The 57,076-nt window shown below is 53.8% G+C and carries 50 protein-coding genes and 1 tRNA gene (2 of these 51 running past the window's edge); 25 read left to right on the forward strand and 26 right to left on the reverse strand.

Annotated elements, in window-relative coordinates:
* On the forward strand, positions 1-1,010 hold the 3' portion of the coding sequence (locus M0D42_RS15695; RefSeq protein ID WP_265019536.1) for a FecCD family ABC transporter permease. Its footprint begins 46 nt before the window's first position; the window shows 1,010 of its 1,056 coding nt (coding positions 47-1,056); its start codon lies off the left edge, out of view; it ends in the stop codon at positions 1,008-1,010.
* A 72-nt stretch (positions 1,011-1,082) separates the two neighbouring features.
* On the opposite strand, the gene gyrB is transcribed toward M0D42_RS15695, so the two are convergent.
* From gyrB to mutM, 7 genes are all read right to left on the reverse strand, one after another.
* On the reverse strand, positions 1,083-3,500 hold the full coding sequence (gyrB, locus tag M0D42_RS15700) for a DNA topoisomerase (ATP-hydrolyzing) subunit B (RefSeq protein WP_265019537.1): 2,418 nt from the start codon (positions 3,498-3,500) through the stop codon (positions 1,083-1,085).
* A 158-nt stretch (positions 3,501-3,658) separates the two neighbouring features.
* Entirely contained in the window at positions 3,659-4,759 is a 1,101-nt protein-coding gene (gene recF / locus M0D42_RS15705; protein WP_265019538.1) for a DNA replication/repair protein RecF, read from the reverse strand.
* Between the two features lie 58 nt (positions 4,760-4,817).
* The gene (dnaN, locus tag M0D42_RS15710; RefSeq protein WP_265019539.1) at positions 4,818-5,936 is read right to left on the reverse strand and encodes a DNA polymerase III subunit beta; all 1,119 of its coding nucleotides are present in this window, start codon (positions 5,934-5,936) and stop codon (positions 4,818-4,820) included.
* A 169-nt stretch (positions 5,937-6,105) separates the two neighbouring features.
* On the reverse strand, positions 6,106-7,491 hold the full coding sequence (gene dnaA / locus M0D42_RS15715; protein ID WP_265019540.1) for a chromosomal replication initiator protein DnaA: 1,386 nt from the start codon (positions 7,489-7,491) through the stop codon (positions 6,106-6,108).
* A 475-nt stretch (positions 7,492-7,966) separates the two neighbouring features.
* Entirely contained in the window at positions 7,967-8,230 is a 264-nt protein-coding gene (rpsT, locus tag M0D42_RS15720; RefSeq protein ID WP_265019541.1) for a 30S ribosomal protein S20, read from the reverse strand.
* Positions 8,231-8,536: 306 nt separating this feature from the next.
* Entirely contained in the window at positions 8,537-9,313 is a 777-nt protein-coding gene (locus M0D42_RS15725) for an enoyl-CoA hydratase (protein ID WP_265019542.1), read from the reverse strand.
* A gap of 64 nt (positions 9,314-9,377) precedes the next feature.
* On the reverse strand, positions 9,378-10,229 hold the full coding sequence (gene mutM, locus M0D42_RS15730) for a bifunctional DNA-formamidopyrimidine glycosylase/DNA-(apurinic or apyrimidinic site) lyase (RefSeq protein WP_265019543.1): 852 nt from the start codon (positions 10,227-10,229) through the stop codon (positions 9,378-9,380).
* 157 nt (positions 10,230-10,386) lie between these two features.
* Between mutM and ubiE the strand changes: the two genes are divergently transcribed.
* Complete coding sequence (gene ubiE / locus M0D42_RS15735; protein WP_265019544.1) at positions 10,387-11,139, forward strand: bifunctional demethylmenaquinone methyltransferase/2-methoxy-6-polyprenyl-1,4-benzoquinol methylase UbiE; 753 nt, start codon at positions 10,387-10,389, stop codon at positions 11,137-11,139.
* Between the two features lies 1 nt (position 11,140).
* The gene (gene ubiB / locus M0D42_RS15740; RefSeq protein WP_265019545.1) at positions 11,141-12,673 is read left to right on the forward strand and encodes a 2-polyprenylphenol 6-hydroxylase; all 1,533 of its coding nucleotides are present in this window, start codon (positions 11,141-11,143) and stop codon (positions 12,671-12,673) included.
* Positions 12,674-12,812: 139 nt separating this feature from the next.
* Here ubiB and dapA read toward each other — a convergent pair whose 3' ends face one another.
* Complete coding sequence (dapA, locus tag M0D42_RS15745; RefSeq protein ID WP_265019546.1) at positions 12,813-13,688, reverse strand: 4-hydroxy-tetrahydrodipicolinate synthase; 876 nt, start codon at positions 13,686-13,688, stop codon at positions 12,813-12,815.
* A 160-nt stretch (positions 13,689-13,848) separates the two neighbouring features.
* On the opposite strand from dapA, the gene M0D42_RS15750 reads away from it, so the two are divergent.
* Complete coding sequence (locus M0D42_RS15750) at positions 13,849-15,783, forward strand: lytic transglycosylase domain-containing protein (protein ID WP_330221177.1); 1,935 nt, start codon at positions 13,849-13,851, stop codon at positions 15,781-15,783.
* Here the strand turns inward: M0D42_RS15750 and M0D42_RS15755 are convergent.
* From M0D42_RS15755 to mnmD, 3 genes are read right to left on the reverse strand one after another with little or no spacing between them, the layout of a single operon-like run.
* On the reverse strand, positions 15,780-16,559 hold the full coding sequence (locus M0D42_RS15755) for a sulfite exporter TauE/SafE family protein (RefSeq protein ID WP_330221178.1): 780 nt from the start codon (positions 16,557-16,559) through the stop codon (positions 15,780-15,782). The two genes, M0D42_RS15750 and M0D42_RS15755, sit on opposite strands and share 4 nt — an antisense overlap.
* Complete coding sequence (locus tag M0D42_RS15760; RefSeq protein WP_265019547.1) at positions 16,523-17,398, reverse strand: DMT family transporter; 876 nt, start codon at positions 17,396-17,398, stop codon at positions 16,523-16,525. The genes M0D42_RS15755 and M0D42_RS15760 overlap by 37 nt, the downstream gene beginning before the upstream one ends.
* Positions 17,395-18,072 carry a tRNA (5-methylaminomethyl-2-thiouridine)(34)-methyltransferase MnmD gene (gene mnmD / locus M0D42_RS15765; protein WP_265019548.1) on the reverse strand — a complete coding sequence of 226 codons (678 nt, stop codon included), beginning with the start codon at positions 18,070-18,072 and terminating at the stop codon, positions 17,395-17,397. The genes M0D42_RS15760 and mnmD overlap by 4 nt, the downstream gene beginning before the upstream one ends.
* A 71-nt stretch (positions 18,073-18,143) precedes the next feature.
* Between mnmD and M0D42_RS15770 the strand changes: the two genes are divergently transcribed.
* A complete protein-coding gene (locus M0D42_RS15770) occupies positions 18,144-19,178 on the forward strand; it encodes an NAD(P)/FAD-dependent oxidoreductase (protein ID WP_265021190.1) in 1,035 nt (344 codons plus the stop codon).
* Between the two features lie 18 nt (positions 19,179-19,196).
* On the opposite strand, the gene M0D42_RS15775 is transcribed toward M0D42_RS15770, so the two are convergent.
* The 3 genes from M0D42_RS15775 to M0D42_RS15785 all read right to left on the reverse strand — a co-directional run bounded on the left by M0D42_RS15775 (position 19,197) and on the right by M0D42_RS15785 (position 21,533).
* On the reverse strand, positions 19,197-19,736 hold the full coding sequence (locus M0D42_RS15775; protein WP_265019549.1) for an NADPH-dependent FMN reductase: 540 nt from the start codon (positions 19,734-19,736) through the stop codon (positions 19,197-19,199).
* A 151-nt stretch (positions 19,737-19,887) separates the two neighbouring features.
* On the reverse strand, positions 19,888-20,544 hold the full coding sequence (locus tag M0D42_RS15780; protein WP_265019550.1) for an OmpA family protein: 657 nt from the start codon (positions 20,542-20,544) through the stop codon (positions 19,888-19,890).
* A 134-nt stretch (positions 20,545-20,678) separates the two neighbouring features.
* Complete coding sequence (locus M0D42_RS15785; protein WP_265019551.1) at positions 20,679-21,533, reverse strand: bifunctional helix-turn-helix domain-containing protein/methylated-DNA--[protein]-cysteine S-methyltransferase; 855 nt, start codon at positions 21,531-21,533, stop codon at positions 20,679-20,681.
* A 133-nt stretch (positions 21,534-21,666) separates the two neighbouring features.
* On the opposite strand from M0D42_RS15785, the gene nth reads away from it, so the two are divergent.
* Positions 21,667-22,311 carry an endonuclease III gene (gene nth / locus M0D42_RS15790; protein WP_265019552.1) on the forward strand — a complete coding sequence of 215 codons (645 nt, stop codon included), beginning with the start codon at positions 21,667-21,669 and terminating at the stop codon, positions 22,309-22,311.
* Positions 22,308-23,294 (forward strand): adenosine kinase, encoded by a 987-nt coding sequence (locus M0D42_RS15795; RefSeq protein WP_265019553.1) that lies wholly within the window; start codon positions 22,308-22,310, stop codon positions 23,292-23,294. The genes nth and M0D42_RS15795 overlap by 4 nt, the downstream gene beginning before the upstream one ends.
* Positions 23,295-23,539: 245 nt before the next feature.
* Here the strand turns inward: M0D42_RS15795 and M0D42_RS15800 are convergent, their stop codons facing one another.
* Entirely contained in the window at positions 23,540-24,358 is an 819-nt protein-coding gene (locus tag M0D42_RS15800; RefSeq protein ID WP_265019554.1) for a sulfotransferase family protein, read from the reverse strand.
* Positions 24,359-24,506: 148 nt separating this feature from the next.
* Here M0D42_RS15800 and M0D42_RS15805 point away from each other — a divergent pair, with 148 nt between their 5' ends.
* Both M0D42_RS15805 and M0D42_RS15810 read left to right on the forward strand, forming a co-directional pair.
* Entirely contained in the window at positions 24,507-26,084 is a 1,578-nt protein-coding gene (locus tag M0D42_RS15805; RefSeq protein WP_265019555.1) for a beta-1,6-N-acetylglucosaminyltransferase, read from the forward strand.
* 74 nt (positions 26,085-26,158) lie between these two features.
* Positions 26,159-26,344, forward strand: coding sequence for a zinc-finger domain-containing protein (locus tag M0D42_RS15810; protein ID WP_265019556.1), 186 nt, complete (start codon positions 26,159-26,161; stop codon positions 26,342-26,344).
* Between the two features lie 30 nt (positions 26,345-26,374).
* On the opposite strand, the gene M0D42_RS15815 is transcribed toward M0D42_RS15810, so the two are convergent.
* A complete protein-coding gene (locus M0D42_RS15815; protein WP_265019557.1) occupies positions 26,375-27,034 on the reverse strand; it encodes a histidine phosphatase family protein in 660 nt (219 codons plus the stop codon).
* Between the two features lie 203 nt (positions 27,035-27,237).
* On the opposite strand from M0D42_RS15815, the gene fdhF reads away from it, so the two are divergent.
* Positions 27,238-30,012, forward strand: coding sequence for a formate dehydrogenase subunit alpha (gene fdhF / locus M0D42_RS15820; protein ID WP_265019558.1), 2,775 nt, complete (start codon positions 27,238-27,240; stop codon positions 30,010-30,012).
* Positions 30,013-30,083: 71 nt separating this feature from the next.
* Here fdhF and M0D42_RS15825 read toward each other — a convergent pair whose 3' ends face one another.
* Positions 30,084-30,332, reverse strand: coding sequence for a WGR domain-containing protein (locus M0D42_RS15825; RefSeq protein ID WP_265019559.1), 249 nt, complete (start codon positions 30,330-30,332; stop codon positions 30,084-30,086).
* Positions 30,333-30,554: 222 nt separating this feature from the next.
* Between M0D42_RS15825 and M0D42_RS15830 the strand changes: the two genes are divergently transcribed.
* The gene (locus tag M0D42_RS15830; protein ID WP_265019560.1) at positions 30,555-31,427 is read left to right on the forward strand and encodes a LysR family transcriptional regulator; all 873 of its coding nucleotides are present in this window, start codon (positions 30,555-30,557) and stop codon (positions 31,425-31,427) included.
* Between the two features lie 218 nt (positions 31,428-31,645).
* Here M0D42_RS15830 and M0D42_RS15835 read toward each other — a convergent pair whose 3' ends face one another.
* The gene (locus tag M0D42_RS15835; RefSeq protein WP_265019561.1) at positions 31,646-32,350 is read right to left on the reverse strand and encodes a response regulator transcription factor; all 705 of its coding nucleotides are present in this window, start codon (positions 32,348-32,350) and stop codon (positions 31,646-31,648) included.
* A complete protein-coding gene (locus M0D42_RS15840) occupies positions 32,347-34,266 on the reverse strand; it encodes a PAS-domain containing protein (protein WP_265019562.1) in 1,920 nt (639 codons plus the stop codon). Before M0D42_RS15840 ends, M0D42_RS15835 begins: the two co-directional genes overlap by 4 nt.
* A gap of 196 nt (positions 34,267-34,462) precedes the next feature.
* On the opposite strand from M0D42_RS15840, the gene M0D42_RS15845 reads away from it, so the two are divergent.
* From M0D42_RS15845 to M0D42_RS15885, 9 genes are all read left to right on the forward strand, one after another.
* Complete coding sequence (locus M0D42_RS15845) at positions 34,463-36,436, forward strand: AMP-binding protein (RefSeq protein ID WP_265019563.1); 1,974 nt, start codon at positions 34,463-34,465, stop codon at positions 36,434-36,436.
* A 36-nt stretch (positions 36,437-36,472) separates the two neighbouring features.
* A complete protein-coding gene (locus M0D42_RS15850; RefSeq protein ID WP_265019564.1) occupies positions 36,473-37,291 on the forward strand; it encodes an ABC transporter ATP-binding protein in 819 nt (272 codons plus the stop codon).
* A 32-nt stretch (positions 37,292-37,323) separates the two neighbouring features.
* Positions 37,324-38,310 carry a branched-chain amino acid ABC transporter permease gene (locus M0D42_RS15855; RefSeq protein WP_265019565.1) on the forward strand — a complete coding sequence of 329 codons (987 nt, stop codon included), beginning with the start codon at positions 37,324-37,326 and terminating at the stop codon, positions 38,308-38,310.
* A 46-nt stretch (positions 38,311-38,356) separates the two neighbouring features.
* Positions 38,357-39,433, forward strand: a complete 1,077-nt coding sequence (locus M0D42_RS15860) for a branched-chain amino acid ABC transporter permease (protein WP_265019566.1) — start codon at positions 38,357-38,359, stop codon at positions 39,431-39,433.
* A 73-nt stretch (positions 39,434-39,506) separates the two neighbouring features.
* Entirely contained in the window at positions 39,507-40,784 is a 1,278-nt protein-coding gene (locus M0D42_RS15865) for an ABC transporter substrate-binding protein (protein ID WP_265019567.1), read from the forward strand.
* Positions 40,785-40,844: 60 nt separating this feature from the next.
* Complete coding sequence (locus M0D42_RS15870) at positions 40,845-41,669, forward strand: ABC transporter ATP-binding protein (protein WP_265019568.1); 825 nt, start codon at positions 40,845-40,847, stop codon at positions 41,667-41,669.
* 58 nt (positions 41,670-41,727) lie between these two features.
* Positions 41,728-42,948, forward strand: a complete 1,221-nt coding sequence (locus M0D42_RS15875; protein WP_265019569.1) for a phenylacetate--CoA ligase family protein — start codon at positions 41,728-41,730, stop codon at positions 42,946-42,948.
* 129 nt (positions 42,949-43,077) lie between these two features.
* The gene (locus M0D42_RS15880; RefSeq protein WP_265019570.1) at positions 43,078-44,709 is read left to right on the forward strand and encodes a peptidoglycan-binding domain-containing protein; all 1,632 of its coding nucleotides are present in this window, start codon (positions 43,078-43,080) and stop codon (positions 44,707-44,709) included.
* A 156-nt stretch (positions 44,710-44,865) separates the two neighbouring features.
* On the forward strand, positions 44,866-45,849 hold the full coding sequence (locus M0D42_RS15885) for a Hint domain-containing protein (protein WP_265019571.1): 984 nt from the start codon (positions 44,866-44,868) through the stop codon (positions 45,847-45,849).
* A 73-nt stretch (positions 45,850-45,922) separates the two neighbouring features.
* Here the strand turns inward: M0D42_RS15885 and ykgO are convergent, their stop codons facing one another.
* Positions 45,923-46,048, reverse strand: a complete 126-nt coding sequence (gene ykgO / locus M0D42_RS15890) for a type B 50S ribosomal protein L36 (protein WP_012177066.1) — start codon at positions 46,046-46,048, stop codon at positions 45,923-45,925.
* Positions 46,049-46,120: 72 nt separating this feature from the next.
* A tRNA-Val gene (locus M0D42_RS15895) sits at positions 46,121-46,195 on the reverse strand.
* A gap of 150 nt (positions 46,196-46,345) precedes the next feature.
* On the opposite strand from M0D42_RS15895, the gene M0D42_RS15900 reads away from it, so the two are divergent.
* Entirely contained in the window at positions 46,346-47,206 is an 861-nt protein-coding gene (locus tag M0D42_RS15900; protein ID WP_265019572.1) for an N-formylglutamate amidohydrolase, read from the forward strand.
* A 2-nt stretch (positions 47,207-47,208) separates the two neighbouring features.
* Here M0D42_RS15900 and M0D42_RS15905 read toward each other — a convergent pair whose 3' ends face one another.
* The 3 genes from M0D42_RS15905 to M0D42_RS15915 form a co-directional block, all read right to left on the reverse strand.
* Positions 47,209-47,667, reverse strand: a complete 459-nt coding sequence (locus M0D42_RS15905; protein WP_265019573.1) for a carboxymuconolactone decarboxylase family protein — start codon at positions 47,665-47,667, stop codon at positions 47,209-47,211.
* Positions 47,668-47,691: 24 nt separating this feature from the next.
* Complete coding sequence (locus tag M0D42_RS15910) at positions 47,692-48,192, reverse strand: RrF2 family transcriptional regulator (RefSeq protein WP_265019574.1); 501 nt, start codon at positions 48,190-48,192, stop codon at positions 47,692-47,694.
* Between the two features lie 86 nt (positions 48,193-48,278).
* A complete protein-coding gene (locus tag M0D42_RS15915) occupies positions 48,279-49,532 on the reverse strand; it encodes a DNA polymerase IV (protein ID WP_265019575.1) in 1,254 nt (417 codons plus the stop codon).
* A 77-nt stretch (positions 49,533-49,609) separates the two neighbouring features.
* Between M0D42_RS15915 and M0D42_RS15920 the strand changes: the two genes are divergently transcribed.
* The gene (locus tag M0D42_RS15920) at positions 49,610-50,008 is read left to right on the forward strand and encodes an NUDIX hydrolase (RefSeq protein WP_265019576.1); all 399 of its coding nucleotides are present in this window, start codon (positions 49,610-49,612) and stop codon (positions 50,006-50,008) included.
* Between the two features lie 11 nt (positions 50,009-50,019).
* Here the strand turns inward: M0D42_RS15920 and pyrF are convergent, their stop codons facing one another.
* Positions 50,020-50,721: an orotidine-5'-phosphate decarboxylase gene (gene pyrF / locus M0D42_RS15925; RefSeq protein WP_265019577.1), complete on the reverse strand. Its 702-nt coding sequence runs from the start codon at positions 50,719-50,721 to the stop codon at positions 50,020-50,022.
* A 571-nt stretch (positions 50,722-51,292) separates the two neighbouring features.
* On the opposite strand from pyrF, the gene clpB reads away from it, so the two are divergent.
* Positions 51,293-53,908: an ATP-dependent chaperone ClpB gene (gene clpB, locus M0D42_RS15930; protein ID WP_265019578.1), complete on the forward strand. Its 2,616-nt coding sequence runs from the start codon at positions 51,293-51,295 to the stop codon at positions 53,906-53,908.
* A 27-nt stretch (positions 53,909-53,935) separates the two neighbouring features.
* Here clpB and M0D42_RS15935 read toward each other — a convergent pair whose 3' ends face one another.
* A complete protein-coding gene (locus tag M0D42_RS15935; RefSeq protein ID WP_265019579.1) occupies positions 53,936-54,559 on the reverse strand; it encodes a 3'-5' exonuclease in 624 nt (207 codons plus the stop codon).
* A 204-nt stretch (positions 54,560-54,763) separates the two neighbouring features.
* On the opposite strand from M0D42_RS15935, the gene M0D42_RS15940 reads away from it, so the two are divergent.
* Positions 54,764-56,242, forward strand: coding sequence for an FMN-binding glutamate synthase family protein (locus M0D42_RS15940; RefSeq protein ID WP_265021191.1), 1,479 nt, complete (start codon positions 54,764-54,766; stop codon positions 56,240-56,242).
* A gap of 107 nt (positions 56,243-56,349) precedes the next feature.
* On the forward strand, positions 56,350-57,076 hold the 5' portion of the coding sequence (gene msrP, locus M0D42_RS15945) for a protein-methionine-sulfoxide reductase catalytic subunit MsrP (protein WP_265019580.1). Its footprint extends 176 nt past the window's final position; the window shows 727 of its 903 coding nt (coding positions 1-727); its start codon is at positions 56,350-56,352; its stop codon lies beyond the right edge, outside the window.

Below are 57,076 nucleotides of genomic sequence, written 5' to 3' on the forward strand. Positions count from 1 at the left end.
TAAAAACACCCGTTCGGGTGGCGCTTTGGGCAATGGTGTTTTTGGCCTCGGTGACCTTTGCAATCGGGACCGGTGCTATTTCGATCCCGGTCGAAACTGTCTGGGGCGTCTTACTGAATAAGGTTTTTCCAGACACAGTCGAACAAACATGGTCGCGCGGCCGCGAGGCCATCATTTGGGATATTCGGTTCCCTCGCGTATTGCTTGCGATCATGGTCGGCAGCGGGGTGGCCATTGTGGGCGCTATGTTGCAGGCGGTCACGCGCAACCCATTGGCAGATCCGCACTTGCTTGGAATTTCTTCAGGTGGAGCTTTTGGTGCAATCCTTGCATTGCTGCACACAGGGCTTTTTATAGGGCTTCTGACCGTGCCTCTTTTGGCGTTTTGTGGAGCACTTATAGCTACATTGCTGATCTTGGCGGTTACCCGGTTCACACAATCCAGCGGTGCCGACCGATTGGTCCTGACAGGCGTAGCAATTTCATTCATCGTAATGGCGGCCGCCAATATCCTGATCTTTCTCGGCGACCCTGAAGCTACGCACACAGTGGTATTCTGGATGCTTGGCGGAGTGGGGCTCGCTCAGTGGGCCCACCTGGTGTACCCGCTTGCGATCCTCGCACCTTGTGCATGCTGGGCTTTCTGGAAGGCGCCTTTGCTTAACGCCATGACCATCGGTGATGAAACGGCCACAACTCTCGGCATCGCCGTCCCTCGGTTTCGTCTGCAGGCTTTCGTGATTGCCGCATTGGTAACCGGAGTGATGGTCGCCTTTTCGGGCATGATCGGGTTTGTTGGGTTGATGGTGCCCCATATAGCGCGTCGTTTTGTAGGCGGGGACTATCGTCGTGTCATACCTGTGTCCGGCCTTATCGGTGGTCTATTTATGATTTGGGCGGATATTGTTGCGCGTATGGTTGTCGCACCAGAAGATCTACCGATCGGTGTTGTAACCGGTCTTGTGGGGGGATGTTTCTTCTTGTGGCTAATCCGAGCGAAATCCCAATAAAACTAGGTACTAAAAACTAAAACGCTCGCGACCCAATCGGGGTGCGAGCGTTTTTGTGCGATGTCATAGAGATCAGAAATCGAGGTTTTCCACGCTCAGCGCGTTTTTCTGGATGAATTCACGACGCGGTTCCACCACATCCCCCATAAGCTTGGTGAAGAGATCATCAGCATCCGCCATGTCCTCGACTTTCACCTGCAGCAGTGTGCGGGCATCTGGATCCAGAGTGGTTTCCCACAGCTGATCTGGGTTCATTTCTCCGAGACCTTTGTAACGCTGCAAGGTCAGGCCGCGTTCGCCTTCAGCAAGGATCGCTGACAGCAAGTCCAGCGGGCCGTGGATGACCTGTGTGCGCTCTTTGCGGGATAGAGTCGCTGCCACGCCATAAACCTCTTGCAAACTTTGCGTAAAGCTGCCGGTTTTGCGGGCTTCACCGGAACGCAGCATTGGGCCGTCCAGTGTGCGAACTTCTTCGACACCGCGAAGGATACGCGCCAGTTTGATGCCGTGGTCCTGCGTGATGCGTCCTTGCCAACCGCGTTCGTATTCCAGTGCAATCAGGTTCAGGCGGGCCGCGACTTTGTCGGCAACACCTTGCAAGTCAGCTTCTACCGCGCCTGGCACGAAAGCCCCAGCGATGGCTGCCTGTTCCAGAATGTGACGCGGGTAATGGGTTGGGAAGGCGTCCAAAACACGTTTTAATTGACGTGCTTCGGTTACCACACGCGCGAGGTCGGCACCGACGATTTCTTCACCAGACCCCAGACGCAAAACGGCACCTTCCACGCCCTGATCGACAAGATAGTCATCCAGTGCGGCCTGATCCTTGAGGTATACCTCAGACTTACCGCGAGACACTTTGTAAAGCGGTGGCTGCGCAATGTAGAGGTGACCGCGTTCGATCAGCTCTGGCATCTGACGATAGAAGAACGTCAGAAGCAGCGTTCGAATGTGCGCACCGTCAACGTCTGCATCGGTCATGATGACGACCTTGTGGTAGCGCAGTTTATCGACGTTGAATTCATCGCGGCCAATACCAGTGCCAAGTGCCATGACGAGGTTGCCGATTTCCTGAGAGGACAGCATCCGGTCAAAACGCGCGCGCTCAACGTTCAGGATTTTACCACGCAGCGGTAGTACCGCCTGAGTACCCCGGTCACGACCCGTTTGAGCGGAACCGCCAGCTGAGTCACCCTCCACAAGGAAAACTTCGGTTTTGGATGGGTCTTTTTCAGAGCAATCCTTGAGCTTGCCAGCAAGGTAGTTCACATCCATCGCCGTTTTGCGGCGGGTCAACTCGCGCGCTTTACGAGCGGCTTCGCGCGCCATGGCGGCTTCGATGATCTTACCAACGATCATCTTGGCCTCATTTGGGTTCTCTTCGAACCATTCGGCCAGTTTTTCACCCATCAGGCTTTCGACAGCGGGGCGCACCTCGGAGGACACAAGTTTGTCTTTTGTCTGAGAGGAGAACTTCGGGTCAGGCACTTTCACGGAGAGCACGCAGGTCAGGCCTTCGCGTGCATCATCGCCAGTGAAGTTGATCTTTTCCTTCTTTGCGATTCCGCTTTCCTGAGCGTACTTCGTCAGGGTCCGTGTCAGAGCGCCGCGGAAGCCCGCAAGGTGGGTACCGCCATCGCGTTGCGGAATGTTGTTGGTGAAGGGCAGCACTGTCTCATGGTAGCTGTCGTTCCACCACATAGCGACTTCGACGCCGATCTCGTCTTTTTCGCCGTTCACATAGATCGGCGTGTCCATCATCGCTGTCTTATGGCGGTCAACGTATTTCACAAATTCCTTCACGCCGCCTTCGTAGAAAAGCTCGGTCTTCAGAGGCTCGGCTGGACGTTCATCTTCCAAGATGATGCGCACACCCGAGTTCAAGAAGGCCAGTTCGCGAAGACGTTTTTCGAGCGTATCAAAAGAATATTCGAGATTGGAGAACGTGTCTGTCGATGCGAGGAAACGCACTTCAGTACCGGTGTGATCGCCTGCGTCGCCAACGACTTTCAAATGCTCGGATGTTTCACCGCCTTCAAACCGTGCGAAGTGTTCTTTGCCATTGCGCCAGACCCGCAGTTCCAGCCAATCCGACAGCGCGTTCACAACGGAAACACCCACCCCGTGTAGGCCACCTGAGACCTTGTAAGAGTTACTGTCAAATTTACCGCCAGCGTGCAGCTGGGTCATGATGACTTCTGCCGCAGACACACCTTCCTCCGGGTGAATGTCGACGGGAATCCCGCGTCCATTGTCGCTCACGGAAACGGAACTGTCGGCGTGAATTTTGACCGTCACATAGTCCGCGTGTTTCGCTAGCGCCTCATCGATCCCGTTGTCGACAACCTCATAGACCATATGATGCAGGCCAGAGCCATCATCGGTATCCCCGATATACATGCCGGGACGTTTCCGGACGGCTTCCAAGCCTTTGAGAACTTTAATAGAATCCGCGCCATATTGCTCGGGGTTCTGCGCGTTGTCGCTCATGTGGTGAGGTCCCTTATTCTTTCAGGAATATATACCTTTTGCGACAGGGAATGTCACGCAAATGAGGTGAAAAACTGGGCGGAGACTTGCGCTTGAAATTGGAGTCACAGTGGGTGTCGCTGATGTTTGAATTTTGAGTATTTTCACAAAGAAGAAGATTACGAGGTAGCGCTATGAGAAATGCCGTTTTCTTCGGTGATTGTGAGGTATTGTCCGCGGTCGCCAAGCGCCTCAAAAAGGTTGTCTTCGGTACCGGTCATCCAGGCCTGAGCGCCTAAGGCACAAATCTCATCATAGAGCGCGGCCCGGCGGTTGGCATCGAGATGCGCTGCGACCTCATCTAAGAGCAAGATTGGCGGCGTTCCGATTTGTTCGGCAAGCGCACGAGCATTTGCAAGGATCAAGGAGATCAGCAGCGCTTTTTGCTCCCCGGTAGAGCAATCAGCCGCCGGAACGCCCTTGGCAATGTAGGCCCCATAGAGGTCGCTGCGATGCGGGCCAACTAGGGTGCGCCCGGCAATGATGTCACGTGAACGACTTTCAGCGAAGGCATCTTTGAAATCGTCCTCAGAGGAGGGAATGGCGCCCTCTGTTTGCTGGATTTCAAGCTCAGCAATTGGGAAGGCTGTCTGGGTCTGCTCTTGAGCTGCGGTGAGAGCTTTCACAGTGGCTGAGCGATTGGCGTGAATGCGCGCAGCGGCTTTGGCCATTTGGTCCTCTAGTGCGCGATACCAGTGTGCGTCGCGGACTTGCTCTTTCAGCAGTCGGTTGCGCTCTCGCATGGTCTTTTCATAGGTCAGCGAGGCCTCGGCGTGATCGGGAAAGAAGGAAAGTGATGTCCGATCAAGGAAGCGCCGCCGACCTTCCGCGCCTTCAATCCACAGCCGATCCATTGCAGGGATCAGCCAAATCACCCGGCAGAGCTCCCCCAAACGAGTCTGCGGCGCTGCCTTGTCGTTGATCTTGACCTGGCGAGCCGCGCCTTCGTCGGACCAGGTTTCGATCTCCTGTGTGCCAATAGTGGCTTCCAGGATGCCTTTGAGTTTCCAACCCAAAGCCTCTGGGCGCCGTGTCATGTCCTGAGCACTGGCGCGCCGGATGCCGCGCCCTGGCGAAAACAGCGAAACGGCCTCCAGGATGTTGGTTTTGCCCGCACCGTTTGGGCCATAAATTGCGATAGGTCGAATATCGCATTCTATTTCGCTGTGTTTATGACTGCGAAAATGACTGAGCGTGAGCTTGGTGAGCGCAAGAGTCATAAGGCCCCCGGCAATGCTGCGGAGGCCTTATCAGTATGAGGTATAATGGCGGCGCTACTCACACGCGCATCGGCATGACGACATAAACGGCAGTGGTGTCATTGCCTTCACGCATCAGGGTTGGGTCGCCTGCAGAGTTGAACATGAAGACTGCGTTTTCACGATCGACCTGGCTTGCAATTTCCAGCAAGTATTTAGCGTTAAATCCAATTTCCAGACGTTCATCGCCGTAGGCTACGGCCAGTTCTTCTTCTGCGGCTCCGGAATCAGGCGCATTTACAGACAGGATCAGGCGATCTTCGTCGAGGGCCAGTTTCACAGCGCGGGAGCGTTCAGAAGAAACGGTGGCAACACGGTCTACGGCCTGTGCAAATTCAGCAGCGTCGACTTCCAAGCGGCGGGTGTTGCCTGCTGGAATAACACGAGTGTAATCCGGGAAGGTGCCGTCGATGACCTTGGAGGTCAGCGTGATGTCAGGGGTCGCAAAGCGGACTTTGGTTTCAGAGACGGACACAGCGATGTCCATTTCATCGTCATCCAGCAACTTGCGCAGCTCGCCAACAGTTTTACGCGGCACGATTACACCTGGCATTTCGCTTGCGCCGTCTGGTAAATCAGAGTCGATCCGCGCGAGACGGTGGCCGTCGGTGGCCACGCAGCGAAGCACCTTACCACCGTCTGCGTCAGACACATGCATGTAGACGCCGTTTAAGTAGTAGCGTGTTTCTTCGGTGGAAATCGCGAATTTAGATTTGTCGAATAGGCGACGCAGCTGGGCTGCATTTGCGGTGAAATTGCAGGCGTACTCAGATGACGCCATGACTGGGAAGTCTTCTTTCGGCAAGGTCGCCAGAGAGAAGTTCGACCGGCCTGCTTCGACGGTCAAACGACCGGAGGTGCCATCGTCGGTCAATGTTACCAATGCGCCATCAGGCAGCTTGCGTACAATCTCATGCAGAGTGTTTGCGGAGACAGTGGTTGCACCAGCGCGCTCGACTTGTGCGGCGGCTTTGTCGACCACTTCAATGTCTGGGTCGGTGGCGCGGAACTGGACGGTGTTGCCTTCCGCTTCAATCAGAACGTTGGCGAGAATTGGAATGGTGTTGCGTCGTTCCACAACGGATTGCGCCTGAGATACTGCTTTCAGCAGGGTGCCACGTTCGATGCTGATTTTCATCTCTTATTCCTCCGACGTGCGGGCAAGTTCCCGGGCGACAACAGTAGCTGCTTCATCCCGTTCCTCAAGACCTTTTTGCCTTTTTCAGCGGTTATTTAGGGGGCGTCAAGCGCCAGACAGAAAAGCGGGCCTCAATGGGCCCGCTTCACATAGATTTTTTGCAAATCTGTTACGCTTCAAGCGCGCGGCGTAGCAGTTCCAGATCCTCGGCGATCTGTCCATCAGAGCTGCGCAGTTCTTCGATGCGACGTACACCGTGCATAACGGTCGTGTGGTCACGACCACCGAAGCGGCGACCGATTTCTGGCAGGCTGCGGCTGGTCAGTTGCTTGCAGAGGAACATGGCAACCTGACGCGGGCGCGCAAATGTACGAACGCGTTTTGGGCCGATCATGTCGCTCAAGCGAATGTTGTAGTGCTCGGCAACGCGACGCTGGATTTCTTCAACGCTGATCTTACGTTCAGAGGCACGCAACACATCAGACAGACAGTCTTGCGTCAGGTCCATTGTGATTTCGCGTCCCACGAGGGAAGCGAACGCAAAGAGACGAGTCAGGGCGCCTTCCAATACGCGGACGTTTGTCGAAATGCGATGCGCGAGGAATTCCAGAACACCATCAGCGATCTTCAGATCAGGGTACTGACCGCGATATTGCTCGACCTTGCTCTGAAGAATGCCAAGGCGCAGTTCGTAGTCGGTTGGATGCAGATCAACCACGAGGCCGCATTGCAGACGCGAACGGATGCGGTCTTCCATGTCTTTGATTTCACCAGGCGCGCGATCTGCGGAGATGATGATCTGCTTGTTCTGGTCCACCAAGGCGTTGAAAGTGTGGAAGAATTCTTCCTGTGTGGAGTCCTTGCCCGCGATGAACTGAACGTCATCCACCATCAGGACATCGACAGAACGGAACAGCTCTTTGAAGTCCATCATCTTGCGGTCACGCAATGCTTGAACGAAGCGGTACATGAATTGCTCCGCAGAGAGGTAAAGGACGTTCAGGTCAGGGCGCTGAGTTTGCAGCTCCCATGCGATGGCATGCATCAGGTGGGTTTTACCAAGGCCAACGCCACCATACAGGAACAGTGGGTTGAAGGACACGGGACCGCCTTCAGCGACACGGCGCGCGGCCGCGTTTGCAAGTTCGTTTGGCTTACCGACAACGAAGCTGTCGAAAGTGAAGCGAGTATCAAGCGGAGCGCCTGGCAGCTCATCTTTAGATTCGGTGCGCGCAGGAGACGTCGTCGTGGCTTTTGCTTTCGCCGCATGCGAGGGCGCAGTCAGTGCATTGGCGCCTGTGCGATTGGCTTTTGTACGGCCCACTTTGAAATGCACGCGTTGAACATCTTCACCAGCCTGAGAGAGCTGGTGGATGATCAGGTCACCAAAGTTTTGCGAAACATAGTTGCCAATGAAGTTCGTTGGCACTGTGAAAGTCGCCACCCCATCTGATAGTTCAGAGAGACGTAGCGGCTCAATCCAAGCTTTGTAGTTATTCTGCCCGACTGTGTTCAAAAGGTCTTGTTGAAGCGACCCCCATTGCTCCTGTGTCATCTGTCCCCGTTTCTGCGCCTTGCCTTGTAGGGGCACTGCCCCGTCTTTTGCCTTTCCCCGACCACAGTCGCATCGATTTTCGAGGCCCCAAAAGGCCAGAAACAAAGCTATCCCGTCGAGAAAAGTCCCCACTTTTCTCGTTTCTTCGTTCCAGCGCACCTATGTGCGATCAAAAAAATAGGCTTTGGCGTCTTGCGACTAAACTCTCAGTTCCAACGACGCGCATAAATGTCGGCGTCTCCTTTGAGTTGTAGTTGCAAGCGAATTTCCAGTTAAACTGTTAAACGCCGGCCCCCCGATGTGACGATGTGAATCGCATGTACTAAGCTAGCAATTTCGCCTGCGGCCCGGCAACTGATCTTCGAACTTGACTCGGAGATTCACCGAAAAGAATCTCTTTTTGACTTTTAATTAACCAACAAAAAAAGCGCCCCGGAAATCGGAGCGCTTTAATTTATTACCGTCTTATAACGACTTAGCTTAGTGCTTTTACACGAGCTGCCAGACGAGAAATTTTGCGGGACGCTGTGTTCTTGTGGAACACGCCTTTTGTGACGCCACGCATTACTTCTGGTTGAGCTGCTTTCAGAGCGTCTGCAGCTGCAGACTGATCGCCGGACTCGATCGCTTCTTCAACTTTGCGCAGGAATGTGCGGATGCGGGAACGGCGAGCTTTGTTAACTGCAAAGCGGCGTTCGTTCTGACGGGCGCGTTTTTTCGCCTGTGGTGAGTTTGCCATGAATCTCAGACCTTTATTTCATATTCGTTCAGTTGCGAGCGCGTGCATAAACACCAAACAGGTCTGCCCGGTTTCCCGGATCGATTCTTGCCTGAGCGGGCATCACGCGCATGTATGACGGGGGTCTATAATGGGTTTGATCGAGAATGTGAATAGCAAAATCTCAGGCAGAGTTTCTTGCCTATGCAGAGGTTTCGCCGCGGAGCAGCGTACCATGATCCAACCGAATCAAACTTACAACCTGTGTCATTTGGGAAACAAAAAAGCCGCCCTTACCGGGGCGGCCTTTCAAAAGATCTGATCGATTTACTTGTCGCGGAATTGCGCTTCGCGTTTCTCCTGGAAGGCGGCCATACCTTCTTTCTGGTCTTCAGTTGCGAAGAGCGAATGGAACAGTCGGCGCTCAAACAGGATGCCTTCTGCCATTGTCGTCTCATAGGCGCGGTTCACTGCCTCTTTAGCCGCCATGCTTGCGATAATGGATTTTTCAGCAATCTTTTGTGCCGCACCCAGAGCTTCGTCCATCAGCTTTTTGGCAAGCACGACTCGCGACACAAGGCCAGAGCGTTCCGCTTCCTCCGCATCCATGAAACGACCAGTCAGGTGCATATCCATGGATTTGGATTTGCCCACAAAACGCGTAAGGCGCTGCGTGCCACCAATACCTGCGATAACTCCGAGATTGATTTCTGGCTGTCCAAACTTGGCAGTGTCAGACGCAATGATGAAATCACACATCATTGCCAGTTCACATCCACCTCCTAGCGCGTAGCCTGAGACGGCTGCGATGATCGGCTTGCGTGTGTTGACCACCGCATCGCCTTCACCCGCGAAAAAGTTTGACAGATACATATCGACGAAGGATTTCTCGGACATCTCTTTGATGTCAGCGCCTGCAGCAAAGGCTTTCTCAGATCCGGTCAGAACAATGCAGCGAACCTTATCATTTTCATCTGCATCTTTGAGCGCAGTTGCAAGCTCACCAAGCAGTTGGGAGTTCAATGCGTTGAGCGCGTCAGGGCGGTTTAACTTGATCAGTGCTACGTGATCTTCAACTTCGACGATGATCGTCTCAAAAGCCATGAATCTGCTTTCTGTTGTTTCTGGTCAGGAACGATTCCTTACCATCTGAGGGGGGTGGATCAAGTTATCTTTGGCATTGCGGACAGTAGAAGGATGAGCGTCCAGACTGTGTGATTCGGGCGATTCTGCCGTTGCAATCAGGTGTGCGACAGGCCTCCGCCTCGCGTCCATAGACGTCGAAGGAATACTGAAAATATCCAAGTTCTCCATCGGCTTGGCGGAAATCTTTGAGGGATGAGCCACCGGCTGAGATAGCCTCTGTAAGTACCTCTCGAATAATCGGAACCAGGGTTCGGATTCGCGCTGCGGACAGTTTGTTTACGTGGCGTTTGGGAGAGATTTTCGCGCGGAAAAGTGCTTCACAAACGTAGATATTGCCCAATCCTGCAACAATTTTCTGATCCAGTAAGGCCGATTTGACAGGTGTTTTGCGTCCATTGAGCCTCTCTACCAGATAGTCTTCGTGGAAATCATTACCCAAGGGTTCGGGCCCGATCGAAGCCAAAAGTGGGTGCTCATTTGCAGTTGCCGTTTCCAGTAGATCCATAGCCCCAAACCGACGCGGATCGTTGAATGTGACGCGCGCACCATTGTCCATGTGAAAGACCACATGGTCATGTTTTTCCGGTGCGGGGTGGTCATTCAAAAACTGCCCAAGTGGATCGCCTGAAATCAACATGCGACCCGACATGCCCAAGTGGATCAGTAAAGTCTCATCCGTCGAAAGATCTGCAAGTATATATTTGGAGCGCCGTCTAAGCGATGTGACACGCGCCCTCGTCAGTCGCTCGGACATGCGTTCAGGAAAGGGCCAGCGCAAATCTGGCCTGTTCACATCAGCCTGTGCGATCACGGCGTTTTCCATGACTGGAACAAGACCACGTCGAACGGTTTCAACCTCAGGAAGCTCTGGCATTTACACTCCTCAAACTTAGGCTCTGACCGTGCTAACGGAAAACAATGCGTAGGGATAGCACCCTTAAAATCGCGACCGTTCTACGAGCCAAATCAGCGCATTGTATGGGGGCGCGCAGCCCTATATGTAATGCAGGACAATTTTCAGTGGCAGTGACATGACAAACACGGATCAAAACACCACGCATTTCGGTTTTGAAACAGTTCCGGAATCCGAAAAAGCGGGGCGCGTCCAAGGCGTGTTCAATTCTGTGGCCAGCAAATACGACATTATGAATGATGTCATGAGTATGGGCATTCACCGCGTCTGGAAAGACGCAATGATGGATTGGTTAGCACCGCGCCCGGGTCAGAGACTGCTCGATGTCGCAGGAGGCACGGGCGATATCTCCTTCCGCTTCCTGAAACGAGCGGGCAGCGGGCATTCCACTGTTTTGGATCTGACGGCTCCCATGTTGGAAGAAGGTCGCAAGCGCGCTGAAGCAGAACAAATGGCAGAGAGTCTGGATTGGGTGACTGGTGACGCCATGTCATTGCCTTTCTCTGACAATACATTCGATGTTTACACAATCAGCTTTGGCATTCGAAACGTTACGCGCCCTCAGGAAGCATTGAACGAAGCCTTCCGCGTGTTAAAGCCCGGTGGTCGTCTGATGGTGCTGGAATTCAGCCAACTCCCAAGCCCTGCGATGCAATGGGCGTATGACCGCTATTCCTTCAATGTGATCCCGGAAATGGGGAAGATCATCGCAGATGATCGCGACAGTTATCAATATCTGGTCGAATCGATCCGCAAGTTCCCGGATCAGGATACGTTCCTTGAAATGGTGAAAACCGCAGGTTTTGAGAACGCAAAGTATCGCAACCTGACGATGGGGATCGCAGCTCTGCATTCAGGCTGGAAAATCTAATATGCGCGGACCTCACAATATCTGGCGTCTGATCCGAACAGGCGCCACTTTGGAGCGCACGGGTGCCATGGGGGCGGTGCTTGAAGCTTTCAACGCGCCAAAGCCTCTGCGTGTTATCGCTCGGACCGTTGTTTGGCCGTTTCGCTGGATAGGCATCAAAGGCGATCAAACCCTGCCACCGGTTGTGCGCGCCTTGAATGCTTTGGGGCCGGCCTACATCAAATTCGGCCAGGTTCTTTCAACTCGCCCGGATGTTGTGGGCGGAGATCTCGCCAACCAACTTCGCGTTCTGCAGGACAAGTTGCCGCCTTTTTCGATTGAAGAAGCGAAGCGCGCGGTAGGTCTGGAGTTGGCGCAGCCAGCGGATGAGATTTTCTCAGAGTTCTCTGAACCTGTGGCCGCGGCATCTATCGCTCAGGTCCACAAGGCGCGCTTGGCCGATACAGGTCAGTTGGTCGCTGTGAAAGTCCTGCGTCCGGGAATCGAGCGCGCATTTCGCAAGGACGTGGATGCGTTCTATTTCATAGCCAGCTTTGCTGAGTTGTTCTTGCCCAGTTCTCGTCGACTGAAACCGACTGATGTTGTTGAGCACTTTGACGGCGTTGTCACAGGTGAACTCGACTTGCGTCTGGAAAGCGCCTCGGCCAGCGAGTTCGCGGCGAACACGGCCAATGATGCAGGTTTTCAGGTACCTACAATCCTTTGGCAGCATTCTGGTCGCCGAGTGATGACCATGGATTGGGCGGAAGGAGCCCGAATGGGTGACAATGGGGCACTGGATGCTGCGGGGCACAATCGTCACGCCCTCGGTAGCCGTGTCCTGCAGCTGTTTCTCAGCCACGCACTACGTGATGGATTTTTCCATGCCGATATGCACCAGGGGAACCTGAAGGTTGCCCCAAATGGGGACATCATTGCCTATGACTTTGGCATCATGGGCCATATCGATGAGTATACGCGCCGGGTGTATGCCGAGATATTGTTTGGATTTATCCAGCGCGATTATCAGCGTGTCGCCGAGGTTCATTTTGAAGCGGGCTATGTGCCTGCAGACCGAAATGTTGATGAATTTGCGCGGGCCTTACGCGCGGTGGGTGAGCCGATCTTTGGTATGGATGCCACCAAGATCTCGATGGGGCGTCTTCTCAACTACCTCTTTGAAGTGACCGAACGCTTTGGCATGGAGACGCGTACAGAGTTGATCTTGTTGCAACGCACCATGGTTGTAGTCGAGGGTGTGGCGCGTTCGCTTGATGAGACTATCAATATTTGGGATGTCGCTAAGCCAGTTGTTGGTGACTACATTAAACAATCCATTGGCCCTAAAGCCTTGGCCAATGATCTTTTGAAAACTGCCAAGGTGCTTTCACGCTTTGGTCCGCGTTTGCCGGGGTTGGTAGAAAACGCATTGATCGCACAGGTGTCACCGGTTGAGGTGAAACGCACCCGCATCTGGCCACTCATCGCGCTTGGCGTCGTCACCGGAGCTGTGGTCGCACTGGCGGGAGCTTGGGCTGGACTAGCATTCTTTTGAAGCCCAGGTACGCGAGCAGAGTATCGGCCATAATTTCTTGAAAAGTTCTTTAGGTGCCGAGCCGTAGAAATTTCGAGTGTCGCGCATAAAAAAGCCTCGGTGAAAACCGAGGCTTTTTCATTGTGTGATTGCATGGGCCTTAGTTGATCAGTCCTGCATGGCGCATCGCGGCGTCAATCTGGGCTTTAGTGCTGTCCAGAAGACCCGTCAGCGGGGAGCGAACCTCTTCGCCGCAAAGGCCGAGCTGAGACATCGCGTATTTCGCGCCAACCAATCCTGGTTCAACGAAGATCGCTTCGTGCAGTGGGAACAGGCGGTCTTGCAACTCCAGCGCTTTGGCGAAGTCGCCCTCCAGCGTCGCAGCTTGGAACTCTGCACAAAGACGAGGCGCAACATTCGCTGTCACAGAGATACAACCCTGACCGCCCTGTGCGTTAAACGCCAGTGCAGTGCCATCTTCGCCAGATAGCTGAACAAAGTCAGGACCACAGGTCATACGCTGTTGGTTTACGCGGTTGAGATCGCCAGTTGCGTCTTTCACACCGACAATGCGCGGCAGTTTCGCCAGCTCACCCATAGTTTCAGGCGTCATGTCGATCGCAGAGCGTCCTGGGATGTTGTAGATGATGATTGGAAGGTCGCAGCAATCATGCAGCGCTGTGAAATGCGCAACCAGACCACGCTGTGTGGGCTTATTATAGTAAGGTGTTACCACCAAACCCGCATCCGCACCTGCCTTCTCGGCGAACTGCATGAAGCGGATGGCTTCCAGCGTATTGTTGCTGCCTGCGCCTGCAATTACAGGAACGCGGCCCGCGGAAGCGCGTACAACTTCTTCGATCACCAACTCATGTTCTTCGTGTGTCAGCGTTGGGGATTCGCCGGTTGTTCCGACCGGAACAAAACCGTTTGTGCCTTCGCCGATGTGCCATTCGACCAGCTTCTTGAGCGTTTCAAGATCCAGCTCGCCGTTCTTGAACGGCGTGACGAGTGCGGGAAAAGACCCTTTAAACATGACACGCTCCTTTGTTTTGCGTAGCTGGGCGAAACGCCCGAGATAAAATCCGCGCGGACCCTAGCGGGATCATGCCGGTTTGCCAAGAATGTCATTGGCGGAACCGGCTGCGCGGACATATGTTTGGGTCATATCCTTTGTCAGCCGGGAAATTGCAAGCGTGATAAGAATTCTCTGGGCCCTTCTTCTGACGATCTTCATCGCTGATTCCGTTGCAGCCCAAGCTTTGTCTAAGGCCATGGATGCTGTCCGATCGAAAGATTGGGTGGAGGCTGAGCGCTTAGTCCGGGGGCAAGACCAAGCAGTTCGGGACGTTATCGAATGGCACCAATTGCGTGCGGGCGTTGGAACAGCGCGCGAAGCCATCACGTTTTTGGAACGCAATGAAGATTGGCCGGGACTTCCATATCTGCGTCGTCAGATGGAGTTCGCTTTTGAAGATGCCTCCCGCAATCAAATTGTCTCCTATTTTGCAGAGCAAGATCCAAGAACAGCGGAAGGTGCTTTGGCATATGCTCGTGCGTTAACCGCTGATGGTCAGCGAGGTGCCGCGGAGGCCAATGTTGTTCTAGCTTGGCGCACAATGTCGATGTCAGAGGCGTTGCAGCAGGAGTATCTCTCTGACTATAGCCGGGTGCTGAAAGATCATCACGAGGCACGTTTGGATTACGCGCTCTGGAAGGGCTGGAAAGAAAACGCGCAGAGAATGTACCCACTGGTGCCAGAAGGTTGGCGCCGCTTGGCAGCCGCGCGTCTAGCATTGCGGCAGGATCGAACTGGGGTTGATGCCTTGATCGAGGCCATTCCATCGCGATTTTCTGGTGATCCAGGGCTGGCTTTCGAGCGTTTCCAATGGCGCGCGCGCAAGGGGCGGAATGCGTCTGCAATCGAACTCTTGCTAGCACAGAGCAAAGCCGGCCAGCTGGGGGAGGCGCTGCCATGGGCTGGATGGCGACAATCCCTTGCCCGCAGCGAAATGCGAGCAGGGCGCCACCAACAAGCCTATGCTCTGGCCGCTAACCACGGATTGGTCGACGGCAGCAAATACGCAGATCTGGAATGGCTGTCCGGTTATATTGCACTGCGCTTTCTGAACCGCCCGCAAACAGCGCTCCAGCATTTCGTAGCCTTTGAGCAAGCCGTCGCCACGCCAATCTCTTGGGGCCGGGCTGGGTATTGGATTGGTCGAGCCTATGAGGCAATGGGAGACGCAGATGCGGCACAACGTGCCTACACAGGTGGTGGGCAATACCAGACGAGTTTCTATGGGTTGCTTGCGGCTGAAAAGGCAGGTGTGGCCATCAAACCTGAATTAGCGGGTGTTCGCGCGAGCGACTGGCGTGGAGCGCCCTACACGCGGACATCCGTACACCAAGCCGCCTTGGCGCTACTTAAGGCGGGTGAAGTGTCTTTGGCTGAACGCTTTTGGACCCACCTTGCTGAGACACAGGATCGGGGTACCATGGCGCAGATGGGCCAGATGGCGATTGATATGGGACAGCCGCATATTGCTGTGATGCTCGGCAAAAGGTTTATCCAATACGGTCAAACCATTCACGCGCCTTACTATGCCTTACACCCAATGGCCAAACGGCGTGACCTGTCGGTTCCAGCGGAAATGGCATTGTCGATTGCGCGACGTGAAAGTGAGTTTGATCCGGTTGTGGTTTCTGGCGCGAATGCGCAGGGATTGATGCAAATTCTGCCTGGTACTGCGAAGCAGGTCGCTGGTGCGCTTGGGCTCCCATACTCCAAGTCCCGCCTGCTTAGCGATCCAGATTACAACGTGACGCTTGGGACCGCTTATCTGGCGGGGCTGGCTGAAGAGTTCGACGGCAATGTGATCATGGTTGCTGCAGGCTATAATGCTGGCCCAAGTCGCCCGCGCCGTTGGATGGAACAACGCGGTGATCCGCGTCAGCGCGGTGGCATGGATATCGTTGATTGGATAGAGCACATCCCTTTCAACGAAACTCGAAATTACGTGATGCGCGTGGCTGAAAGTCTGCCGATTTATCGCGCAAGGCTTGGGAAAAATCCGCTGCCGGTTCCATTTAGCAAAGAACTGGTTGGGCGATCTCTTTTGGCGAACTAAGCGGCAAGCTGAAAGAGGATAAATAGGCCTGAAATCAGAAGTATCCTCAGAATCCAAGCTTTGAAATCAGATTCGCTGGTGCGTTGGAAGGCCCACACTCCGACGAGGCTGGCGATGATGGTTGCAGGGATCGCTACCGTAGCGAACAAAATCACATCGGTGGTTACGATACCAAAGGTCACCATGCTAACTGCGGACAGTAATAGGATTACCAGGTTGAAAGGCTGATATCTGGCTCGTTGTTCTGTTGCGGATAAACCTTGGAGTTGGCACCAAATAATGGGTATTGGGCCCGATAGGCCCGCCAATCCTCCGAGAATACCACCCGCAAACCCCGAGATTCGATCACCAATCCTGCTTCGAATGTCGACCGTTGCGGAAGAGGAGACACCGGTGAGCTGCCAGATCGCGTACCCAATTAACAAGATAGCAATGAAGCCTTTGATGAGGTCTGGAGACACGATGAAGAGTATCAAGGTTCCGAGCGGTGCACCAATTATTCCCCCGGAAATCAGTCGCCAGGCTTTCCCAAACGACAGATGACGCCTAAGGCGCACAAGCCCGGTTAGCTGTCCCGTCAAAGCGCTGATCACAACGAGCGGCGGCACCACTTCAAAGGGAAGAACTGCAAACCAGATGCCAGATGCGAACAATGCGGTTCCAAACCCCGCGAACCCGTTCACAAATCCTGCCAATAGAGCACCTGAGATTAAGCCGAGAAACTGCAATACTTCCAATATTAGTCTCGCGTTTCGTTCAAATTTCGCTCGCGCCAAAGAACGAAAATTCCGGCTCCGATTATAATTGCAGCGCCTATAGCGACGTTGGTTCTGAGCGTTTCGCTGAAGGCAAACATGCCAACGATCGCGGCAAATGGCATCTGCAAATAGGCAAAGGGCTGCACTGCGCTGGCTTCGGCCACATCATAGGTTTTGATCAACAACCAATGGCCCAATATGCCCATCAAACAAAGTAACAACAGCCAACCCAAGTCCTTGTTTGCGATGGGTTCCAGAAAGAACATTCCGATGACGGACATTATCACGGCGCCGATACAGCCGGTGTAAAAGAAGCTTGTTGTCGCGTCGTCTTTATCGGCCACATATCGGGTCATCACGCCATAAAGCGCAAACATTGTAGCACCCAGGATGGGCACCAAAGCCCATGGTGAGAACACACCGCTGCCTGGGCGGATAATGACCAGCACTCCGAGAAAACCGATCAATACAGCAGACCAACGCAACCAGCCGATTTTTTCTCCGAGCATAGGGCCTGACAAAGCAACGATAATAAGTGGATAACACACGAAGATCGCATGCGTTTCAGTCAGTCCAAGGATTGTAAACGCAGCGACGGTCACGCAGATTTCTAGAGCGACGATAACACTTCGAGCGATCTGCATTTTTGGGTAATGAGATCGCATTGCATGCCGAATTCCGCCATTTCGGTGCGCGAGAAAAATCGCAAACCCCGCAAAAAACCAGAAACGGATCATGACGGTCAAAACGACATTATATTCATCCGCAAGGTAACGAGAGACACCATCCTGCAGAGCAAACAACAGGGAAGTGAGTGACATTAGGATGAATCCAAGCTTGTTGTTAGGCTCCTTCATTTCACCGGCCTGTGCCCAACAGTCATGTGTCGCTTCCGGCCAAATCCGGGAATACGGGAAATTTCAAATCCAGCGGACTCGAGATAACGTCGTACGAAACCTGCCGCAGTATAGGTCGCGACCGACCCGCCAGCATTTGTGTGCATACCAACTCCAGACATTAGGTCAGCATCCCACAATTCAGGATTCTTTGCGGGCGAAAACCCGTCCAAAAACCAAGCGTCCGCAGTCCAATCCTGCTTAGCCAATGTCTCACGCGCGTCCCCCAAGATGACTTCGGCTTTGATACCTTCAAGCGTCGCCAGAGTTGGATCTTCAGCCCAAGCCGTGCACAGACGTTCGGCATACTCGCTCAATTCTGGGAAAGCGGTCAGGGCGCGCTTCATTTCCTCTGCGGACATTGGGAATGCCTCAAAACTTGTGAAGCGCAACGGGGTTGATTGGCCGGCAGCGTCCCAAGCTTGCCAGGCAGCCAGGAGATTTAAGCCGGTGCCAAACCCCAGCTCTGCAATGTGAAAGCCGGGTGCAAAGCGATTTGGCAGGTCGTTCCCAGCCAAAAAAACATGGCGGGTTTCGTTCAGCCCGTGATCCAGGCTGAAGTATGGGTCGTCAAACCGAGTTGAGACCGGAATTTTTTCATCTCGCCATTCGAGTTGTGCAGACTGGTCGCTCATGCCGCTTTGCCTTACAGATGCGTTTCAATTCGCCCGGCAGCCAGCATTGGGCAAAAACGAAAGGTTTGGCAATGGTGGATGTGACCGTCATGGGAGCAGGGGCCTTTGGGCTTTCAGTGGCCTGGGCCTGCGCGAAGCGGGGTGCCAAGGTTCGTGTGATTGATCCGGGCGGTGTGGCGGCTGGATCTTCCGGCGGTCTGGTTGGGGCGCTGGCACCACATACGCCTGAGAATTGGAATGACAAAAAGGCGTTTCAGTTTGAAAGCCTCATCATGGCCGAAGCCTTTTGGCAGGAAATTGAAGAATTCAGTGGCCTTAACAGCGGGTACGGCCGCACAGGCCGTTTGCAGCCATTAGCCGATGACCGCGCACTGGAGCTGGCGCGTAAGCGTGAAGATGGGGCCAAGGAATTATGGCAAGGATTGGCAACTTGGCGCGTGGTTGAGCGATCAGAATTTGTAGACTGGGCACCGCAATCACCAACTGGGAAGCTGATCTACGACACACTGACTGCACGCATGCATCCACGTCAGGCCTGCCAAGCATTGGCAGAGGCACTACGTCAAAAAGGGACCGAAATTGGTCGGGAGGGCACCACGCAAGGCAAGGTGGTTTGGGCCACGGGATGGCAAGGCCTCATGCAGTTATCTGAAAACATCGGTCGTACGGTCGGCAATGGCGTAAAGGGGCAGGCTGCCTTGTTCAAACTGGACCGCATTGGCAAGCCGCAACTTTTTGCCGACGCTTTGCACATCATTCCCCACGCAGACGGCACCGTTGCAGTCGGATCGACCAGCGAACGCGAATTTGAAGACCCATCTACAACCGACGAACAGCTTGATGATGTCATTGCCCGTGCGATCAAAGCCCTGCCAGAACTTGCAGATGCACCATTGCTAGAACGTTGGGCTGGTGTACGTCCGCGCGCGAAAAGCCGTGCCCCGATGCTTGGGGAACATCCCCTGCGCAAAGGGGAGTTCATTGCCAATGGAGGTTTTAAGATTGGCTTTGGCATGGCACCAAAAATCGGCGAATGCATGGCTGATCTGGTACTCGAAGATCGCGACACAATCCCCGAAGCATTCAAACCCGAAGCTTCGCTTTAAATCGGCAACCGCCTCGCCTTAGTTACTCTCGATTTCAGTCTTCAGAGCAGTCATCAGCCGAAGCACGGACGTCTCATAGCGTTCGGACTTCAGTTTGCCATCATCGTCAAATTCAGTCCCGGCACTTGCGATCGCCACTTCTGATTCCGCAATCAGCCGCACTTTGAAAGGTGTCATGCAACTGCGCAGCATGGTCTGAGCTCGGATGCCGCCCGCGCGACCTGCAGCTGCGCTCATCACGGCAACCGGTTTGCCAGCCCATGGGCTTGGTTTTGCGCGGCTGACCCAATCCAGAGCGTTCTTGAGAACACCGGTAATGCCAGAGTTGTATTCTGGGGTGGAGATAATCACCCCATCTGCCGCCTCAATTTGTGCAACCAAGGTTTGAACACTGTCAGGCAGCCCATCCCGGTCTTCGTCATCGCCGTTAAACAGCGGAATGTTCAAATCCGCCATTTCAAAACTCGCGGGTTCATAAAGCCTTGCGGCTTCACGTACTAATTTGGAATTCACCGATCCTGTTCGTAATGATCCTGAAATGCCGAGAAGTTTTGCCATGATCGTGTCCTGTTTGCCCTGTTGCCTCGCACCCTAACTCAACAGGTCGAGGAGGCAACGGCTGACACGCACATGGCCTGTGCGAGACCGGTATCTGCAAAAGAAAACCCGCCCAAATTGGGCGGGTTGCTCGTCTGCTTTTTTAGAAGTCTCAGGCTGCGTTTGGCAGGATGACGATTTCGACGCGCCGGTTCTGCGCGCGGCCTTCTGGTGTCAGGTTTGACGCAATAGGTTGATCCTCGCCTCGGCCAATGGCCTGAATACGGCCAAACGGCACACCGGACTCCAGCAATACGTCTGCGACCGCTTCGGCCCGCTGAACACTCAGGTCTTGGTTATAACCTGCGTCACCCACGTTGTCGGTGTGGCCGAGGATTTGAATGGTGGAGTTCGGATAGGCCATCAGGTTGCCCGCAATTGCTCGAAGGTCTCGCTGCAGGTCGGTGCGAACAAAGCTGCTGTCTGTCGCGAATAAGATGTCCTGTGGCAGAGTTACAATTAGGCGGTCGCCCGTATTGGTGATCTGCACATCATCGTTGTTCAGATCGCGACGCAGGTCCGCTTCCTGCTTATCCAGATCATCCCCGATAAGCGCGCCAACGCCTGCGCCAATCGCAGCACCACGCACAGCGCCACCCGCTTTGTTGTCAGAAACAATGGCGCCAAAAAGGCCGCCAACAGCCGCGCCAATGGCCGCGCCCTGCTTGGTGTTCGTGCGGTCGATTCCCGCGTAATTTGGGTCAGTACAGGCGCTCAGCGCGAGTGTTGCGCCGAGGGTCAGGCCAATGGCCAATTTTGCTCGAGTCATAGGTGCCTCATTCAATCAGGTCCGTTCGGCGGACGTTTATGCTCGAAAGAAACACTGCGCCCGCTAGGCTCAACCAGCAAGGGGAAATGCGCAAGGTTATGCCCAAATTTGATGTGATCGGCGGGGAATGGCCGCTAGACAGCCTCTGTAACCTCGTTTCTGGCACTTTCGTAAGCCAGCATCGCGCGTTTGACCGGCAGACCCCAATGATACCCTCCAAGCCCGCCTGTCTTTCTCAACGCGCGGTGGCATGGGATAACCCAGCTGATCGGGTTGCGCCCGATGGCGCTTGCCACAGCTCTGACAGCCTTTGGACTTCCGATCGTCTCTGCAATTTCCGAATAGGTGCTGACCTGCCCTTCGGGAATAGACACCAGCGCTTCCCAGACTTTGATCTGTAATGCGCTGCCCATCAGGAAAACAGGCGTCTGACTAAGCGTTTCGGGACCTCCAAAGGCGGCGGCCGCGAGTGGGCGAATAGACATGGGATCTTCGATGAAGCGTGCTTTTGGCCAGCGCGACAGCATATCTGACATTGCGGCTTCGCTGCCCGTTTCAGCAGCAAAGGCAATGCCGCAAATCCCCTTGGTGGTGGCCATAACCAAAGCTTCGCCAAATGGGCTTTCACACCAGCCCCAGAAAACCTCTAGACCTTCACCGCCGCGCGCGTATTCACCGGGGCTCATGGCCTCCCAACGTTGAAAGAGATCGTGCAGGCGTCCGGTGCCGGACAAGCCCACTGACTGGGCGGTTTCCAATGTGGTGAAGTGTTCATTGAGCAGGGCCTTGGCGTGGCCAAGCGTAAGATATTGCTGCAGTTTCTTAGGTGAGACCCCGGCCCATTTGGAAAACAGTCTTTGAAAATGTGCAGGACTCATCCCCATGGCCGAGCTTAAGTCGTCCAATGACATGTTCTGCCCGCCCTCATCGATCAACTCGATCGCGCGGCGGATCACCCCGTAATGATAGCTCTGTTCCATGTCAGTCATGATGATCTCCTTGGCTCCAATTTAGGGTCAGAGCGCATCACAATCGACCCGAATGCTGCGGTTTTGGGCACTGAACGTTGAAATTCAACGGTAGTCAATCTAAGCCCTTTGGGCGCAACGAGGCGGGACACAAATGGCCAAGCAGCTAGATTATCATACGATCCGAGAGATTTTCACGCGGTTCCGCGAGGACGCACCAGAGCCCAAAGGTGAATTGGATCACGTGAACGCCTATACGTTGGTGGTGGCTGTGGCGCTGTCCGCACAAGCGACAGACAAGGGCGTGAACCGTGCAACGGCGGAACTGTTCAAAGTTGCTGATACGCCGCAGAAGATGCTCGACCTTGGGGAAGAGGCTCTGATTGATCACATTAAGACGATTGGTCTCTATCGCAACAAGGCCAAGAACGTGATGAAGCTTTCAAAGATCCTCGTCGAAGACTACGGCGGCGAGGTTCCGAATTCTCGTGCGGCCTTGGAAAGCCTTCCGGGTGTAGGGCGCAAAACGGCGAATGTGGTGTTGAACATGTGGTGGCGGCACCCGGCGCAGGCTGTGGACACGCATATCTACCGGTTTGGCAATCGGTCGGGTGTATGTCCGGGAAAAGATGTTGTGGCCGTCGAACGTGCGATTGAAGATCACATTCCCGCCGATTTCCAATTGCATGCGCATCACTGGATGATATTGCACGGCCGGTACACCTGTAAGGCACGAAAACCCCTTTGCGGCACTTGTTTGATCCGCGATCTCTGCATGTTTGAGGAAAAGAACCTATGAGTAAGTATCAGGTTGTCGGCATCGGCAACGCCATCGTGGATGTAATCAGTCAATCTGACGATAGCTTCCTGGACCTGATGGGCATCCAGAAGGGGATCATGCAGCTCGTTGAAAAAGAGCGCGGTGAACTCCTCTACGGCGCGATGACAAATCGCGTTCAGGCTCCGGGTGGTTCAGTTGCAAACACGCTCGCAGGTCTTGGTAATCTCGGATTGACCACCGCTTTCATCGGTCGTGTTAATGATGACGCGTTGGGCAAGTTCTATGCTCAGGAAATGGTCGCAGGGGGCACGGATTTCCCGAACGCGCCGGTTGCGGGCGGTGAGTTGCCAACATCTCGCTCCATGATTTTTGTATCACCAGATGGTGAGCGTTCGATGAACACCTACTTAGGTATATCGTCCGAGGTTGGACCAGAGGATGTGGCCGACGATGTCGCTGGCCAGGCGCTGATCCTGTTCCTTGAAGGCTACCTCTATGACAAACCTAAAGGCAAAGAGGCCTTCGAACGTGCTGCGGCTCTGTGTAAAGCGGGGGGCGGTAAAGCGGGCATCTCTTTGTCTGACCCATTCTGTGTGGATCGTCACCGCACTGACTTCCGTCGGTTGGTACGCGAACTCGACTATGTGATCGGGAATGAACATGAGTGGAAATCGCTTTATGAAACCGATGATCTGGGCTTTGCGCTGGAAACCGCGGCATCGGAGTCCGGTTTAATTGTGTGCACCCGCTCAGGTCACGATGTGGTCCTAGTTCAAGGCGACGAGCGCGCCACAGTTCCCGTGAACGAAATAGTGCCTGTTGATGCGACGGGTGCCGGGGATCAGTTCGCGGCTGGCTTCCTTTACGGCTACGCAACTGGTCAAACGCTGGAGGTATCCGGGCGCATGGGCTGCATTGCAGCAGCAGAGGTCATCAGTCATTTCGGTGCCCGCCCGGAAACCGACCTTAAAGCGCTCTTTCGTAAAGAGGGGCTTCTCTGACCGCAGTGGTAAAAGGAGAACTTTGTTTTAAGTATTTGAACCAAAAAAGAAGCACAAAGTGCGCTCTTTTCAGGCCGGTCGAGCTGATGCCGATGCTTACCTGAAAAGAGCGTCTTCTCTTTGGACGGTCATCGGCTCCTCAGCCTGTGCCGCAGGCCTCAAATAGCAAAACAAGCTTAACAAACCCTTTTTCTTTTTGGCAGAAATACCTGGGGTGAGGCCGAAGGCCGAAGGGCAGCTCCCCCTTAGTCTCCGAGTTTTGCGTGAATCTCATCCAGATCTATCTCGCCAATCGGCAGCTTATTACCGGGATTGTCAGCATCGTATTTAAACAGCTCAAAGTCGCGTTTGTAGATCTCATAAACCAAGTGCATCGACAGATCGTCGAAGTAGTCTTCGATCGGATGCGCGCGTTTTGGGCCATGGCCTTCTGATTCATTGAACCGTGGCACGTCAGCCAAATCGATGGCATGGGGCATCTCAATATTGTCGAGAACGCTTTGCATGCCTTCGTTAAATTGTTCGGTCCAGAAAATTTTGTTGTATCGACCACCATTCACAATGAAAGTGGAGACATGTCCGGAACTTGCGGACCAGTGAATGTCCGGATCCATTGGGCGCCGCCAGCGGATGGTGTCGCGCGCAAATAGCAAAAAGCGACGGAAGCTTTTGATCTGGTCAAATTCCTCTTTACCATCGTCGCCGCCAACTTCGATGCCGTACTTCTGAATGAGCATCGGCACCAGATTTCCGCGATAGCGTCTTCCGTTGCGTTGAATGCCGCAGATTTTGTCGAAAAAGGAACTTAGAATGCGAGAATACGGGTTTCGTACACAGGTGAACGCATAGGTTTCACCGCCGTGGACTACGTCACTGATCGAATTCTTGCTGCCGTCATGGGCCCACTTGTGCAGACCTTCCTTCGCATCATGAATATCGCCATCAAAATATTCGCCGTGATCGGTGTAATACATGATCTGGCCGATCGTCGAGCACGCGCATTTTGGAACGACGCGATAAACGACGCTCTGACTTTCTGTCATCCAGGTGCCCGGGAATCCCATATTCTATGCCTCCGGTTATCGGCAGCTTAAATTCTTCAAGCCACACACTTATTTAATCTTTAAAAAACCAAATTATCGCGGTTTATTCAATCTATGTTCACCTGTAATAGGTAAACAATCGGGTTAAAGTAGGGTTACAGTTTCCGCAATGGCAAAGATCGCATTTATCCTTCTCTGCCATAAAGATCCCGAAGCGATTATCCAGCAAGCGCAACGCTTGACGGCCACTGGCGATTGCATGGCGATCCACTTCGATGCCAGCGCCAAACCCGAATATTTTCAGCAAATTCAAGAGGCTCTGGGCGATAATCCTAATGTGACTTTCGCCACCAAACGCATCAAATGTGGTTGGGGAGAGTGGTCTTTAGTGCAGGCGACGCTTTATGCCATCGAGGCTGCGTTGCGTGATTTTCCGCGTGCGACGCATTTTTACATGCTCTCAGGCGATTGCATGGCGATTAAGACTTCGGAATTCGTGCACGACTATCTGGATGATCACGATTGCGACTTCATCGAGAGTTTTGATTTCTTCGAAAGCGACTGGATCAAGACCGGCATGAAAGCCGAGAGGCTGATCTATCGTCACTTCTTCAATGAACGTGTGAACAAGAAACTGTTCTACGCTTCGTTTAATTTGCAAAAGCGGCTTGGATTATCGCGCTCCATTCCAAATGACATCCAAGTTCAGATTGGCAGCCAATGGTGGTGTCTGCGGCGACCAACGATGGAAGCCGTTATGGAGATGGTCAAATCGCGTCGTGATGTTGTTCGGTTTTTCAAAACTACCTGGATCCCGGATGAAACATTCTTTCAAACCATCGTCCGCCACCTGATCCCGGGTGATGAGATCAACTCCCGCACGCTTACATTTCTGATGTTTACCGACTATGGGATGCCGTTGGTTTTTTATAATGACCACTATGACCTGCTTCTGAATCAGGATTACCTCTTCGCCCGTAAGATCAGCCCGGAAGCAGTCGAGCTAAAAGAACGGCTTGGGAAACTCTACGCCGCAGAGGGTGTAGAATTTAAGATATCAGGCGAGGGCCCGAGCCTTTTCAAATTTGTAACGGGTCGTGGTCGCGTTGGACGTCGCTTTGCAAATCGGTTCTGGGAGACAGAAGCGACGCTGGGTCGCGAGCGTGAACTCATGATCTTGGTCTGTAAGAAATGGCATGTGGCTAAGCGGCTGCTTGCGAAGATCAAACAAGAAACCAATATACCAGCTATTGACTATCTCTTTCAGGAAGAAGACACGGATCTGCCTGATCTGGGTGGAATTCAATCCACCATCGAAAAGCGAACACGTCACCGGCGCGCACTGATCCGAATGTTATTTGATTACTTCCAGACAAATCGGATGATCATTTGTATGGATCCCGGTTCACTGGACCTTTTGCATGATTTCTACAGTGATCGATCTACGACACGGGCGCTGGAGGTTCAGTGCAGTTATTCTGAAGAATATCTGAAGGGGCATGCAAGTAGAATTGGGTTGGCTGGGGAGCAAACGCCTCAGGAAACATTCAATCGCATCTTACCTACAATCAAACGTGATATTGAAGACGAAAGCGACGCTATTCGCGACGCAGACTTTGAAAATTACGAGCGCATTCGTGAGGTTGATGAGATCGGCGACTTCCTGAAACCGGTCATGAATTTCCTCACAGTCAGCGAAGACAAGGCGCGGGAAATTGCAACAACGCCGCATCTATTTGCGGACTAGGACACGACCCTTGCTCCGTTGAAGGCTTTCACGCATATTCCGCGATATGACAAAGCCGACGAGGGGACACAGCCATGTCAATTGATGCACCTGAGACAAAGATCGTCGACAACTATCGCATTTCCTGCGATGGCGGTGAGGGCGCGTTGGGGCACCCACGCGTTTGGCTGAGTATCCCGCGAGACACTGGCGTTGTGGAATGCGGATATTGTGACTGCAAATACATCCACAAAGACTTTGTCAAAGAGGACGCGGCTTAAACACTAGAGGCGTCTCTTTGCGCGCTTACTCTAGATAAAGGTCTTGGCTTCGTGACGATCGGGTGTGTCCAAATGCGGCACAGCGTTGAATTGAGTGATATGTCGGCGTCCTGCGATAGGTTGCCAAGTATGCACCGACGTATTGAGCGTTGCCAAACAAGTTTGCGTCCAGGATTGAAGATCAAAACCGAGGCTGTGTCGGATTGCGGTGCTGATGAAGCCCCCTGACGTGACGATCAAGGCAGGCCCGTCACCAGCTGCAATGTGATCCATAACTTCAGTGACGCGATTGAAGAAAGAAGCATAAGATTCGCTGACATCCTCCAAAATATTGCTTTCCCATTTTTCGAGTAGTTCACACAGCAGAACTGCAAACTCTTCCTGAGTTTGCGGGTTCACCGCACCAAACTGGCGCTCGTAGGCCGCTCGTAGCGAATAATACGGGAATTCATTCAAGCGGGCATCTTCGACCACTTCGCCAAATCGCGCTGCTCCGAGGCTTTCCGCTGTCTGTAAGTGGCGTTTGAGAGTGCCGCTGTAAACTCTTGCAAACTCTTGACCTGCTTGGATAAAATGCTCACCCAGCCACCTTGCCTGCTGATGGCCGAGTTCTGAAAGTTGGTCATAGCCCGCTTCATCCGTGGCATGGGTATTAGCCTGTCCGTGGCGGATTAGGGTCATATGGGTCATATCGCGCTCCTATTGAGTTTTCAGTATTCGCCTCGGCGCGTATCGAAAAGGGGAAATTTGTGGTCGGATAATTTTGTCCGCGATCGGAAATTTGTGACACTGAATTGGGGCTGCTTGGCGCGAAATGCGCTTTTGGCGTCGCGAAAGAAACCTTTGCGTCAATGCGGGATGCGGTAGATTGAAGGTCAACGATGGAGTCTTCGATGTCCGAGCAAGTCACATTCACTCTGGATGGCCAGCAAGTGACCGCCGAAAAAGGCGAAACAATTTGGGAAGTTGCCAATGGTCGGGTGCTGGTGATTCCGCACCTCTGCCACAAACCAGCACCAGGGTATCGCCCAGACGGCAATTGCCGCGCCTGTATGGTTGAAATTGAAGGCGAACGCACTTTGGCAGCCTCCTGTATTCGCGAACCATCCGAAGGCATGGTTGTGACAACCAACTCTGCCCGCGCTGAAACCGCTCGCAAGATGGTGGTCGAGATGCTCGTGACCGACCAGCCAGAACGTGAAGAAGCACACGACAAATCCAGCCACCTTTGGGATATGGCGGATTTGAACGGCGTGTCTGAAAGCCGTTTCCCCAAAATGGAAGAAGGCCGCATACCGCTCCTTGACGACAGCCACGTTGCGATGAAAGTCAATCTGGACGCCTGTATTTCCTGCAGCCTTTGCGTTCAGGCCTGCCGTGAAGTTCAGGTGAACGACGTGATCGGAATGGCTGGCCGTGGCCATGACGCCTATCCAACCTTTGACATCGCTGATCCAATGGGTGCCTCCACCTGTGTGGCTTGCGGCGAATGTGTTCAGGCCTGCCCAACCGGCGCTTTGATGCCAGCGGCTGTGGTTGATGAAAACCAAGTCGGCGATAGCGCTGATTTTGACAGCGAAACCGAAAGCGTCTGCCCGTTCTGTGGCGTTGGCTGCAAAGTCAGCCTGAAGGTCAAAGACGGCAAGGTGAAATACGTAGAGGGCATCAACGGTCCAGCAAACGAAGGCCGCCTGTGTGTTAAAGGTCGCTTTGGCTTTGACTACATTCACCACCCGCACCGTCTGACCAAACCTCTGATCCGCCGCGATGATGCGCCAGCCAAAGGCCTGAACGTCGATCCGGGTGATCTGTCTACGCACTTCCGTGAAGCGACTTGGGAAGAGGCATTGGATCTGGCCGGCAAACGGCTCGTTGAGCTGCGCGATCAGGATCCGAAATCCGTTGCGGGCTTTGGTTCTGCGAAATGCACCAACGAAGAGGCCTACCTTTTCCAAAAGTTCATCCGTCAGGGGTTCAAACACAACAACGTCGACCACTGTACACGGCTGTGCCATGCTTCATCTGTCTCTGCGCTGATCGAAAACGTTGGGTCTGGTGCTGTTACAGCAACCTTCAACGAGATCGAAAACGCGGATGTGGCGATCATCATCGGTGCGAACCCAATTGAAAACCACCCGGTTGCGGCGACCTATTTCAAACAGTTCACCAAACGTGGCGGAAAGCTGATCGTCATGGACCCACGTGGCGTGGGCATGCGTCGCTTCGCGGCTGAAATGCTGCAATTCCGTCCGGGTGCTGACGTCTCGCTGCTGAACGCGATCATGAACGTGATCGTCGAAGAAGAGCTTTATGACAGCCAGTATATCCATCGCTGGACTGAAAACTGGGAAGCTGAAAAGGAACACCTGAAGGCCTTCAGTCCTGAAAAGATGACCGAAATCTGCGGCATCGAACCTGATCAAATTCGCCGAGTGGCGCGCATGTTTGCAAAAGCAAACGCTGGTCTGATCTTCTGGGGTATGGGTGTGTCTCAGCACATCCACGGGACGGACAACTCGCGCTGCCTGATCTCGTTGGCGCTTATGACCGGCAACGTGGGTAAACCGGGCGCGGGTCTGCATCCGCTGCGTGGCCAGAACAACGTTCAAGGTGCGTCTGATGCAGGCCTGATCCCAATGTTCCTGCCTGACTATCAGACAGTTACGAGTGATGATGTACGTAAGAGCTTCACTGATGTCTGGGGCGGTGGTGATTTTTCAGACGAGAAAGGTCTGACCGTCACCGAAATCGTGGACCAAGCCTACGCCGGCAATATCAAAGGCATGTATATTCAGGGTGAAAACCCGGCAATGTCAGACCCTGATGTTGATCACGCTCGCGACGCTTTTGCAAAGCTTGAGTTTATGGTTGTGCAAGACATCTTCCTGACCGAAACCGCAAACTTTGCAGACATCATTTTGCCAGCCTCTGCGCTTTATGAAAAGAACGGCACTGTCAGTAACACCAACCGTCAGGTTCAGCGTGTGCGTCCCGCGGTTGCCCCTCCGGGTGAGGCGCGTGAGGACTGGTCGATCACCGTTGATCTGGCAAAACGCATTGGCCTGCCTTGGGACTACAAGGACGTTTCCGAAGTCTTTGCCGAGATGAAGCTCAATATGAAGAGCCTCGACAATATCACCTGGGATCGTCTGAAGACTGAAACAGTGACTTATCCGTCGCTCAATGAGACCGATCCGGGTCAGCCAATTGTGTTTGGTGATGGCTTCCCACGTCCAGATGGCCGCGCGCGCTTTACACCTGCGTCTGTCATCCCACCGGATGAGGCACCGGATGCCGAATACCCGATGATCATGACCACTGGCCGCCAGCTGGAGCATTGGCACACTGGGTCGATGACCCGTCGTTCCATGGTGCTGGACAGTGTCGAGCCAGAGGCTAACTGCTCGCTGAACCCGCGTACGCTTAAGATGATGGGTATCGAACCCGGTGACATGATCCGTCTGACCACACGCCGTGGATCGATTGAGATCATGGCACGTGCGGACCGCGCGATTGCGCAGGATATGGTCTTTGTACCCTTTGCTTATGTGGAAGCTGCGGCAAACGTGCTCACCAACTCTGCCATCGATCCTTATGGTAAGATCCCAGAGTTCAAATTCTCTGCCGTACGCGTTGAGAAAATCGAAGCGCAGGTGGCCGCCGAATAGTCGGCTACCTTCTTCTTTTTGTCAAAAATACTTCCGCCGGAGGCATCTGAGATGTCCTCCTGCGGTGAGGCTTATATGACGGCCAAAGCCCGGTCCAATCGCGCATATCCACGGCGTTGCGCGCGTCGACGGCGTCGATCAGCCTCTAAGGATGCTTCTCGGAGATTGGTAAATGTCGCTCGGGTTTCGCGCGCCTTACCACCGGCGATGCCCCATTCAGACATGACAGCGATATTGTCGAAGAGGTCGTATGCGATTTCGACCCTATAAAACCTAGGTCGGCGCGCCTTGCGCTGGCGATAAAGCAAACAAATGGCCATGTGTCGCCTGTAACCCCCTTTTAACCCCACCCCATAGCTACCGCGCCCGAATCGTCGAATCAAGAGTCCGCGATGCCAGGGCTCGTACAAAGAACTGTCGGGAGCGATTGGGAAGCCGCTTATTTGTAGGGCGAATCCCTTGATGTGAGGGGCATCGTACTTAGGTAATAAAAAATTTTCGCAGGCGCCAAACGAGACCTGCTTATGTGCTTGGAGAAGCCTATGTCAGCGCATTGGGACGATTTGAAAACAGTGATGCATTTGGTGCGAGGCGGGTCGTTGGCCAATGCAGCAGATGCCTTAGGGGTGTCGTACACAACCGTGGCCCGACGCGTGAAGCGGGCCGAAGATGATCTTGGTATTCAGCTCTTTGACCGGCTAGCGGATGGCTATCAGGCAACCGAAGCCGGGGAGACCGTAGCGCGCAAGGCTGCGGCCATGGAAACCGAAGAGATGGATTTGCTGCGCAATCTTATTGGGTCCGAACAGGTTGTTTCGGGCACCCTCACGATCACCGCGCCGCAGCTTCTTTGCTCCACACACCTCATTCCAGTTTTTAAGGAATTTTCTGAGAAATACCCCGAGGTTGAACTGCATGTGCGTTCTGACAGCGCTTTGCTCGATCTCAATCGGCGCGAGGCAGACTTAGCAATTCGCGTGAGCGACGCACCAGGGGATAGCCTGACCGGTCGCGTGCTTAGCCGTCAGGAAAGCCTGGCCTTTGGCAATGCGGAGTGGGCGGAACGACTAGCGACGAACGTGAATGAGCCGGTGCCCTGGATTATCCCTGAACGTATTCCGCCGGCATTTAAGAAATACATTCCAGAAATTCCCAACGAAAATATTGTTCTACGTTCCGATGATATGGTGACCATGATTGAAGCTGCGCGCGCTGGGATGGGGGTGGTCATGTTACCAACGTTTCTGGGACGGAGTAGGCCCGATCTCCACGAATTGCAGATTTGCGATCCCATGACATTTCCAGAAATTTGGGCGGTCGCGCATCGAGATATCTGGCGTTCCGCACGTGTAGCAGCGTTTCGCGAGATTTTGATCCCTCATTTTAAAAAGCACGCCCATCTCTTCGTGGCATAATTCGGAAAAACAAAGCCCCCGCATGCGATGCGCAGCGGGGGAGTGGGAGTGACTTTCCCCGGAACGTTACTGAGGCAGACGGACCGAGATTTCCGATCTTGGAAGAGGAAATGAGTCTGAGATCTCCGATACCCTCAATCTACAACAATACCGGGTGAATTTCTAGATGTAGTGGGTTTCAGGTTGAAATACGCCGCATATTGGGCAGATATCCGCCGTTACTGCCAGCTGACATCTCCAAGAAAGATGTAGCCAGCCCCGTAGATGGTCTTGATCAATTGCGGATTCTTGGGGTCTTCTCCCAACTTTGAACGTAGCCGAGAGATACGAACATCCATCGCACGGTCAAAGCTTTCCCCGGCAACCCCGCCTAAGGTTTCTTGCATTTGTGATCGGCTGATCAGACGCTTCGGGCTGTCTAGGAAAAGCCGCAAGACTTCCGCTTCTGCGTGGCTAAATGGGGTCTTCTCGCCCTTGTTATCTTCCAGAAAATACCCATCAAAATTCGCGACCCAACCGTTGAACGTCGCAATATTTGAATGGCTCGGCGCAGCAGCGCGATCTTTGCGTAAATGAGCACGAACACGTGCGACAACCTCGGCTGGATCGAAAGGTTTGATGATGTAGTCATCAGCCCCAAGTTCCAAGCCAGTCACTCGATCCTGTACCTGAGCGCGGCCAGAGATGATGATCACAACCGCGCCTTGCTCAAGCGCTAGTCTGTGGACCAATGTTAGCCCGTCTTTATCTGGCAGACTTAGATCAACTAAGCACACCTCAGGGGCTGATTTGCGGAGGCTTGCTTCAAACTCTGTTGCGCGCGCGAAACTCATTGTTCGAAAGCCCGCCTCCTCCAGAGCTTCGGACAATATTTGGCGGATCTCTGGTTCGTCATCCAAGATTGAAACAAGCGGTTTGATCATGCGTCGTCCTCGGGTGTCAGAAACCGCAGTAGTGCGTCAGACGTGAATGGTTTGCGGATGACTGGAGCGCGTGCGGCACCTTCCAGATACAGTGGATGGCTCTGAGCGAAGCTCGTCATCAAATAGATGGGTAGTTCATGGTGTTTAACTTTCTCCACCAGATCAACTCCGGTGGCGTTACCTTCGACCTTTATATCAGACAGAATCATAGAAATGCCCGGCACATGGTCCAGCAACATTAGTGCTTCCTCGACGCTTGTTGCCTCGATCACCATATAGCTTTGTGCAATCAGCATATCGCGAATTTGCCCTCGCAATTCCGGATCATCCTCAACTAACAAAGTCAGTCCAGGTGTGTGATCTCCACGAATGCGGCGCAGTGGCAATCGTAACATGACCCGCGCTCCGCCTTCTGGCGCGTTGGCAATTCGGACCTCGCCGCCAACCATCTTCGTCATGTCATAGACCATGGGAAGGCCAAGGCCTGAGCCTTCGCTGCCTTTCGTGGTGAAGAATGGATCAAGCGCCTTTGTTAGCGCTTCTTCAGAAAATCCTTCGCCTGTATCCGTCACCGATATTTGCAGCCAAGTATCCTTGATGATTTCGCCGTGGATACAGATTTGCCCTGCTCCCTTGCAGGCGTCGCGTGCGTTCAGGATCAAATTCAAAAGACTGTCCTGCAGCATCCCAGGATCGAGCAAAATTTGTTCATCTGGGATTTCATTAATCAGCTCCAGCTCAATCGAACGCGACAGGCTTGGCCTAGCGAGTGTCTGAATGTCTGAAAGCAGCTTGCCCACAATTGAGGCCTTCATCTGCGGTGCGCGCTGGCTGGTCATGTCCGCAAGCCGGTTTAGCAGCTTGCCCCCGCGACGCGCGGCCTTAAGCGTTCCGTCGATTAGTTCTTTGGCTTCATCAGGCAGCTTCATCTTTTCCATCTTGCCCTGCATGCCAAGGATAATGGTCAAGAGATTGGAAAAATCATGCGCCAGCCCGCTTGTCATTTGAGCTGCAATTTCTCTTCGACGAGTCTGCTGCAGGGCTGCGCGTGTTTGAGTCTCTTCCGTGACATCCATTGAAAGGATGTAAGCTCCGCGATGCTCGTCATCTTCGCTATCAGGCGTCAGTGCTAGGCGGATGCGACGCGTGCTCATCGGATCATTGAACTCGAACACCTGTGGTGATCCATCGAGTGCTGCCGCTAAGTGAGTTGAGATGATTTCATAGGTTTCTATACCCAGAGTATCGCCGATATGGGCTCCTACAATGTTGCTAGGTCGCCCTGGCATCACCGCAGAAAGGCGGCGATTGGAGTATGTATAACAGCGATCCGGACCGACATGTGCAATGTGCGCGGGCATCATTTCAGCCGTGAGACGCATGCGGGCTTCGCTTTCAGTGATCTGTCGCTTGGCTTCCTCAAGGGCAACGACGGTGCTTTCCAATTCGCGGTTTGCGCCTGAAAGCTCCTCTGCGTAACGGATCAACTGATCGGAGAGTTCTTCGGACTTAGACCGGAGCAATTCCTCCTGTCGTTTGGCACGGGTGATATCGGTATATACGGCGATCCAGCCTCCGTCAGGAAGCGGGCTGCCTTCCACGCTGATCCATCGACCGTTAGATCTTTGTCGCTCCATGTAGTGCGGCTCAAAATCCTTAGCGAGTTCGACACGCTGGCGCACCATTTCATCTACAGAGCCATCATTCCCGTACTCGCCGCGCTCAACAAGGTGGCGAATAATGTCCTCAAACTTAGATCCGGCTTCCGTAAGGTGTTGAGGGACTTCGAACATTTCTCGGAATTTGGCGTTCGCGACGACCAGTTTTAGGTCGCTGTCGTAGATCGAAAGCGCCTGTTGGATCAGGTTCAAACCGGCCATCGTCATGGCATGTCTTATGTCTCGATGGACTGACATTCTCTCCTCCTATCTTCATGGCTAGCACTGGAATACTCGTTTCGAAAAGGGCGAAATTGCGCTTGTTACAATTCGTAAGGATTGGGAAATGATCCCGAAAAAGTTGACGGGCTATGATGGGTTCGCACCTAATGAAAGGGGGAGAATCGCACCAGCGATTCAGCCCACGATTGTGGGCCTTAGGGAGGAATAGAATTTGACTAAGTCGTCAGAGGCGACCGATGGGCTTGTGTCCATCCCCGCGCTCTTGAAGCGGAATGTCGAGCAATTCGGCAAAAAAACCGCTTATCGAGAGAAAGAATTCGGAATTTGGCAGACCTGGACTTGGGCGGAAACCGAGAAAGAGATTGAAGCCCTAGCGCTCGGTCTTCTCAATCTTGGTGTCGCAGAAGGGGACTTTGTCGCCATCATTGGTCGAAACCGTCCGTATTTTTATTGGGCAATGGTTGCCATTCAATCCATCGGCGCGGTGCCCGTCCCGATGTATCAAGACAGTGCTGCAGAAGAGATGGCACATGTTCTGGCAAACTGTGGCGCAAAATACGCCATCGTGGATGACCAAGAACAGGTGGACAAAGTCATCGACGTGCGCGAGCAGCTCGATAGCTTTGAGCATATGATCTATGTCGATCCGCGTGGCTTGCGGAAGTATGATCATCGCAAGTTGCACGAATATTCTCATGTTCAGGATCAAGGGCGCGCAGCCTATGATGAGCTGATCGGAGAGCTGAATAACCGTCGTGACCAGCTGACCTTAGAGAGCACCTGCGTGATGCTCTACACCTCTGGCACAACGGGTAAGCCAAAGGGCGTTGTTCTTTCGAACCGCAACATTATCAAGACAGCTCAGAACTCCAGCCATTTTGACCATCTGCACAAAGATGAAGAGATTTTGGCCTATCTTCCGATGGCGTGGGTTGGTGACTTTATCTTCTCCATTGGGCAGGCTTATTGCACAGGCTTTACCGTCAATTGTCCTGAGTCAGTTGAGACGATTGCTACGGATCTTCGCGAAATCGGGCCTACCTATTTCTTCGCGCCGCCAGCCATTTTCGAAAAGCATCTGACCGAAGTGATGATCCGCATGGAAGACGCGGGCAAGTTCAAACAGTGGCTCTTTCGCCGCTATATGGATCACGCCAAGAAGGTGGGCCCAGCCATACTGGATGGGAAACCTGTCAGTTTCGCGGACCGCCTGAAATACAAACTTGGTGAGCTTTTCGTATATGGGCCACTGAAAAACACACTTGGATTTTCGCGTGTACGTGTCGGCTATACGGCCGGCGAAGCGATTGGGCCGGAACTCTTTGATTTCTATCGTTCTTTGGGTATCAACCTGAAGCAGCTTTATGGTCAGACCGAGGCTTCGGTGTTCATTACCGTTCAGCCAAACGGCGAAGTGCGTGCCGATACCGTGGGTGTGCCTGCGCCAGATGTTGAGTTGCGTATCGAAGATAGTGGCGAGATTTTCTATCGCTCACCCGGGGTCTTTGTTGAGTACTTCAACAACCCGGACAGCACAGCATCAACCAAAGATGCTGAAGGCTGGGTCGCGACAGGAGATGCTGGCTTCATCGACGACAAGTCTGGCCACCTGCGCATCATCGACCGCGTGAAAGACGTCGGTAAACTTGCCGATGGTTCCATGTTTGCGCCGAAATATGTTGAGAACAAACTGAAGTTCTATCCTGACATTCTGGAAGCCGTGCTGTTTGGCAATGGCAAAGATCGCTGCGTCGCCTTCATCAATATCGACTTGACGGCTGTCGGGAACTGGGCTGAGCGCAATAATATTGCCTATGCATCTTATCAAGAACTGGCGGGGCATCCCAGGGTCCTCGACACAATTCAGTCCCATGTTGAGGCCGTGAACCGGTCGGTTGCCGAGGACCCAATGCTGTCGGGATGTCAAATTCATCGCTTCCTTGTTTTGCACAAGGAACTCGATGCGGATGACGGTGAAATGACGCGCACCAAGAAAGTACGCCGCAAGATTGTCGAAGAGAAATTCGCCGATCTCGTGACCGGGCTATACGACGGATCCCCTGAAATCAGCACAGTGACGGAAGTGACCTATGAAGATGGTCGCAAGGGTAGCATCAGCGCGACGCTTGAACTGCGGAATGCAACTGTGGCGCCAGCCGTTCAGCACAAGGTGGCCGCAGAATGATGGGGACAGAATTCAAGACTATGAAGGAGGTGCATCATGCTTGATGCCTCTGACAGCTACGTAACAGATGACGGCCGCACGATTGGCGGTGTGGTCATGGAGATGAAAAACATCACCCTGCGCTTCGGGGGCGTGGTGGCCATCAAAGATATCAGTTTTGATATTCGCCAGGGTGAGATCCGTGCCATCATCGGGCCGAACGGGGCCGGTAAATCCTCGATGCTGAACGTCATTTCAGGCTTTTACAATCCACAGGAAGGTCAGGTCTACTACCAAGGTAAACTGCGCCCTCAAATGCGGCCCTATCAGGTTGCGCGCCAAGGTATCGCGCGGACCTTTCAGAATATCGCTCTGTTTGAAGGTATGACGGTTCTGGACAACATCATGACTGGTCGCCTGCACCACACAAAGTCAAGCATCTGGTCACAGGCGCTATGGAAGGGTAAGGCGGAACGCGAAGAAGTCGCCAACCGGGAAGTGGTTGAAAAGATTATCGACTTCCTCGAGATCCAGTCAATTCGCAAGACCCCCGTTGGGCGTCTTCCATATGGCCTGAAAAAACGGGTTGAACTGGCGCGTGCTTTGGCGGCAGAGCCATCCATCCTGCTATTGGATGAGCCGATGGCCGGCATGAACGTTGAAGAAAAAGAGGACATGAGCCGCTTTATCCTCGACGTGAACGACGAGTTCGGGACCACCATCGCTCTGATTGAACACGATATGGGCGTGGTCATGGACCTGTCTGATCGCGTTGTTGTGATGGATTACGGCAAGAAGATCGGGGACGGCACCCCGGATGAAGTGCGCAACAACCAGGACGTCATCGACGCCTACTTGGGAGTGGCACATGACTAAGCAAATTCACGTCATTTTTGGAGGCCGTCACAATGCCTGATCAACTGATTTTCGGCATGGAAGTGTTCCTGAACGGTCTGATGGCCGGGGTTCTCTATGCGCTCGTCGCTCTGGGGTTTGTGTTGATCTACAAGGCCTCAGGTATCTTTAACTACGCCCAGGGTGTTATGGCGCTGTTCTCAGCTCTGACATTGGTTGGCATCATGGAAGGGCAAATCCCCTTCGCCCATCTGATCAACGCGATCTTTGGGACAGAACTTCATCACTTTGGTTGGCATGTACCCGCGGTACTCGCGATTTTGCTGACTATGGCTGTGATGGTTCTGCTGGCGATCTGCGTGCAAAAATTCGTCTTCCGCCATTTGGTGGGGCAAGAGCCGATCATTCTTTTCATGGCGACTATTGGCCTAGCCTATTTCCTTGAAGGTGTCGGTGACATCATGTGGGGGTCTGAGATTAAGAAGCTGGATGTTGGGCTGCCCCAGGGCATCAACATCGCCATCGATGAAGCAACCTATGGGATCTTTGGTTACGGCTTCTTCATCGATAACCTCGACATCGTCGCCACAATCATCGCAGCGCTGCTGGTTGGCGCGCTGGTCATCTTTGCTCAGTACACCAAACAGGGCCGTGCCATGCGCGCAGTGGCCGATGATCACCAAGCAGCACTGTCGGTGGGTGTATCCCTAAATTTCATCTGGGTCATGGTCTGGTCCGTTGCAGGTTTCGTGGCTCTGGTTGCGGGCATCATGTGGGGCACCAAGTCCGGTGTTCAGTTCTCGCTGTCTCTGATCGCACTGAAAGCTCTGCCGGTTCTCATGCTCGGTGGCTTCACCTCGATCCCTGGCGCCATCATTGGCGGTTTGATCATCGGTGTGGGCGAGAAACTCTTTGAGTTTGCAGTGGGTCCGCTCGTGGGCGGCGCAACCGAAAACTGGTTCGCCTATGTGCTCGCGCTGATCTTTCTCGTGTTCCGTCCACAAGGCCTCTTTGGGGAGAAAATCATTGAACGTGTGTGACCCCAAATCCGTGACTTATAACGCAACCTCTGTGGAGTTTTGAGAGATGTTCTATCGTGAAGCGGGCGATTTCAAAACGTCCTATGCAGAAGACAACCAGACCTTTCCGATCAAGTTCGACCGGTATCGGTACTATGCGGTCCTGTTCGTTGGATTTGCCATCGTTCCGTTCCTGATCAACGACTACTGGGTCAATGCGATCTTCCTGCCGTTCCTGATCTATTCGATCGCGGCAATCGGCCTGAACATCCTGACCGGCTACTGCGGTCAGGTGAGCCTGGGTACTGGCGGCTTCATGGCTGTAGGGGCCTATGGCTGCTACAAACTGATGACGGCCTTTCCGGAGGTCAGCATTCTGATCCACGTCATTTTGGCGGGGGGCATTACTGGACTGGTCTGTGTCCTTTTCGGTTTGCCATCCCTGCGCATCAAAGGATTCTACCTCGCAGTGGCGACGCTCGCGGCGCAGTTCTTCTTGGTGTGGCTCTTTAACCGGGTGCCATGGTTCTACAACTACTCAGCATCAGGTCAGATCAACGCACCAGAGCGTACAATCTTTGGCATTGAAGTCACCGGCCCGAATACTGAAGCCTGGGCGACCTATCTCTTCTGTCTTGTGATCCTGACGGTCTGCGCTTTGGTGGCGCGGAACCTGACACGCGGCATGCAGGGTCGTCAGTGGATGGCAATCCGCGACATGGACATCGCGGCGGAAATCATTGGTGTGAACCCACTGAAAGCAAAGATTTCAGCCTTTGCAGTCTCAGGTTTCTTCGTCGGTATCTCCGGTGCGCTGTTCTTCGCTGTCTATCTTGGCGCGGTGGAAGTGGGTGAAGCCTTTGGCATCAACAAGTCGTTCCTAGTGCTCTTCATGATCATCATCGGCGGTCTTGGCTCGATCTTTGGCAGCTTCGCTGGGGCAGCCTTCCTCGTTCTGCTGCCGGTGCTTTTGAAGAACCTGCTGGTGGGAGCGCTGGGCTGGCCGACCGACCTCGCAGCACACCTTGAATTCCTAATTATCGGCGCATTGATCATCACGTTCCTTGTCGCCGAACCCCATGGCCTCGCCCAACTCTGGCGCGTTGCCAAGGAGAAACTACGGCTGTGGCCCTTCCCGCATTAAGGCGGGGCCAAAGCCAACCAATTAAGGGGGAGGAGCCCCTGATAATCGGACAAACCAATGGGAGGAGAACCCGATGAAGAAACTAACAACTCTCGCAGTAGGTGCCTTGATGGCAGCCTCGCCTGCGCTGGCCGATCTGGTCATCCCAGATCTCAGCTATCGCACAGGCCCTTATGCGGCTGGTGGCATTCCGTTCTCTGATGGCTACCAAGACTACTTTACCCTGCTCAATGAGCGCGATGGCGGCATTGGCGGCGAGAAGGTGCGCATCGTTGAATGCGAAACCGGCTTTAACACCGAAAAAGGTGTGGAGTGCTATGAGGCGACCAAAGGCGAAGGCGCTCTTGTCTATCAACCGCTGTCCACAGGCATCACCTATCAGCTGATCCCAAAAGCAACGGCTGACGGTATTCCTATCCACTCCATGGGCTATGGCCGGACTTCTGCGAAAAACGGTCAGGTTTTCCGCAATGTCTTTAACTACCCTGTGAACTATTGGGATGGTGCCTCCATCGCAGTGAAGCACCTTCTGGACGAGAATGGTGGTAGCCTGGATGGCAAGAAAATCAGCCTGATCTACCACAACTCTGGATACGGTAAGGAACCAATCCGTACGCTCGAAGCACTGTCTGAAAAGCACGGTTTTGATTTCAAAGCGCTGGCTGTGGATCACCCGGGCCAAGAGCAGAAATCACAGTGGCTGCAAATCCGCCGTGAGCGCCCAGACTATGTTCTGATGTGGGGCTGGGGCGTGATGAACCAGGTCGCAATTCAAGAAGCCGCGAACATCCGTTTCCCAATGGAGAAGTTTGTCGGCATCTGGTGGTCCGGCGCAGATCATGACGTTCTCCCATCTGGCGACAAGTCAAACGGCTACAAATCGTTGAACTTCAACGGCGGTGGTGAAATGCCAGTTTTGGCTGAAATTCAATCGATGGTTGCGGACAAAGGCCTCGCGGCTGGTGATGGTTCCAATATTGGCAACGTGATTTACCGTCGTGGTCTTTACGCAGCGATGCTGGCGCAGCTGGCTATCGAAAAGGCGCAGGGCATCCACGGTGTCAGCGACATCACCCCTGCGATGATGCGTGATGGCATGGAAGCACTGGAAGTTACCAACGCACGTATGTCTGAACTCGGTATGCCAAATATCGGTCCAGAGTTCGCGGTTTCCTGTGAAAACCATGGCGGTCCTGGCACTGCCGTTGTCCAGCAATGGGATGCTGCAAACCAGAGCTGGAATGTGATCACCGACTTTATCTCCTCCGATGGAGACGTGATCGCGCCACTGATCGAAGCCGACTCTGCTGGTTACGCTAGCGAGAATGGCATCACAGCTGGTTGCAGCTAACCCAGTTGGTCCGGCCGCGTCTGTGGCCGGACCCATTTCAAGAGACCAGAAAGAGCCAATATGTTCGACGCGGCCCCAAATGACGAAGCCCTGCTAGAGGTCAACAATATCGAGGTGATCTACAATCACGTGATCCTCGTCTTGAAAGGTGTCAGCCTGACCGTGCCAAAGGGCGGTATTACAGCTTTGCTTGGCGGCAACGGCGCCGGAAAAACCACCACGCTTAAAGCGATCTCAAATCTACTTCACTCTGAGCGTGGAGAAGTGACCAAAGGCTCGGTTAACTACCGAGGAGATCGCGTTCAGGATCTTGATCCCGCTGCACTTGTGAAGCGTGGCGTCATTCAAGTGATGGAAGGCCGCCACTGTTTCGAGCACCTGACTGTCGAAGAAAATCTTCTGACCGGTGCTTACACCAGGACCGATGGTAAGGGTGCTGTCCAAAAAGACCTTGAGATGGTCTACCACTATTTCCCGCGCCTGAAGGAGCGTCGCAAATCTCAAGCGGGCTACACATCTGGCGGTGAACAACAAATGGTTGCCATGGGACGCGCCTTGATGAGCCGCCCGGAAACCATCCTTCTTGATGAACCTTCGATGGGTCTTGCTCCGCAACTGGTCGAGCAGATCTTTGAGATCGTGAAATCGGTCAACGAAAACGAAGGCGTGACCTTCTTGCTGGCCGAGCAAAACACCAACGTAGCACTGCGTTATGCCCACTACGGTTACATTCTAGAGTCGGGTCGCGTGGTTATGGACGGCCCAGCCGCGGAGCTTCGTGAGAACCCTGACGTTAAAGAATTTTACCTCGGCATGTCCGATGAAGGGCGCAAATCCTTCCGTGACGTGCGTTCATATCGTCGCCGCAAACGTTGGCTCAGCTGATCTTCTTGCACCACTTTCACAATCCACCGGTAAATAACCCCAAGAGAAAGAACACTTTATGAGCCGCTATTTTGATCAGCTGGAAACGCGCTCTTCGGACCAACGGGCAGAGGATATTGCTGTCGCGTTGCCTGCACAGATCGCGCGCGCGAAGGTCCTGTCAGGCTATGCGGCGACATTTGCCAATGTGGACCCGTCAACCATCAAGAGCATTGATGATCTTGCTACACTTCCGGTGCTCCGCAAATCTGACTTAGTGGCGGCACAGCAAAAGCAACGACCTCTTGGCGGCTTTAACGCGCGCGCTGCTCAGGAATTTGAGCATCTCTTTCAGTCGCCAGGACCAATCTACGAACCCGGTGGGATCGGTGATGATTGGTGGCGCATGGGGCGTTTCCTGCATGCCTGTGGAATTGGCAAAGGTGATGTTGTTCAGAACTGCTTTGGCTATCACCTCACCCCGGCAGGGATGATATTTGAAAATGGTGCACGAGCAGTGGGCGCAGCAGTTGTTCCTGCAGGGACCGGTCAAACCGAGTTGCAAGTGGAAGCTGCTGCTGCGCTGGGCTCGACGGCCTACGCCGGTACGCCAGACTATCTGAAGGTGATTTTGGATAAAGCGGATCAATTGGGTGTCTCGCTGCAATTCAAGAAGGCTGCAGTTGGCGGCGGGGCGCTTTTCCCCAGTCTTAGAGCCTACTATGAGGATCGCGGCATCGCTTGCTTGCAGAGCTATGCTACGGCTGATCTAGGAAATATCGCTTACGAAAGCGATGCCAAAGAAGGCATGATCATAGATGAGCATGTCATCGTTGAGATTGTGACGCCCGGAACTGGAATTCCTGTTGCGCCGGGGCAGGTCGGTGAAGTTGTTGTGACGACGCTGAACCCTGACTATCCGCTTATTCGTTTCGCGACAGGCGATCTGTCGGCTGTGATGCCGGGCGAAAGCCCTTGTGGGCGCACCAATACCCGCATCAAAGGCTGGATGGGCCGAGCAGATCAGACAACAAAGATCAAAGGCATGTTTGTGCGCCCCGAGCAGGTGGCCGCACTAGTTGCACGCCATGATGACGTCTCAAAGGCGCGTGTGGTTGCCAGCCGTGAAGGCGAAAGTGATGTGATGACCGTTCGTTTGGAAACCGAAGCTTCTGATGATGCCTGTTATGCTGACAGCGTCGTTGGGCTGCTCAAGTTGAAAGGGCGTATCGAGATCGTTGCGCCGGGCTCGTTGCCCAATGATGGCATCGTGATCGAAGATCAGCGTAAGTACGATTAATCCTCCCGCAGTTACCTCCCTAGGCGCTAAATAACGGGAAATTCCCCGTTATTTAGCGTCATCTTTGTTTTTACAGTCAAATTGCGCCACACTGAGCGCAGGGATGCTGAAACATTGGTGGAGGGGCATATGCGCTTTTTCTGGACGGTTTTGGCCGCGGTTCTCATGTTGATCGGCGGGCCTTCGGTGGCCAAAGACTTGGCTTTGGTTGTAGATCAGCAAGACCATCGGCGGCTCTCTGACCTTAGACGGGATAGCCGTCTTCAGCTTATGATGAGCTCACTTGAGCAAGCGGGGTTCGAAGTCTCCCTTGCAAGGGATGCCACAATAGGTGAACTTCGCGCTGCCGCATTTTCATTCGATACAGGTGCTCAGGGCAATGCGGATCGCATTGTCATCCTTTTGCGCGGTCACCTTGTTTCAGATGGGCGAGATACTTGGCTTATGGGGCAAGAGGTCTCCAGTCCTGACCGTTTTGACATTGGAAGCAAGGGACTCCCTTTGAGTGTCTTTGAAACGATTCTTGGTGCTGCCGCTGGGCGTGCTGTTTTAGCTGTGATTGATGATCCGAGGCCACTTACCGATCTGGTTGATCTCAATGCAGGGGCTGGCGAGTTAGCAATGCCGCAAGGAGCGACGCTACTACGCGGAGACAGTGTGCAAATGGGCCGTTCTTTCGGAGTATTGTTGCAAGACGGGGCTACAACATTTGACGTTTCAGAGCTGGATGGGGGCGCTGCTGTTTCAGGATTTATCTCTGATGCGATTGCCTTTGAGAAAACCACAACGTCTTCCTCAGAACCATCACAGGATATGGGCGAAATCGCTTATTGGAGCGCTGTGCGCGATATCGGAACCGAGGAGGCGCTGAATGCTTACCTGAACAGATTTCCGAATGGATTGTTTGCCACAGATGCACGCCGTCAAATACAGGCACGTGTCGATGATCAAGAGGCGCGCATCAAAGCAGCAGAGCAGGCATTGGGCCTCAATCGTGACCGTCGCCGTTCCATCCAACGTGATCTTGCTCTTTTGGGTTATGACCCACGGGGGATCGATGGGGTATTTGGTCCAGCCTCGCGGCGAGCAATTGCAGCTTGGCAGTCCGATCAGGGTTTAGAGCCACACGGTTTTCTCGATCGTGACCAGCTCTCTTTGATGCAGGAATTTGCTTTGCGTCGAGCTGCAGAGCTTGAAGAAGAGGCGCGTCGTCGTCGGGAAATCGAAGAAGCAAGAGATCGCGCGTTTTGGCAAGATAGCGGCTCACGTGGCACGGAAGAGGGTTATCGCAGATATCTGCAGTCCTTCCCGGATGGCATTTTCTCTGACATAGCCCAATCGGCTTTATCTGATATTGAAGAGGAACGCCGGGCAGCTTTGAATGCGCAAGAAAGAGCAGCTTGGGACATCGCTCAGGACGACAATTCTGTCGAATCCTATCAGCGTTTTCTTGTGGAGTTTCCACGTGGCGAATTCGCTGACGTGGCGCGGGCACGCATTGATGAGCTTCAACGGGATGAGCAAGATCGCGAAGCTGAACAGCAGTTTTCAGCAATGGAGCGAGCAGTTGCCGGAAGCACAGCTGCCCGTTTACTGATCGAACGCAGGTTGACGGATCTTGGACTACAACCCGGTCAAATTGATGGGGAGTTCACCCGTGAATCTCGTCGCGCATTGCGGCGATTTCAGAAGGCGCGTGGGTTGGAGGTCACCGGATATGTCGATCAGCCAACCATGGTGCAGTTGCTCCTCGGTCGGTAGTTTTAGCTGACAAATTTGGGACAATTCAGACATTAAAAAGAGGTATCATTTTGATGCCTCTTTCTTGCCACAGTCTCGTGGCAGCCTCAATTTTATTAAAAAAAACGCGGACGAAAGAAATTTGAACCGCGGATCGAGTGGTGAAAGGAGCGGAATATGCCCGCTACATATCTTGACCAATTTTGGGTGATTGACCCGTATTCCCCGCCTGCGGCAGGGACCACATTAACTGTGCAAAAATATGAGCTGGTCGACAATGACGACGATGGGGACGTCGGAGGTGACGGTGGCGATACCATTAATGGCATCGACGTAGATCGTGCTTATCCCGGTGACACGGTCACCGTAGACAATGGCGACGGAAGCACCACCACGATCACAGGCATTACTTTTTACCTGACAGATGGAACGCGTGTTTTCACCCCGACAGATGGCAGTGTCTTGGATGATCTAGAGCTCGTTTCTACGACCTGGGTCTCTGGCACGGGTGACCTTGATGTAAATGACCTTGGCCCCCCATGTCTGGTGGCAGGCACACATGTTGAGACCCCTGATGGCATGATGCGGGTAGAAGATCTGAGCCCGGGTATGTCAGTGGTTGGTCAAGACGGTCGCCTTTTGACATTGCGGATGGTTCTTCACACCGATTTCAACGGCCGCGAACTTGCTGAAAATGATAAACTGCGCCCTGTGCGCATTGTGGCCGGTGCACTTGGCAATGGTTTGCCGCGTCGGGATCTCCTCGTTTCTCGCCAGCACCGTGTGGTTGTGTCTACGCAATCGGTTTTGCAGATGTTCGGATGTGACGAAGTACTAATGCCTGCAGCGCAATTGTTGCCTTTGGCAGGGTTCTATGTCGATACGGAGTTTGAAAGTGTGACTTACTATCACCTAGTCTTCGATCAGCACGAAATCATCTACGCAGAAGGTGCGGCCACGGAGAGTCTCTACACAGGTGAAGAAGCTCTGAAATCCGTATCTGATGAAGCGCGTGAAGAACTGATGGCCATGTTCCCGGACTTGACTTTGGCCCATTGCGCAATGGAACCAGCGCGCGTGATCCCGAAGAACACGCAGCAAAAGACATTGGTTGAGCGAATTAAGCGAAATCCGCAAAACCCCATCCAACGACTTGGATGAGTTTCTGAGATACGAAAAGAAAAAGGCCGCTCCTACATGGAGCGGCCTTTTAAATTTCTCGGTGGCGTCGAGCTTAGCCCTGACGCGCTTTGAACCGGCGTTGCGTTTTGTTGATCACATAAACGCGGCCCTTACGGCGCACAACACGGCAGTCGCGGTGACGCTGCTTGAGCGAGCGGAGCGAGTTCTTGACCTTCATGGCAATCTCCTCATTTCGCGGCGCGACGTGCGCCTGGTTAATCGGGCACCCCAGAGTGGGGCAATGAATTCATGGTGGGCGATACTAGGATCGAACTAGTGACCCCTTCGATGTCAACGAAGTGCTCTACCGCTGAGCTAATCGCCCATGACACCTTTGCGAAACAGCCCTTCTAAGAAAAAAGGGCGCGGAATTCCGCGCTGGTGGAGCGGTCTATAAAAGGAGTCGTACGGGGGATCAAGAGCTTTCGACAAATATCTTTTTTGCGCTATGCTTTATTTCGGACAAGGAGTGCAGATGCCAACACGCGCGTATATTTTGGATCGCCCCAAGGAGCTCAGCTCCGCTGTTGTATTTGCTTCGCCGCATAGCGGCAACGACTATCCAGATTGGTTCATCAGACGCACAATTCTGACGATGCGGGGGATCAGAAGCAGTGAAGACGCCTTTGTAGACAGGCTTTTTGACGCTGCCCCACAGTTTGGAGCTCCTTTTCTGAAGGCGGGCGCACCACGGGCCTTTGTTGATTACAACCGAAGTGCAGACGAATTGGATCCGGCGTTGATCGCGGGTGTGAAGTGGGTTGGTAACAATCCCCGTGTTGCTTCGGGTCTTGGAGTGATTCCTCGCGTTGTCTCTAACGCGCGACCAATTTACCGCGGTAAGCTGAGGGTTGATGAAGCGGAATCTCGCTTGAACAACTACTGGCACCCTTATCACAAGGCTTTGCAATCTCTTTTGGACGAATCCAGAGCGGCCTTTGGCAGAGCGATTCTTATGGATTGCCATTCGATGCCGCGTGAGGCCTTGGAGAATGCGAGATCAACAGGTGGTCGTCGGCCAGAAATCGTCTTGGGTGATCGATTTGGAGCGTCGGCTGAGCCGGATATCGTTGATGAAGTAGAAGCCATTTTTCAGAACGCAGGATTTGAGGTGTCTCGCAATGCGCCCTTTGCAGGGGCATATGTAACGCAGCACTACGGTCGCCCTTCCCGCAGGCAGCACGCAATTCAGATTGAAATTGATCGCTCGCTCTACATGGATGAAACACGCATCGTTCCCAACGCGCATTTCAGTGATTTTCGGCGTCGCCTCCAGAGTGTAATCGCTCAGCTTGCTGATGTTGGTCGGCCCGCTCGTAGATTGGCTGCGGAGTAGCTTTAAGCCGCAGCGAATTCCTCGGTTGCATGCACGGCGCGGAAGGCAACAGATAAGCGATTCCAAGTGTTGATCATTGTTATGATCGATGTGAGAGCCACCATTTCCGCTTCAGAGAAGTGGGTTCTGACTTCTTCGAATAGCGCATCGTTTGGTGCGCGTTCGCCCAAATGTGTAAGCGCTTCTGTCCACTTGAATGCGGCACGTTCCCTTTCAGAGTAGAGGAAGCTGTCGTGCCAAGCAGAGACGAGATAGAGCCGCTGTTCTGTTTCGCCATCTTTGCGCGCTTCACGCGTGTGCATGTCTACACAATAGGCGCATCCGTTTATTTGAGACGCCCGAAGCTTCACAAGATGACGCAAGGAGGCTTCAAGCCCAGCGGCCTCAATTGCTGTATTCAGTGAGATGAAATTTTGCATAAGCTCAGGGGCCGCGCCCCAATAGTTTAAGCGTGGTTGCATTTGGACTCTCCAATTTTGCTTTGGTTATTGTGGTTGATACCTCGCCCGTTCTGCGAGGTAGGTTTCCCCACGTTTCAATACGCGGGGATCACTTGTCGCTAGGTGATCTTCCGTCACCGCAGCGATTGTGATTTCGGCCAAGGCACCGCGATATTTTTGCTCAGCTTTGAGCATCGCAATTTTGATGCCACAGGGTTTGGGATAGGCGCTGGAATCAAGAGGACAGGGCCCATTGCGCCGGATTTCTTTGCACCGAAAGGCAGGTTCGGATCCATCGACAGCCAAAACGATATCCAGAAAAGTGATTTCGCTGGGAGACTTTGCGAGCCGATAGCCTCCGAGCGGACCTGATACAGATGTAAGCAGTCCCTTTGCGACCATCGTTTTAAGATGTTTGAGCAAATAGCTTGGCGAAACGCCGAAGGCTTCGGCCAAATCGCTCGCTGACATGACCGCGTTTTCTGGCAGGCTCGCCAGAGCGCTTGCACAATGGATGGCTGCTTCTACGCCGTCGCTGAGTTTCATAATTGCCCCTTGATTCGTGGATAAAAACTATCAGGGATATAAATTATCCGCAATAAGGATGTGAAATTAAGACATCCAAACGCCCGTCAGCGCATGGAGCGCCCCTTTAGGATCGCGTCAGATCCAAAACGTTCACGTATCTTATCCGTAGCCCGTTCGGCTTTGCGTCGTTGAGCGGCTTTGGGATCAAGCAGGTCACCACTCAGGTCCGCAACACTATCTTCGACGATGTCTGAGATGCCGACGCCGATAAGCCGATACGGACCTTGGTCTCCCAGCTGATCGAACAATCCTCGCGCTGTCTGATAAATGGTATCGGCCATCTGGGTTGCGTCACGCAGGCTAATTCTACGAGAAATCAGAGAGAAGTTTGCGCGCTTCAATTTCAATGTTACGACGCGGCCAGCTTTCCCTTTGGCTTTAGCCCGATCAGCCACCTGCTCGCTCAGACGCCAGATGTGGCCGTCCAGTAAATCAATGCTGCTGGTGTCCTCAAAAAAAGTGGTTTCTTTGCTGATGCTTTTGACGGGCTGGCGCGCCGACACTTTGCGGCGGTCCTGACCACGTGCCAGATGCCAAAGACGATACCCCATCGATCCAAATCGATCAGTCAGCTCCTGTTGGTCCCACCGCAAGAGATCTGCAAAGGTGTGAATGCCTGCGCGATCTAGCCCTTCTTGGGCTGCGGGCCCAACGCCCCAAATCAACCGCACGGGTTTATCGCGCAAAAAATCATCCGTTTCAGCCTCGCCGATAACGGCAAAGCCTTGAGGTTTGTCGAGATCAGAGGCGACCTTGGCCAGAAACTTGTTATGGCTCAAACCAATCGATCCTGTCACACCAACTTCGTCTTTCATGCGTTTCACCAAGCGGGCAAGCATCACCGCTGGAGCTGCACCATGAAGTTTGGCAGTGCCTGTCAGATCGATAAATGCCTCATCCAGAGAAAGCGGCTCGATAGAGGGCGTTAACTCGTCCATTAGAGCGCGGATCTGGCGACTTGCCTCGGCATAGGCTTTCATCCTTGGCTTCACTACAACAGCGTCCGGGCAGAGTTTCATCGCCTGAAACATGGGCATGGCTGACCGAACACCGCGAATGCGAGCTACATAGCAAGCCGTCGACACCACCCCGCGCTTGCCGCCGCCAATGATGACCGGTTTGTCCGCCAGTTCCGGGTTGTCGCGCTTTTCCACACTTGCGTAGAAGGCATCGCAATCCATATGCGCTATAGAGAGATCAAAGAGCTCATCATGGCGCACAATCCGCATGCTGCCGCAATTGGGACAGCGGCGCGCATCGGTGGCTTCAGACAGGCAGTCACGGCACAGGGCAGGCATTAAGGTATCCGGTATTGGCAGAGGTCCCCAGCATAGCATTTGAGCGCGGCCAGCACAGCCGCTTTTACGGGGCAAAGGTGACAGTCTTTGTCGGCAGTCAGATTGTGACGATTCTTCGGGATGAGATTCCAGATATTCCCTGGCCGGGATATTGGGACCTGCCCGGTGGCGGTCGCGAAAACGGCGAAAGCGCCTGGGACTGCGCGGTTCGGGAGTGTCGTGAAGAAACGTCTCTTGCCGTTGTTCACAATGATTTATTGTGGGGCCGCAGGTATCAGACAAGACAACACGCGAACTGGTTCTTTGTCGCGCAGGTGGATGCCGGGCGCGTTTCTGACTTAGTGTTGGGTAGTGAGGGCCAGGAGATCCGGCTTATGACAGTCGATGAATACCTGACGCACCCAAAGGCCATTCCGAATTTTCAAATACGGCTGGCCGATTGGGTGGCAGGGATGGAAGCAACGTCAGACGTTTGAAAGCGCGATGCTTAGATTGATGCCAATTCGTCAACGATGGCTTGGGCAGCTGCACGTGGGCTTTGTGCCTGCCAGATCGGTCGGCCGACCACGATGTGATCTGCGCCATCAGAAATCGCGCTGGATGGAGTCGCCACGCGTTTTTGATCCCCCAGAGCAGCTCCCGTTGGACGCACGCCCGGTGTGACGATCAGTTTTCCCTTGGCTTCCGGAAGCGCGCGGATCAAAGCGGCTTCTTGCGGGCTTGCGATTACACCATCCGCACCAGCCACAAAGGCGTTGCCGGCACGCTCCTGAACCAAGTCGCGAAGATCGCCCTCTTTGATCAATGCGCCATCCAGATCTTGGCGATCCAGAGAGGTCAGAATGGTGACAGCGAGAATTTTCATATCACTATCCGCCGCGCCTTCTTTGGCAGCGGTGACCACGTAGGGGTCGCCATGAACCGTCAGGAAATCGAGATCAAATTGCGCCAAGCCCCGCACTGCGTTTTCCACGGTCGCGCCAATGTCAAAAAGCTTCATGTCGAGGAAGATCTTCTTGCCGTGTTCGCCCTTCAGCTCATTGGCCAGTGCCAGACCACCACCGGTCAGCATACCAAGGCCAATTTTGTAGAAGGAAACAGCATCACCAATGTCTTCGGCCAGTTTCAGACCTTGAATGGCGTTAGGCACGTCTAGGGCTACGATCAGGCGGTCGTCGGCTTTGGTCATCGGGCGGCTCCGGTTTTTTGAATGTGGCGTTGAAATCGGCCTTGTCTATGCCTGCGAACTCTACTTGGCAAGACGCTATCTTATGTGGTTCTGCCATTAAGGTAATAACGCGATGAAGCTGACGCCTCGGCAATCCGAATTTTGAAATTGTAATATGTGTTTTCCTGAATTCGGGCATGCGCCTAAGTTGCCGCAAGGCTTCTGCTGCCAAAGCGCTGTTGGTTGGTCTGTAAAACAATCGTTCCCTACGAAGTTCGCAGAGTAACTGAATGTTCTCACCTCCCGACCCAATAACGCGAATTTTGCCTTCGACAACGCCATCTGGCCGCGTTTCCTTCGACAGAAGTTCCATTCTTTTGACTTCCATGAGCTGCCCTCCAATTCAAATGGTTGGCAGAAACTCCTTAAAAGCCTCTCAATACCGCGGAATTCTTTGAAATTGCCGGATTTCCGACCGAGTCATCTTGAAGCCGCGGCCCGCATTGCCCAAATCAAATTCGAGGCCCACAATGGGGCGTGCCGCAAAGCGGGCGCCATTCCTGATCCGGGCGCTTATAGAAGGAGAGACACCATGGACTTCAACAAGTTCACGGAACGGTCGCGTGGATTCGTGCAAGCCGCACAGACCATCGCGATGCGGGAAAATCACCAGCGTGTGATGCCCGAACATATTCTGAAAGCTTTGATGGATGATGATCAGGGGCTGGCGTCCAATCTGATCAAACGCGCTGGCGGCGCACCTAACCGTGTGGTTGAGGCGTTAGAAGCGGCGATTTCGAAAATCCCTCAGGTGTCTGGTGATACCGGCCAGGCCTATATGGATAATGCGACAGCCAAGGTTCTGACAGAGGCAGAGAAGGTCGCCAAGAAAGCGGGCGACAGCTTTGTGCCGGTTGAGCGTATTCTTATGGCTCTGGCGCTGGTGAAATCCAAAGCACGTGAAGCTTTGGAGGCAGGTGCCGTAAATGCGCAGGCATTGAACGGCGCGATCAACGACATTCGCAAGGGGCGCACGGCCGATACTGCTTCAGCTGAAGAAGGTTACGACGCCCTGAAGAAATACGCGCAGGACCTGACCGAACGCGCACGCGAAGGAAAGATCGACCCGATTATTGGCCGGGACGATGAAATCCGCCGTGCGATGCAGGTGCTGTCGCGCCGGACCAAAAACAACCCGGTTCTGATCGGTGAACCCGGCGTGGGTAAAACAGCGATTGCCGAAGGTCTGGCCCTGCGCATTGTGAACGGCGACGTGCCGGAATCTCTGCGCAACAAGCAATTGCTTGCGCTTGATATGGGTGCGCTGATCGCCGGTGCGAAATACCGCGGTGAGTTTGAGGAGCGTTTGAAAGCGGTTCTGACGGAAGTCACCGAGGCGGCAGGCGACATCATCCTCTTCATCGACGAGATGCACACACTTGTGGGCGCAGGCAAGACCGATGGCGCCATGGATGCGGCCAACCTGATCAAGCCTGCCTTGGCACGAGGCGAGTTGCACTGCGTGGGCGCGACCACTCTGGACGAGTATCGCAAGCACGTCGAAAAAGACGCAGCTCTGGCGCGGCGCTTCCAGCCATTGGTTGTTGAAGAACCGACAGTTGAAGACACGATCTCGATCCTGCGGGGCATCAAAGAGAAATACGAACTCCACCACGGGGTACGGATTTCTGACTCTGCTTTGGTTGCGGCGTCGACCTTGAGCCACCGCTACATCACTGATCGTTTCTTGCCAGACAAAGCCATCGACTTGGTGGACGAAGCCGCCAGCCGTTTGCGCATGGAAGTCGACTCTAAACCAGAGGAGCTGGATGCTTTGGATCGCCAGATCCTGCAGTTGCAGATCGAGGCGGAAGCCCTACGTCTGGAGGATGATGCAGCGTCCAAAGATCGGTTGGAGAAGCTCGAGAAAGACCTTGCAGACCTGCAAGACAAGTCCTCTGAGATGACGGCCCAGTGGCAGGCTGGCCGGGACAAGCTGGCGTCTGCTCGCGATCTGAAAGAGCAGCTTGATCATGCACGCGCGGAACTCGATATCGCCAAGCGCGACGGCAACCTCGCGAAGGCGGGTGAGTTGAGCTACGGCGTTATTCCGGGGCTGGAAAAACAGCTCGCCGAGGCCGAATCCACTGAAGGTGACATGACCATCGAGGAAGCGGTGCGACCAGAGCAGATCGCTCAGGTTGTTGAACGATGGACCGGTATTCCGACTTCAAAAATGCTGGAAGGTGAGCGCGAGAAACTGCTGCGCATGGAAGATCAGTTGCACAAGCGGGTGATTGGTCAGGGGCAGGCTGTAACGGCCGTGTCCAATGCCGTGCGTCGTGCGCGCGCTGGGCTGAATGATGAGAACCGTCCGCTTGGCTCGTTCCTGTTCCTTGGCCCAACCGGTGTGGGTAAAACCGAGCTGACAAAAGCGGTTGCGGATTTCCTCTTTGATGACGACAGCGCCATGGTGCGCATTGATATGTCGGAGTTCATGGAGAAACACGCAGTTGCGCGTCTGATCGGTGCGCCTCCGGGCTACGTGGGTTACGATGAAGGTGGTGTTTTGACCGAAGCCGTGCGGCGCCGGCCATATCAGGTTGTCCTGTTTGACGAGGTTGAAAAAGCCCACCCCGATGTCTTCAACGTGCTTCTGCAAGTGTTGGACGACGGTGTCCTGACCGATGGTCAGGGCCGGACGGTTGATTTCAAGCAGACTCTGATCATCCTGACGTCTAACCTTGGATCGCAGGCGCTCAGCCAATTGCCGGAGGGCGCGGATGCCTCTCAGGCGCGGCGCGATGTGATGGACGCTGTGCGGGCGCACTTCCGTCCTGAGTTCCTGAACCGCTTGGATGAGACCATTATCTTTGATCGTCTTGGTCGCGAAGATATGGACGGTATCGTTGATATCCAGCTGGCGCGTCTGCGCAAACGTCTGGCAGCACGTAAGATCGAGATCACGTTGGACGAAGCCGCACACAAGTGGCTGGCCGACGAAGGCTATGATCCGGTCTTTGGCGCGCGACCACTTAAGCGCGTCATTCAGCGTGCGGTGCAAAACCCGTTGGCCGAGATGATCCTATCTGGTGACATCAAAGACGGGGCTGTCATTCCGATCAGTGCCAATGAAAGCGGGCTGATGATCGGGGATCGCTTGGGCACCACAAATGCTCCGCGGCCGGACGATACTGTGGTTCATTAAATTCGCGAATAAGAACAGGCCGGGTTTTTATCCGGCCTGTTTCTTAAAGTCGAAGGCAAGTTGCTGCGGCTTTAGCGGTGGCACCAGTTTGGAAAGCTCCACGCCCAAAACCTTCTGCGCTTTTAGCACAACAAGGGCAGAGGCCCGCGCGTCTTCACCTGCATCATGGTGTTGAAAGTCCAGCCCCAGGACCTTTTTAAGATTTCCAAGCCCATGTCCGCCGTTGCCTTTCAACTCTGGCCAGGCCTTGCGTGCGACTGTGACACTATCCGTCCAATACCAGGGCGGCACGGGTAAGCCATAGAGCTTGCAGGCCGCTGCGATCGCTTTCTCATCAAAGCGGCTGTGCTGTACCAAGGCATGGCGTGCCAAAAACGGGGCAAGTGCAACCCAAAGTTCTGGGAATGTGGGTGCGTTCGATACGGTCTGTGCACTGATTCCGTGGAGTTCGGTGTTGAAGGACGCGAAGTCCGTCTGGGGATTGACGTAACAAGACCAGGTCAAAACCGACCCGTCGTCAGCCGCACATCCAAGCCCGATTTGGCAAATACTGCCGTGCTCACGACTGGCGGTTTCGACATCCAGCGCGACAAATCGAAAAGCGCGCTTCGCCAAAGGTGACATCAGTTGATTTAGGTTGGTATTTGCCATGTCAGAAGTGATCTCGTGTAAGCCTTCAAAGGTCAATGTGAATTACGTGCCCGCCGTCATGCAGAAAGTGGGTCTGCAACATTTCTCACGAAACCACGTTTTTGCGTGGCACTAACGTGACTTGCCCATTGAGCTCATCTCTCTCACTCTAACGACAGAACCTGCCAGCGAGTACGAAGTGAAAGTGAGCCAGTCATGATGTCGATGGAAAACGCCTTTTATATTGTCGAATTTCTGGGGCTACTTTTTGTCTGGGTCATGGGCCTGTTGGCGTTTGTTGCAGTCGTCCTATTCATTATTGACCGCACACAAACCGGCGATGCCGTGCGCCGCAACTATCCGGTTATTGGCCGGTTCCGGCATATCTTCTCTGAACTTGGCGAGTTCTTCCGGCAGTATTTCTTTGCGATGGACCGTGAAGAAATGCCCTTTAACCGCGCTCAGAGAGAGTGGGTTGCTCGGGCAGCGGCAGGCAAAAGCAACACGATCTCTTTCGGGTCGACACGCAATATCAATGTGACCGGAACACCGATCTTTGTGAACGACCCTTATCCGCCGCTGGATGATCAGTTTTCGGCTTCTGAAGCATTGCAGATCGGGCCCACCGCCCGGACGCCCTGTAATGCACCGTCATTCTTTAACCTGTCTGGCATGAGCTTCGGCGCTCTGTCACGTCCAGCCGTTCAGGCTCTGTCGCGCGGCTGTAAAGAAGCAGGCATCTGGATGAATACCGGGGAAGGGGGGCTGTCGCCCTATCACCTTGAAGGCGGTTGCGACATCGTTTTCCAGATCGGCACTGCAAAATACGGGGTGCGGGACAAAGACGGAAACCTGAGCGATGAGAAACTGCGCGAAGTGGCGGCGCATGAAAATGTTCGCATGTTTGAGTTGAAACTGGCGCAGGGGGCCAAGCCGGGTAAAGGAGGCATCTTACCTGGCGAAAAGGTGACCGAAGAGATTGCTGCGATCCGCGGTATTCAAGTTGGCGAAAGTAGCCTCTCGCCGAACCGACATCGCGAAATCAGCAACAATGATGAGTTGTTAGATATGATCAGCCACATCCGCGAGGTCACAGGCAAACCTGTTGGTATCAAACTTGTGGTGGGCTCTCCCGACCATACGCGGCAGCTGTTTGAGGCGATATCAAAACGCGGCCCGAACGCAGCCCCTGATTTCATCACAATTGACGGTGGAGAAGGCGGAACTGGCGCTGCCCCCATGCCATTGATGGATCTTGTCGGCATGACCATACGTGAAGCGCTCCCGCGTGTGGCGGACCTGCGGGCAGAATTCGGTTTGAGTGATCGCATCCGTTTGATTGCCAGCGGCAAGCTTATCAATCCGGGAGATGTGGCCTGGGCTTTGGCGGCAGGGGCGGATTTCATCGTATCTGCGCGAGGCTTCATGTTCTCGCTTGGCTGCATTCAGGCTTTGAAGTGTAGCAAGAACACCTGCCCAACGGGGATCACGACGCATAATCCGCGTTTCCAAAAAGGTCTGGTGCCGGACAGCAAGTATAAGAAGGTCGCTCATTACGCCAAAGGGATCGTAAAAGAGGTCGAAGTGATCGCCCATTCAGTTGGTGTTAGCGAACCGCGCAAACTACGGCGTCACCATGTCCGTCTGGTGCTGGATTCTGGGCGCTCTGAGGGGATGAACCTGATTTACCCAGAGGCCGGTTAAGTCCAAAGGAGCAATTGTTACAGCCAGCCCACCGGAACGTTATGCAATGTGGTTTGGCTTGCGTCAGGACTAGGCCTACATCACAATCAAAGCAATAGGAGTGATGAATGGCCTACCGTTGGAAGAACGACCTGACCCGTGATGACGTAACCCCTTATGGCGCCTACATGAACCGGCGTCAGCTGATGGCGGGTTTCGCAGGTGTCGGTCTTGCCGCAATGGCAGGTACCAAGGCGCAGGCCATGGAGCTGGAAGCGAACAGCTGGGAAGAAATCACCACCTACAATAACTTCTACGAGTTCGGCACCGGCAAAGGCGATCCAGCGAAGAACGCGCACCGTTTGACAACCGATCCTTGGACCGTGACGATTGATGGCATGGTGGATCGCCCCGGTGATTATGCTTTCGACGAAATCATGGCCGCCATGACTGTTGAAGAGCGCATATATCGTTTCCGCTGTGTAGAGGCGTGGTCGATGGTGGTCCCGTGGAATGGGTTTGAGCTGAAAGATCTACTTGATTTGGCGGGTGTGAAATCCGGCGCGGAATATGTGGCCTTTGAAACACTTTATCGTCCCGATGAGATGGTTGGCCAGAAGTTTGGCGCCCTGGATTGGCCCTACGTCGAAGGGCTGCGTCTGGACGAAGCCATGCATCCGCTGACCATTATGGCCACCGGCATTTACGGCAAAACCATCCCGAAACAGAACGGTGCTCCGATGCGTTTGGTTGTGCCTTGGAAGTATGGTTTCAAATCGATCAAATCGATCGTGAAAATCACGCTGACAGACAAAGAGCCTCCGACCAGTTGGAACAAAGCAAATGGCCGTGAGT

Origin of the sequence: Cognatishimia activa (assembly GCF_026016445.1) — a bacterium.
In the GTDB taxonomy this organism is placed as follows: Bacteria; Pseudomonadota; Alphaproteobacteria; order Rhodobacterales; family Rhodobacteraceae; genus Cognatishimia; species Cognatishimia activa_B.

What these genes read in the sequence shown, in the direction of transcription:
- mutM (WP_265019543.1), bottom strand. Translation starts at nt 10,229, where the DNA reads ATGCCAGAGCTTCCTGAGGTTGAAACCGTTCGACGTGGTCTTGTTCCA.
- pyrF (WP_265019577.1), bottom strand. Translation starts at nt 50,721, where the DNA reads ATGACCAAAGCCGACGACCGCCTGATCGTAGCCCTAGACGTGCCTAAC.
- M0D42_RS15795 (WP_265019553.1), top strand. Translation starts at nt 22,308, where the DNA reads ATGAGTAAGTATCAGGTTGTCGGCATCGGCAACGCCATCGTGGATGTA.
- M0D42_RS15805 (WP_265019555.1), top strand. Translation starts at nt 24,507, where the DNA reads ATGGCAAAGATCGCATTTATCCTTCTCTGCCATAAAGATCCCGAAGCG.
- fdhF (WP_265019558.1), top strand. Translation starts at nt 27,238, where the DNA reads ATGTCCGAGCAAGTCACATTCACTCTGGATGGCCAGCAAGTGACCGCC.
- dapA (WP_265019546.1), bottom strand. Translation starts at nt 13,688, where the DNA reads ATGTTTAAAGGGTCTTTTCCCGCACTCGTCACGCCGTTCAAGAACGGC.
- M0D42_RS15940 (WP_265021191.1), top strand. Translation starts at nt 54,764, where the DNA reads ATGGAAAACGCCTTTTATATTGTCGAATTTCTGGGGCTACTTTTTGTC.
- M0D42_RS15875 (WP_265019569.1), top strand. Translation starts at nt 41,728, where the DNA reads ATGAGCCGCTATTTTGATCAGCTGGAAACGCGCTCTTCGGACCAACGG.
- clpB (WP_265019578.1), top strand. Translation starts at nt 51,293, where the DNA reads ATGGACTTCAACAAGTTCACGGAACGGTCGCGTGGATTCGTGCAAGCC.
- ubiB (WP_265019545.1), top strand. Translation starts at nt 11,141, where the DNA reads ATGCGCGGACCTCACAATATCTGGCGTCTGATCCGAACAGGCGCCACT.
- M0D42_RS15885 (WP_265019571.1), top strand. Translation starts at nt 44,866, where the DNA reads ATGCCCGCTACATATCTTGACCAATTTTGGGTGATTGACCCGTATTCC.
- M0D42_RS15910 (WP_265019574.1), bottom strand. Translation starts at nt 48,192, where the DNA reads ATGAAACTCAGCGACGGCGTAGAAGCAGCCATCCATTGTGCAAGCGCT.
- M0D42_RS15900 (WP_265019572.1), top strand. Translation starts at nt 46,346, where the DNA reads ATGCCAACACGCGCGTATATTTTGGATCGCCCCAAGGAGCTCAGCTCC.
- M0D42_RS15815 (WP_265019557.1), bottom strand. Translation starts at nt 27,034, where the DNA reads ATGACCCATATGACCCTAATCCGCCACGGACAGGCTAATACCCATGCC.
- M0D42_RS15880 (WP_265019570.1), top strand. Translation starts at nt 43,078, where the DNA reads ATGCGCTTTTTCTGGACGGTTTTGGCCGCGGTTCTCATGTTGATCGGC.
- M0D42_RS15800 (WP_265019554.1), bottom strand. Translation starts at nt 24,358, where the DNA reads ATGGGATTCCCGGGCACCTGGATGACAGAAAGTCAGAGCGTCGTTTAT.
- ubiE (WP_265019544.1), top strand. Translation starts at nt 10,387, where the DNA reads ATGACAAACACGGATCAAAACACCACGCATTTCGGTTTTGAAACAGTT.
- M0D42_RS15785 (WP_265019551.1), bottom strand. Translation starts at nt 21,533, where the DNA reads ATGACTGACATGGAACAGAGCTATCATTACGGGGTGATCCGCCGCGCG.
- M0D42_RS15725 (WP_265019542.1), bottom strand. Translation starts at nt 9,313, where the DNA reads ATGGCTTTTGAGACGATCATCGTCGAAGTTGAAGATCACGTAGCACTG.
- mnmD (WP_265019548.1), bottom strand. Translation starts at nt 18,072, where the DNA reads ATGAGCGACCAGTCTGCACAACTCGAATGGCGAGATGAAAAAATTCCG.
- M0D42_RS15850 (WP_265019564.1), top strand. Translation starts at nt 36,473, where the DNA reads ATGCTTGATGCCTCTGACAGCTACGTAACAGATGACGGCCGCACGATT.
- M0D42_RS15810 (WP_265019556.1), top strand. Translation starts at nt 26,159, where the DNA reads ATGTCAATTGATGCACCTGAGACAAAGATCGTCGACAACTATCGCATT.
- rpsT (WP_265019541.1), bottom strand. Translation starts at nt 8,230, where the DNA reads ATGGCAAACTCACCACAGGCGAAAAAACGCGCCCGTCAGAACGAACGC.
- M0D42_RS15835 (WP_265019561.1), bottom strand. Translation starts at nt 32,350, where the DNA reads ATGATCAAACCGCTTGTTTCAATCTTGGATGACGAACCAGAGATCCGC.
- M0D42_RS15840 (WP_265019562.1), bottom strand. Translation starts at nt 34,266, where the DNA reads ATGTCAGTCCATCGAGACATAAGACATGCCATGACGATGGCCGGTTTG.
- M0D42_RS15905 (WP_265019573.1), bottom strand. Translation starts at nt 47,667, where the DNA reads ATGCAACCACGCTTAAACTATTGGGGCGCGGCCCCTGAGCTTATGCAA.
- M0D42_RS15935 (WP_265019579.1), bottom strand. Translation starts at nt 54,559, where the DNA reads ATGGCAAATACCAACCTAAATCAACTGATGTCACCTTTGGCGAAGCGC.
- M0D42_RS15780 (WP_265019550.1), bottom strand. Translation starts at nt 20,544, where the DNA reads ATGACTCGAGCAAAATTGGCCATTGGCCTGACCCTCGGCGCAACACTC.
- ykgO (WP_012177066.1), bottom strand. Translation starts at nt 46,048, where the DNA reads ATGAAGGTCAAGAACTCGCTCCGCTCGCTCAAGCAGCGTCACCGCGAC.
- recF (WP_265019538.1), bottom strand. Translation starts at nt 4,759, where the DNA reads ATGACTCTTGCGCTCACCAAGCTCACGCTCAGTCATTTTCGCAGTCAT.
- M0D42_RS15830 (WP_265019560.1), top strand. Translation starts at nt 30,555, where the DNA reads ATGTCAGCGCATTGGGACGATTTGAAAACAGTGATGCATTTGGTGCGA.
- M0D42_RS15760 (WP_265019547.1), bottom strand. Translation starts at nt 17,398, where the DNA reads ATGAAGGAGCCTAACAACAAGCTTGGATTCATCCTAATGTCACTCACT.
- M0D42_RS15775 (WP_265019549.1), bottom strand. Translation starts at nt 19,736, where the DNA reads ATGGCAAAACTTCTCGGCATTTCAGGATCATTACGAACAGGATCGGTG.
- dnaN (WP_265019539.1), bottom strand. Translation starts at nt 5,936, where the DNA reads ATGAAAATCAGCATCGAACGTGGCACCCTGCTGAAAGCAGTATCTCAG.
- M0D42_RS15770 (WP_265021190.1), top strand. Translation starts at nt 18,144, where the DNA reads ATGGTGGATGTGACCGTCATGGGAGCAGGGGCCTTTGGGCTTTCAGTG.
- M0D42_RS15860 (WP_265019566.1), top strand. Translation starts at nt 38,357, where the DNA reads ATGTTCTATCGTGAAGCGGGCGATTTCAAAACGTCCTATGCAGAAGAC.
- nth (WP_265019552.1), top strand. Translation starts at nt 21,667, where the DNA reads ATGGCCAAGCAGCTAGATTATCATACGATCCGAGAGATTTTCACGCGG.
- dnaA (WP_265019540.1), bottom strand. Translation starts at nt 7,491, where the DNA reads ATGACACAGGAGCAATGGGGGTCGCTTCAACAAGACCTTTTGAACACA.
- M0D42_RS15855 (WP_265019565.1), top strand. Translation starts at nt 37,324, where the DNA reads ATGCCTGATCAACTGATTTTCGGCATGGAAGTGTTCCTGAACGGTCTG.
- M0D42_RS15865 (WP_265019567.1), top strand. Translation starts at nt 39,507, where the DNA reads ATGAAGAAACTAACAACTCTCGCAGTAGGTGCCTTGATGGCAGCCTCG.
- M0D42_RS15915 (WP_265019575.1), bottom strand. Translation starts at nt 49,532, where the DNA reads ATGCCTGCCCTGTGCCGTGACTGCCTGTCTGAAGCCACCGATGCGCGC.
- gyrB (WP_265019537.1), bottom strand. Translation starts at nt 3,500, where the DNA reads ATGAGCGACAACGCGCAGAACCCCGAGCAATATGGCGCGGATTCTATT.
- M0D42_RS15825 (WP_265019559.1), bottom strand. Translation starts at nt 30,332, where the DNA reads ATGGCCATTTGTTTGCTTTATCGCCAGCGCAAGGCGCGCCGACCTAGG.
- M0D42_RS15870 (WP_265019568.1), top strand. Translation starts at nt 40,845, where the DNA reads ATGTTCGACGCGGCCCCAAATGACGAAGCCCTGCTAGAGGTCAACAAT.